The organism is Micromonospora chokoriensis, from assembly GCF_000718555.1.
GTDB lineage: Bacteria > Actinomycetota > Actinomycetes > Mycobacteriales > Micromonosporaceae > Micromonospora > Micromonospora chokoriensis_B.
The window spans coordinates 169,541-226,333 of record NZ_JOAN01000001.1; the positions used below are offsets into that span (position 1 = coordinate 169,541).

Annotated in this window: 52 protein-coding genes and 1 tRNA gene (1 of these 53 running past the window's edge); 34 read left to right on the plus strand and 19 right to left on the minus strand. The window is 71.0% G+C overall.

Going from position 1 to position 56,793, the window contains the following annotated elements; translation table 11 throughout:
* Nucleotides 1-253 precede the first annotated feature (253 nt).
* A complete protein-coding gene (locus IF46_RS33525; protein WP_232233890.1) occupies nucleotides 254-568 on the minus strand; it encodes a hypothetical protein in 315 nt (104 codons plus the stop codon).
* 426 nt (nucleotides 569-994) lie between these two features.
* Between IF46_RS33525 and IF46_RS0100795 the strand changes: the two genes are divergently transcribed.
* The 9 genes from IF46_RS0100795 to IF46_RS0100835 all read left to right on the plus strand — a co-directional run bounded on the left by IF46_RS0100795 (nucleotide 995) and on the right by IF46_RS0100835 (nucleotide 7,961).
* Complete coding sequence (locus IF46_RS0100795; protein WP_232233891.1) at nucleotides 995-1,549, plus strand: RNA polymerase sigma factor; 555 nt, start codon at nucleotides 995-997, stop codon at nucleotides 1,547-1,549.
* Complete coding sequence (locus IF46_RS0100800; RefSeq protein ID WP_030486296.1) at nucleotides 1,549-2,559, plus strand: CU044_5270 family protein; 1,011 nt, start codon at nucleotides 1,549-1,551, stop codon at nucleotides 2,557-2,559. Before IF46_RS0100795 ends, IF46_RS0100800 begins: the two co-directional genes overlap by 1 nt.
* Before the next feature lie 219 nt (nucleotides 2,560-2,778).
* Nucleotides 2,779-3,882, plus strand: coding sequence for a septum site-determining protein Ssd (ssd, locus tag IF46_RS0100805; protein ID WP_030486297.1), 1,104 nt, complete (start codon nucleotides 2,779-2,781; stop codon nucleotides 3,880-3,882).
* Nucleotides 3,879-5,090, plus strand: coding sequence for a TadA family conjugal transfer-associated ATPase (locus tag IF46_RS0100810; protein WP_030486298.1), 1,212 nt, complete (start codon nucleotides 3,879-3,881; stop codon nucleotides 5,088-5,090). The genes ssd and IF46_RS0100810 overlap by 4 nt, the downstream gene beginning before the upstream one ends.
* A complete protein-coding gene (locus IF46_RS0100815) occupies nucleotides 5,087-6,241 on the plus strand; it encodes a hypothetical protein (protein WP_030486299.1) in 1,155 nt (384 codons plus the stop codon). Before IF46_RS0100810 ends, IF46_RS0100815 begins: the two co-directional genes overlap by 4 nt.
* A 68-nt stretch (nucleotides 6,242-6,309) precedes the next feature.
* The gene (locus tag IF46_RS0100820) at nucleotides 6,310-6,948 is read left to right on the plus strand and encodes a type II secretion system F family protein (protein ID WP_030486300.1); all 639 of its coding nucleotides are present in this window, start codon (nucleotides 6,310-6,312) and stop codon (nucleotides 6,946-6,948) included.
* A gap of 22 nt (nucleotides 6,949-6,970) precedes the next feature.
* A complete protein-coding gene (locus IF46_RS33535; RefSeq protein WP_081883916.1) occupies nucleotides 6,971-7,138 on the plus strand; it encodes a DUF4244 domain-containing protein in 168 nt (55 codons plus the stop codon).
* A complete protein-coding gene (locus IF46_RS0100830; protein WP_269637718.1) occupies nucleotides 7,135-7,563 on the plus strand; it encodes a TadE family type IV pilus minor pilin in 429 nt (142 codons plus the stop codon). The genes IF46_RS33535 and IF46_RS0100830 overlap by 4 nt, the downstream gene beginning before the upstream one ends.
* Entirely contained in the window at nucleotides 7,563-7,961 is a 399-nt protein-coding gene (locus tag IF46_RS0100835) for an Rv3654c family TadE-like protein (protein ID WP_030486302.1), read from the plus strand. Before IF46_RS0100830 ends, IF46_RS0100835 begins: the two co-directional genes overlap by 1 nt.
* Nucleotides 7,962-8,116: 155 nt before the next feature.
* Here IF46_RS0100835 and IF46_RS0100840 read toward each other — a convergent pair whose 3' ends face one another.
* From IF46_RS0100840 to IF46_RS0100850, 3 genes are all read right to left on the minus strand, one after another.
* Entirely contained in the window at nucleotides 8,117-8,695 is a 579-nt protein-coding gene (locus IF46_RS0100840; protein ID WP_030486303.1) for a hypothetical protein, read from the minus strand.
* Between the two features lie 144 nt (nucleotides 8,696-8,839).
* Nucleotides 8,840-9,049, minus strand: a complete 210-nt coding sequence (locus tag IF46_RS0100845; protein ID WP_030486304.1) for a hypothetical protein — start codon at nucleotides 9,047-9,049, stop codon at nucleotides 8,840-8,842.
* A 96-nt stretch (nucleotides 9,050-9,145) separates the two neighbouring features.
* The gene (locus IF46_RS0100850) at nucleotides 9,146-11,518 is read right to left on the minus strand and encodes a DEAD/DEAH box helicase (RefSeq protein ID WP_420063547.1); all 2,373 of its coding nucleotides are present in this window, start codon (nucleotides 11,516-11,518) and stop codon (nucleotides 9,146-9,148) included.
* 188 nt (nucleotides 11,519-11,706) lie between these two features.
* Here IF46_RS0100850 and IF46_RS0100855 point away from each other — a divergent pair, with 188 nt between their 5' ends.
* The 6 genes from IF46_RS0100855 (at nucleotide 11,707) to topA (ending at nucleotide 19,740) form a co-directional block, all read left to right on the plus strand.
* Nucleotides 11,707-12,063: an STAS domain-containing protein gene (locus tag IF46_RS0100855; protein WP_030486306.1), complete on the plus strand. Its 357-nt coding sequence runs from the start codon at nucleotides 11,707-11,709 to the stop codon at nucleotides 12,061-12,063.
* On the plus strand, nucleotides 12,060-12,497 hold the full coding sequence (locus tag IF46_RS0100860) for an ATP-binding protein (protein WP_030334228.1): 438 nt from the start codon (nucleotides 12,060-12,062) through the stop codon (nucleotides 12,495-12,497). Before IF46_RS0100855 ends, IF46_RS0100860 begins: the two co-directional genes overlap by 4 nt.
* A gap of 318 nt (nucleotides 12,498-12,815) precedes the next feature.
* Nucleotides 12,816-15,176 carry a sodium-translocating pyrophosphatase gene (locus IF46_RS0100865; RefSeq protein WP_030486307.1) on the plus strand — a complete coding sequence of 787 codons (2,361 nt, stop codon included), beginning with the start codon at nucleotides 12,816-12,818 and terminating at the stop codon, nucleotides 15,174-15,176.
* A gap of 102 nt (nucleotides 15,177-15,278) precedes the next feature.
* The gene (locus tag IF46_RS0100870) at nucleotides 15,279-15,821 is read left to right on the plus strand and encodes a hypothetical protein (RefSeq protein WP_030486308.1); all 543 of its coding nucleotides are present in this window, start codon (nucleotides 15,279-15,281) and stop codon (nucleotides 15,819-15,821) included.
* Nucleotides 15,812-16,558: a hypothetical protein gene (locus IF46_RS0100875; protein ID WP_084597706.1), complete on the plus strand. Its 747-nt coding sequence runs from the start codon at nucleotides 15,812-15,814 to the stop codon at nucleotides 16,556-16,558. The genes IF46_RS0100870 and IF46_RS0100875 overlap by 10 nt, the downstream gene beginning before the upstream one ends.
* Before the next feature lie 323 nt (nucleotides 16,559-16,881).
* The gene (topA, locus tag IF46_RS0100880; RefSeq protein ID WP_030486310.1) at nucleotides 16,882-19,740 is read left to right on the plus strand and encodes a type I DNA topoisomerase; all 2,859 of its coding nucleotides are present in this window, start codon (nucleotides 16,882-16,884) and stop codon (nucleotides 19,738-19,740) included.
* Nucleotides 19,741-19,816: 76 nt separating this feature from the next.
* On the opposite strand, the gene IF46_RS0100885 is transcribed toward topA, so the two are convergent.
* Nucleotides 19,817-21,133 (minus strand): D-arabinono-1,4-lactone oxidase, encoded by a 1,317-nt coding sequence (locus IF46_RS0100885; protein WP_030486311.1) that lies wholly within the window; start codon nucleotides 21,131-21,133, stop codon nucleotides 19,817-19,819.
* Nucleotides 21,134-21,359: 226 nt separating this feature from the next.
* On the opposite strand from IF46_RS0100885, the gene IF46_RS32075 reads away from it, so the two are divergent.
* Nucleotides 21,360-21,965 (plus strand): TetR family transcriptional regulator, encoded by a 606-nt coding sequence (locus IF46_RS32075; protein ID WP_051723547.1) that lies wholly within the window; start codon nucleotides 21,360-21,362, stop codon nucleotides 21,963-21,965.
* 20 nt (nucleotides 21,966-21,985) lie between these two features.
* On the opposite strand, the gene IF46_RS0100895 is transcribed toward IF46_RS32075, so the two are convergent.
* Nucleotides 21,986-23,194 carry an amino acid deaminase/aldolase gene (locus IF46_RS0100895; protein ID WP_030486313.1) on the minus strand — a complete coding sequence of 403 codons (1,209 nt, stop codon included), beginning with the start codon at nucleotides 23,192-23,194 and terminating at the stop codon, nucleotides 21,986-21,988.
* Nucleotides 23,195-23,502: 308 nt separating this feature from the next.
* Here IF46_RS0100895 and tmk point away from each other — a divergent pair, with 308 nt between their 5' ends.
* The 7 genes from tmk (at nucleotide 23,503) to IF46_RS34175 (ending at nucleotide 29,947) form a co-directional block, all read left to right on the plus strand.
* Complete coding sequence (gene tmk, locus IF46_RS0100900) at nucleotides 23,503-25,602, plus strand: dTMP kinase (protein WP_157562493.1); 2,100 nt, start codon at nucleotides 23,503-23,505, stop codon at nucleotides 25,600-25,602.
* The gene (locus tag IF46_RS0100905) at nucleotides 25,602-26,882 is read left to right on the plus strand and encodes a DNA polymerase III subunit delta' (protein ID WP_030486315.1); all 1,281 of its coding nucleotides are present in this window, start codon (nucleotides 25,602-25,604) and stop codon (nucleotides 26,880-26,882) included. Before tmk ends, IF46_RS0100905 begins: the two co-directional genes overlap by 1 nt.
* A 123-nt stretch (nucleotides 26,883-27,005) precedes the next feature.
* A complete protein-coding gene (locus IF46_RS0100910; RefSeq protein WP_030486316.1) occupies nucleotides 27,006-27,335 on the plus strand; it encodes a YbaB/EbfC family nucleoid-associated protein in 330 nt (109 codons plus the stop codon).
* Between the two features lies 1 nt (nucleotide 27,336).
* A complete protein-coding gene (locus tag IF46_RS0100915; protein WP_030486317.1) occupies nucleotides 27,337-27,642 on the plus strand; it encodes a type VII secretion target in 306 nt (101 codons plus the stop codon).
* Complete coding sequence (locus IF46_RS0100920; RefSeq protein ID WP_030486318.1) at nucleotides 27,642-28,322, plus strand: hypothetical protein; 681 nt, start codon at nucleotides 27,642-27,644, stop codon at nucleotides 28,320-28,322. Before IF46_RS0100915 ends, IF46_RS0100920 begins: the two co-directional genes overlap by 1 nt.
* Nucleotides 28,323-28,630: 308 nt before the next feature.
* A complete protein-coding gene (locus tag IF46_RS0100925; protein ID WP_030486319.1) occupies nucleotides 28,631-29,470 on the plus strand; it encodes a PSP1 domain-containing protein in 840 nt (279 codons plus the stop codon).
* A gap of 132 nt (nucleotides 29,471-29,602) precedes the next feature.
* Nucleotides 29,603-29,947: a cupin domain-containing protein gene (locus IF46_RS34175; protein WP_198041321.1), complete on the plus strand. Its 345-nt coding sequence runs from the start codon at nucleotides 29,603-29,605 to the stop codon at nucleotides 29,945-29,947.
* Between the two features lie 171 nt (nucleotides 29,948-30,118).
* Here IF46_RS34175 and IF46_RS0100935 read toward each other — a convergent pair whose 3' ends face one another.
* Entirely contained in the window at nucleotides 30,119-31,873 is a 1,755-nt protein-coding gene (locus tag IF46_RS0100935; RefSeq protein ID WP_036390857.1) for a metallophosphoesterase family protein, read from the minus strand.
* A 144-nt stretch (nucleotides 31,874-32,017) separates the two neighbouring features.
* On the opposite strand from IF46_RS0100935, the gene IF46_RS0100940 reads away from it, so the two are divergent.
* Nucleotides 32,018-32,094, plus strand: a tRNA-Thr gene (locus tag IF46_RS0100940).
* Between the two features lie 81 nt (nucleotides 32,095-32,175).
* On the opposite strand, the gene poxB is transcribed toward IF46_RS0100940, so the two are convergent.
* From poxB to IF46_RS0100955, 3 genes are all read right to left on the minus strand, one after another.
* Nucleotides 32,176-33,915 (minus strand): ubiquinone-dependent pyruvate dehydrogenase, encoded by a 1,740-nt coding sequence (gene poxB, locus IF46_RS0100945; protein WP_030486322.1) that lies wholly within the window; start codon nucleotides 33,913-33,915, stop codon nucleotides 32,176-32,178.
* 37 nt (nucleotides 33,916-33,952) lie between these two features.
* Nucleotides 33,953-34,354 (minus strand): tautomerase family protein, encoded by a 402-nt coding sequence (locus IF46_RS0100950; protein WP_030486323.1) that lies wholly within the window; start codon nucleotides 34,352-34,354, stop codon nucleotides 33,953-33,955.
* A 122-nt stretch (nucleotides 34,355-34,476) separates the two neighbouring features.
* Complete coding sequence (locus tag IF46_RS0100955; protein ID WP_030486324.1) at nucleotides 34,477-35,274, minus strand: acetoacetate decarboxylase family protein; 798 nt, start codon at nucleotides 35,272-35,274, stop codon at nucleotides 34,477-34,479.
* A gap of 359 nt (nucleotides 35,275-35,633) precedes the next feature.
* On the opposite strand from IF46_RS0100955, the gene IF46_RS33005 reads away from it, so the two are divergent.
* On the plus strand, nucleotides 35,634-36,431 hold the full coding sequence (locus IF46_RS33005) for an SDR family NAD(P)-dependent oxidoreductase (RefSeq protein ID WP_157562496.1): 798 nt from the start codon (nucleotides 35,634-35,636) through the stop codon (nucleotides 36,429-36,431).
* Between the two features lie 233 nt (nucleotides 36,432-36,664).
* Complete coding sequence (locus IF46_RS0100965; protein ID WP_030486326.1) at nucleotides 36,665-39,445, plus strand: AAA family ATPase; 2,781 nt, start codon at nucleotides 36,665-36,667, stop codon at nucleotides 39,443-39,445.
* A gap of 56 nt (nucleotides 39,446-39,501) precedes the next feature.
* Here the strand turns inward: IF46_RS0100965 and IF46_RS0100970 are convergent, their stop codons facing one another.
* Together IF46_RS0100970 and IF46_RS0100975 are read right to left on the minus strand one after the other, a co-directional pair.
* Nucleotides 39,502-40,359 carry a patatin-like phospholipase family protein gene (locus IF46_RS0100970; protein WP_051723550.1) on the minus strand — a complete coding sequence of 286 codons (858 nt, stop codon included), beginning with the start codon at nucleotides 40,357-40,359 and terminating at the stop codon, nucleotides 39,502-39,504.
* A 49-nt stretch (nucleotides 40,360-40,408) separates the two neighbouring features.
* Nucleotides 40,409-41,077, minus strand: a complete 669-nt coding sequence (locus IF46_RS0100975; protein ID WP_030486328.1) for a class I SAM-dependent DNA methyltransferase — start codon at nucleotides 41,075-41,077, stop codon at nucleotides 40,409-40,411.
* Nucleotides 41,078-41,163: 86 nt separating this feature from the next.
* On the opposite strand from IF46_RS0100975, the gene IF46_RS0100980 reads away from it, so the two are divergent.
* Nucleotides 41,164-41,721 (plus strand): DUF4240 domain-containing protein, encoded by a 558-nt coding sequence (locus tag IF46_RS0100980; protein ID WP_030486329.1) that lies wholly within the window; start codon nucleotides 41,164-41,166, stop codon nucleotides 41,719-41,721.
* Between the two features lie 191 nt (nucleotides 41,722-41,912).
* On the opposite strand, the gene IF46_RS0100985 is transcribed toward IF46_RS0100980, so the two are convergent.
* Nucleotides 41,913-42,671, minus strand: coding sequence for an SAM-dependent methyltransferase (locus tag IF46_RS0100985; protein WP_030486330.1), 759 nt, complete (start codon nucleotides 42,669-42,671; stop codon nucleotides 41,913-41,915).
* Between the two features lie 91 nt (nucleotides 42,672-42,762).
* Nucleotides 42,763-43,380, minus strand: a complete 618-nt coding sequence (locus tag IF46_RS0100990) for a pyridoxamine 5'-phosphate oxidase family protein (protein WP_030486331.1) — start codon at nucleotides 43,378-43,380, stop codon at nucleotides 42,763-42,765.
* A 166-nt stretch (nucleotides 43,381-43,546) separates the two neighbouring features.
* Here IF46_RS0100990 and IF46_RS0100995 point away from each other — a divergent pair, with 166 nt between their 5' ends.
* From IF46_RS0100995 to IF46_RS0101005, 3 genes are read left to right on the plus strand one after another with little or no spacing between them, the layout of a single operon-like run.
* Nucleotides 43,547-44,050 (plus strand): DUF2231 domain-containing protein, encoded by a 504-nt coding sequence (locus IF46_RS0100995; protein ID WP_030486332.1) that lies wholly within the window; start codon nucleotides 43,547-43,549, stop codon nucleotides 44,048-44,050.
* The gene (locus IF46_RS0101000) at nucleotides 44,050-44,601 is read left to right on the plus strand and encodes an Hsp20/alpha crystallin family protein (protein WP_030486333.1); all 552 of its coding nucleotides are present in this window, start codon (nucleotides 44,050-44,052) and stop codon (nucleotides 44,599-44,601) included. The genes IF46_RS0100995 and IF46_RS0101000 overlap by 1 nt, the downstream gene beginning before the upstream one ends.
* An 8-nt stretch (nucleotides 44,602-44,609) precedes the next feature.
* On the plus strand, nucleotides 44,610-45,716 hold the full coding sequence (locus IF46_RS0101005; protein WP_030486334.1) for a glycosyltransferase family 9 protein: 1,107 nt from the start codon (nucleotides 44,610-44,612) through the stop codon (nucleotides 45,714-45,716).
* Nucleotides 45,717-45,720: 4 nt separating this feature from the next.
* Here the strand turns inward: IF46_RS0101005 and IF46_RS0101010 are convergent, their stop codons facing one another.
* Both IF46_RS0101010 and rfaE2 read right to left on the minus strand, forming a co-directional pair.
* A complete protein-coding gene (locus tag IF46_RS0101010) occupies nucleotides 45,721-46,599 on the minus strand; it encodes a glycosyltransferase family 2 protein (protein WP_030486335.1) in 879 nt (292 codons plus the stop codon).
* Nucleotides 46,596-48,425, minus strand: coding sequence for a D-glycero-beta-D-manno-heptose 1-phosphate adenylyltransferase (rfaE2, locus tag IF46_RS0101015; RefSeq protein ID WP_030486336.1), 1,830 nt, complete (start codon nucleotides 48,423-48,425; stop codon nucleotides 46,596-46,598). Before rfaE2 ends, IF46_RS0101010 begins: the two co-directional genes overlap by 4 nt.
* A gap of 174 nt (nucleotides 48,426-48,599) precedes the next feature.
* On the opposite strand from rfaE2, the gene IF46_RS0101020 reads away from it, so the two are divergent.
* Nucleotides 48,600-50,276 carry an MDR family MFS transporter gene (locus tag IF46_RS0101020; RefSeq protein ID WP_030486337.1) on the plus strand — a complete coding sequence of 559 codons (1,677 nt, stop codon included), beginning with the start codon at nucleotides 48,600-48,602 and terminating at the stop codon, nucleotides 50,274-50,276.
* Between the two features lie 43 nt (nucleotides 50,277-50,319).
* Here the strand turns inward: IF46_RS0101020 and IF46_RS0101025 are convergent, their stop codons facing one another.
* Nucleotides 50,320-51,174 carry a helix-turn-helix domain-containing protein gene (locus IF46_RS0101025; protein ID WP_030486338.1) on the minus strand — a complete coding sequence of 285 codons (855 nt, stop codon included), beginning with the start codon at nucleotides 51,172-51,174 and terminating at the stop codon, nucleotides 50,320-50,322.
* 152 nt (nucleotides 51,175-51,326) lie between these two features.
* Here IF46_RS0101025 and IF46_RS0101030 point away from each other — a divergent pair, with 152 nt between their 5' ends.
* Both IF46_RS0101030 and IF46_RS0101035 read left to right on the plus strand, forming a co-directional pair.
* Nucleotides 51,327-52,436 carry an NAD(P)/FAD-dependent oxidoreductase gene (locus IF46_RS0101030; RefSeq protein WP_030486339.1) on the plus strand — a complete coding sequence of 370 codons (1,110 nt, stop codon included), beginning with the start codon at nucleotides 51,327-51,329 and terminating at the stop codon, nucleotides 52,434-52,436.
* Nucleotides 52,437-52,598: 162 nt separating this feature from the next.
* Nucleotides 52,599-53,507, plus strand: coding sequence for a DUF11 domain-containing protein (locus IF46_RS0101035; protein WP_030486340.1), 909 nt, complete (start codon nucleotides 52,599-52,601; stop codon nucleotides 53,505-53,507).
* A 45-nt stretch (nucleotides 53,508-53,552) separates the two neighbouring features.
* On the opposite strand, the gene IF46_RS0101040 is transcribed toward IF46_RS0101035, so the two are convergent.
* Nucleotides 53,553-54,044 carry an NUDIX domain-containing protein gene (locus tag IF46_RS0101040; protein WP_030486341.1) on the minus strand — a complete coding sequence of 164 codons (492 nt, stop codon included), beginning with the start codon at nucleotides 54,042-54,044 and terminating at the stop codon, nucleotides 53,553-53,555.
* Nucleotides 54,045-54,115: 71 nt separating this feature from the next.
* On the opposite strand from IF46_RS0101040, the gene IF46_RS0101045 reads away from it, so the two are divergent.
* Nucleotides 54,116-55,750, plus strand: a complete 1,635-nt coding sequence (locus tag IF46_RS0101045) for a fatty acid--CoA ligase (RefSeq protein WP_198041337.1) — start codon at nucleotides 54,116-54,118, stop codon at nucleotides 55,748-55,750.
* A 177-nt stretch (nucleotides 55,751-55,927) separates the two neighbouring features.
* Here IF46_RS0101045 and IF46_RS0101050 read toward each other — a convergent pair whose 3' ends face one another.
* On the minus strand, nucleotides 55,928-56,793 hold the 3' portion of the coding sequence (locus IF46_RS0101050; RefSeq protein WP_030486343.1) for an NADPH:quinone reductase. 145 nt of this gene lie beyond the right edge of the window; only the last 866 of its 1,011 coding nucleotides appear in the window; its start codon lies off the right edge, out of view; the stop codon is at nucleotides 55,928-55,930.

Consider the following 56,793-nt stretch of genomic DNA (forward strand, 5'->3'; position numbering starts at 1 on the left):
CGTGCGAACCCCCGGCCCGGTTGCAGTCCCGTTGCCCCTGTCAAGCGTCGTACCAGCCCGCGCTGTGCGGGTACTCGCCTCGCCGGAAGCAGTGGTGGGCCTGTCACGGGCCAGTAGCCACGGGGCCGCGTGGGCATGCGCGGCAACAGTGCCGGCGGCTGCGAGCAGGCGTTCCGGGCACCACGACCGATCGAACGCACTCCTCCGGACTGCCTGCCGGCGTCCACCGCCTAGTCATGGGCGGCCTGGTCGTTCAATCTGGCTCGTGTAGATGCCGTCCGAGGTCGTGAAGGGTGTCGTAGAACTCGGTCTTCGGCCAAGGCGGTGTTTCGGGTGCGCCTCTCCAGGTGAGGTGGATGAGTGCGCAGCGCCCGGCTGGCAGACCGGCGACGATGTCGTCCGAGACCTCAGACTTGGCGATGACCTCGGCGGGTTGGCCGTGTAGTAGATGGCCTGCGGCCAGCTCGGTGAGAAGTTCAGCTTGCAGGGTCTGCTGTAGTTGGCGTTCGGCGGGGCCGCCTCGACGTAGGTCCCACCATGGATCGGCGAAGGCGGGTTGCTCATCCACAGAGTCATCCTCGCTCAGCTCGTGAGGATTCGGGTTTGTGGACCTTGCATCGGGCGATCGCTTGACGGTGGTGCCGACCGGAGCGCGCAGCCACGAAAGAGAGTGGCTGCTGACGACAGCGCGAGGCACGATGACTCGGTGCGGATCCCGGCGTACCGGCCTTGACCCTCACGACCTTCACTGACGTGCCGTGGAACGCTCCGTACTACATCCGCTGCGGATTCCTGACCCTCGACGACAGCGACCTCACACCGGGTCTGCGGGCTGTTCGCCAACGCGAGGCCGCGCACGGGTTGGATCGCTGCCCCGCGTCTGCATGCGCCGAGATCTGTAACCGCCCACAGGCCGTACGTCGTCGGCGCGGTAATCCTCGGGCCCTCAGCGACACAAGCCACTGTGAGAGTCGCCGAGGCAATGGGGGTTCGGGTGGGTCCACCGAAGAAGCGGGACGAGGGCTGGTTCACCAGTCTCTACGCCGCCGAGTACGAGCGCATAGTCCGATACGGCCTGCGCCGGCTCGCTGACCGGGATGCCTCGGCTGAGCTTGCCCAGGAGGTCTTCGTCGTCGCCTGGCGTCGCCGCGCCGAGGTGCCGGAGCGCAGCCTGCCCTGGCTGTACGGGGTGGCCCGGCGCCTGCTGGCGAACCAGTGGCGGTCACGGCGCAGTGCCCCGGACCTCCTCCCGATCACCGATGTCGACCTCGCACGGCTGGCCGGATCGTCGGGTGCCGACACGACCGTCGGGGTCGCCGACATCTGGGCTGCTCTGACCACCCTCAACGACCTCGACCAGGAAATCCTCCGGCTGGTCGGCTGGGAGGAGCTGACGGTGTCCGAGGCGGCCAAGGTTCTCGGCTGCACCGGGGCGACCGCTGCGGTGCGCCTGCATCGCGCCCGTCGGCGTCTTGCTGAAGCAATGTCGGACCGGCCCGCGCAGACCCGGCGTAACCCGGTGTTGGTGACCATTCGAGAGGATCTGTGATGTTCGGAGCAGAGCGCACCCGTACTCTTCTCGGCCCGGCCGACCCGGCCCGAACCGCCGCCGTCGAGCCACCGCTGGTCTCGGCGCGCGAGCTGATCGACCGCGCCGACGCTACCGAGTTGGTCGCCGGGCGTCGTCGCGTACACCCGACCCGCCGGCTGGTCCTGGCGGCCGGGACGCTGGCGGTCGCGGTCGGTGCCGTGGCGGTGCTCCAGCCGTTCGGCGAGGGAGCACCGGACATGCCGGGCGAGCCGCCGGCGGCCGCGGGGTTGGTGCTCGTGCCGGTCGCGTACCAGTTCGACGCGGATCCACCGGCCGCTGGCCCGCAGCTACGCATGCTGGCCAACAAGATCAAAGACGCGGCGTACGACCACCAGAGCGGGCGCTACATGTATCACCACACCAAGCTGTGGGGCGATCCGGTGATGACGTCTGCCGACGGCCGCCACCACGTGGCCTTCGCCAGCGAGACGAAGCTCTGGCAGGCCCTCGACGGGACCGGTAACCAGGCCAGCACCCAACTGGAGCCGCAGTACCCCGACCAGGAGTCTCGGGACTACTGGCAGCGCGAGAGCATTGGGCGACCAGCAGCCACCGGCACCCCGGCACCGGACGTCATGCCGCTGCCGCCCGAGGAGCTCAGGCCGCTGTCGGCCGACCCGCCCGAGCTGCGGGAGCGGCTGAAGGTCGAGCACGGCGCGGGGGCGGCGAGCAAGTGGGTCGGCACGCTCTACGGGCAGTACGTCGTACCGCGTGCGACCCGAGCGGCGGTCCTGCGGGTCCTGGCCGACGTGCCCGGCTTCCGCTGGCGGGGGCAGGTCACGGACCGCGTCGGCCGGCACGGAGTGGCCGTCACCTTCGACGACCGCGAGCATGACCAGCAATCACTTCTGATCTTCGATCCGAAGACGGGCGAGTTGCTCGCCGATGAGCTGTTGACGCTGTCGCCCATGCGGATCAGCTCGTACAAGGTGATCCTCGATGTTGCCTGGACGAATCAGCCCGGCTGACCACCGACTTGCGGGGCCGCTCCTTTCGGGAGCGGCCCCGCTGTTATTGGCTCAGCGGCGCTAGCTGCGGATTTGTCCGTGCCCGTAGCAGATCAACTGCCTTGGCGGGCGTTATCCACAGGCCATCAAGTTGTCCACAGGCGACGACATTGGGGCGGCCCTCGGGGCGGATTCCGAGCAGGGTCGGCGGCATACAGAGCCCGACCGCTGGAGGCCGCGATGCCATCCCGTACCTCGGTTCCGCCGATCCGCCGGCTTCCGCTGGTCGTCACAGCCGACGACGATCTGCTCGATGATGTGCTCCGGCTCGCCGCCGTCGGCGGGACCGAGGTGGAGCTTGCCCGCGACCCGGCGGCTGCCCGTACCCGCTGGTCTCCTGCGCCGTTGGTGCTGCTCGGCGCCGATCAGGCGCAGGCGTGTCTGCGGGCCCGGTTGCCGCAGCGGCCCCGGCTGGTGTTGGTGGGCCGGGCTGGTCAGCTCGACCCCGGTTGGCAGATCGCCGAGCTGATCGGTGCCGAGCACGTCGCCATGTTGCCGGCTGCGGAGCCGTGGCTGGTGGATCGGTTCGCCGAGCATGACCCGGATCGTCCGGCCGGCGTCGGTGCTCGGGTCGTCGCGGTTCTCGGTGGTCGGGGTGGTGCCGGCGCGAGTGTGCTCGCCGGTGGCCTTGCGGTGACCGCCGCGCGGGCCCGGCTGCGCACTCTCCTGGTCGACGCCGATCCGCTCGGTGGTGGCCTCGACCTCGTGCTGGGCTGGGAGCAGTTGGAGGGTCTGCGCTGGCCGTCGCTCACCGACGCCGACGGACGGGTCGATGCCCCAGCGCTGGTGCAGGCACTGCCCAGCCGTGGTGATCTCGTGGTGCTCTCCTGGGACCGGGGCGAGATGCTGGCGTTGCCGGCGGCGGCGATGGCGGCGACTGTCGACGCGGCCCGGCGTGGGCGGGACTTCGTGGTGATCGACCTACCCCGACAGCTGGACGATGCGGCCGTGGTGGCGTTGCAAGCCGCCGACCAGGCGTTCGTCGTCGTGCCGGCCGAGTTGCGTGCCACCGCGGCGGCCACTCGGGTGGTGGCCGCAGCCGCCCCGCACTGCGCCGCGCTTTCGGTGGTGGTGCGTGGGCCCGCCCCGGGGCGGCTGCGGGCGACCGAGGTGGCACGCGCGCTGGGGCTGCCGCTGGCCGGCACGCTGCGCCCCGAGCCGGGGCTGTGCCGTGGGTTGGAACGAGGCGAAGCGCCGGCCGCCGGGGGCAAGGGTCCACTGGCCGCACTCTGCCAACGGATCGTCACCGACCTCACCGGCGTGCCGGCCACGGGTGCGGCATGACCGGCCAGCCGAACGACGGCACGCTCGCCGCCCGGGTACGGCAGCGGATCGCCGCGGCCAGCACCCCGGTCACCTCGGCGGCGATCGTCTCGGCGGTACGGGCCGAGCCCACCGCTGCGGTGCTCGGTGACACCGCCATGCTGCGGATCGCCGACCGGGTGCGTGACGACCTCGTCGGCGCCGGGCCGCTGGCGCCACTGCTCGCCGACCCGGAGGTCACCGACGTCCTCGTCAACGGTGCCCGGGTCTGGGTCGATCGCGGGTCGGGGCTGCACCAGGTCGCTGTCCCGATGGGCTCGGTGGAGGACGTCCGCCGTTTGGCGCAGCGACTGATCGCCAGTGCAGGGCGGCGGCTCGACGACGGCTCCCCGTACGCGGACGCGCGGCTTCCCGACGGCACCCGCCTGCACGCCGTGCTGCCGCCGGTGGCGACCGAAGGTCCCTACCTGTCCCTGCGGACCTTCCGGCACCGGCCGTTCACCCTCGACGAGTTGGTGCGCCAGGGGACCGTGCCGCGACCGCTGGCACCGCTGCTCGCCGCCGTCGTCGCGGCCCGGCTGGCGTACCTGGTGACCGGGGGCACGGGGTCGGGCAAGACGACCCTGCTCAACACGCTGCTGGGGATGGTGCCGGCCACCGAACGGATCGTGCTGGTGGAGGACGCCGCCGAGCTGCGTCCGGGGCATCCGCACGTGGTGGGGCTCCAGGCGCGTACCGCCAATGTGGAGGGCACGGGCGTGGTCAACCTCGCGGACCTGGTCCGGCAGGCGTTGCGGATGCGCCCGGACCGGCTGGTGGTCGGCGAGTGCCGGGGCGGTGAGGTGGTCGATCTGCTGGCCGCGCTCAACACCGGCCACGACGGGGGCGCCGGCACGCTGCACGCCAACACACCGTCCGACGTGCCGGCCCGGTTGGAGGCCCTGGGCATGTTGGGTGGGCTGCCCCGCGCCGCGCTGCACGCCCAGGTGGCCGCCGCGTTGCAAGTGCTGTTCCAGGTGCGACGTGGCGACCAGGGCCGTGTCCTGGAGTCGGTCTGCCTACTGCTGCCCGAGGGGCCCGAACGGTTGGTGACCGTGGTGCCCGCCTGGGTACGCGGCAGTGGGCTCGGGCTCGCCGCCCGTGCCCTCGGGGCACTACTGCGGGAGCGTGGGGTGGCGGTGCCGCCGATCCTCAGCGAGCCTTGGCCCGGGTCGACGGGTCCGGCATGACCGGCGAGACGATGCTGGTGGCGGCGCTGCTCCTGGTCGCCGCAGCCCTGGTGGCGTGGCCCGTGCAGAGCACCCGGGCCCGTCGACGGCGCGTGCTGACGCCGGGACGAGTCGATCCGGATGACGCCCTGGTGCAGTGGATCAGGGACCTCGGTCGCACGCCGGACGGGCCGGTCGGCGGCACCGGAGCTGCCCCGACCTTCGGTCATCCGGTCGGCGTTGCCTATCAGCCGGGGACCACTGCGGGTTCCACCGGAAGGCCGACGGCGCTCGGCTGGCCCAGTCGAGACGTCACCGCCAGCCCGAGGTGGCTCGGGGCGACAGACGGGTTCACGCGTCCGGCAGGCCCGACCCGTCCGCCGGCCCGTCGGGATCCCCGACGTCCGGCCAGCATCGCCTGGCCGGAAGAGGCTGCCACGCTCGCCACCGAACAGCGGCCCGGCGCGTCGGCGACTGATGAAGGGCGAGTGGACGCCGATCGCCGCGATCACCAGCCCGCTGAGCCGGCCAACAAACGGCGAGGCTTTGCGTCCTTGCTTATCCCGCGATCGGCGACTCGTGTGCTGCTATTGGTCGGCCTGCTGGGCGGCGGTGTGGGTGCCGTGGTCGGCGGCCCGGTGGCGGCGGTCGCGGTGGCTGGGTACGGCGCGCTGGCCGTTCGCGCCGTGCTGCGCTGGCGTGTGAACCGGAGCGCCGAGCGGACCCGACGACGGGGTCTGGACCAGCTCTGCGGCCTCGCGGCGGACCTTCGGGCCGGCCTGCCCGTCCCGCAGGCGCTTGAATTCGCCGCCGTCGAGCGCGACGGGTCGGGCCGGCTACGTCAGCTGACCTCGGCGGCGGTGCGGTTGGCCGACCGGACCGGCGCGCCGTTGGCGGAGCTTGTCGAGCGGATCGAGGCGGACGCTCGGGCGACCGATCGGGGTCTGGCCGCAGCGGCGGCACAGGCAGCCGGCGCCCGCGCGACAGCCTGGCTACTGGCGGCGCTGCCGATCGGCGGGATCGGGCTTGGGTACGGCATCGGTGTCAACCCCATGGCGGTGCTCCTGCACAGCACAGTCGGCGGGGCCTGCGCGGTTGCCGCGGTCGTCCTACAGGTCGTGGGCCTCCTCTGGGCAGAACGGCTGGGCGCGACACCGGGGCGACCCGCATGACGCCCCCGCGCCAAACCGGCCGACGCAGCCCCGCGAGCCAGCCCAGCCCCGCGAGCCAGCCCAGCTCCGTGAGACAACGCAGCTCAGGGAGCCAGTCCGGCTCGGCCCGTCGGCGGCCGGACGCGATCCGGCTCGCGGCGGCGCTGGGCGGGCTCGCCGTGGCCGTCGTGGTCGAGGGCTGGCTTGGGCTGCTGGGTGCTCTCCCGGTCGCGGTCCTGCTCGATTTCCTGCTACGCCGGATCGAGTCGCCCGCTGTGCGCAAGCGGCGGCAGCAGGAGGTCGCCGACCTGCCGCTCGCCGCCGATCTCCTGGCCGCGGCGATGCGGGCGGGCGCACCGGTGGACCGTTCGGTGCTGGCCGTCGCCGAGGCGCTGGACGGGCCGCTCGCCGGCCGGTTGGCCCGGGTGGGCCGCACGTTGCTGCTCGGCGGTGGCCCAGCGGAGGCGTGGTCGGCACTGGACGGAGTGCCCGGCGCGGAGCGCCTGACCGCCGCGGCGCTGCGCTCGGCGAACAGCGGTGCCGCCCTGGCCGGCGCACTGACCCGGCTCGCCGACGACCTGCGCGCCGACCGGGCCACCGCTGCCGAGGCATCGGCCCGCCGGGCGGGTGTGCTCATCGTCCTGCCGCTGGGGCTCTGCTTCCTGCCGGCGTTCATTCTCGCCGGACTGGTGCCGGTGATCGTCGCCGTTCTCGGCGATGTGCTCTGACCCATCGAGAAGGGAAACAACAATGCGCAAACTCATCGCTCGCCTGCGCGGCGATGCCGGGATGAACACGGCCGAGTACGCCGTTGGCACGCTCGCCGCAGTCGCCTTCGCCGGGATCCTGTTGAAGGTGCTGACCTCCGGAAACGTCCAGTCGGCGCTGACCGCCGTCATCGACCGGGCGTTGAAGTGATCGAGCGCCGGCGGGCCGGCCGCGATTCACGGCCGAGCGGCGAGCGGAGGCTTCGCGTCGTCGAACGGGCCGTCGGCGGGGACCGTGGGTCCTTCACCGCCGAGTTGGCGGCTGGCCTGCCGGCGCTGCTGCTACTGCTGCTGGCCGGCCTGACTGCGGTCAACGCCGTGAGCGCACAGGCGAGCTGCCTGCACGCGGCCCGGGAGGCGGCGCTTGCCGCCGCCCGGGGCGCGGACGGCAGCGCGGAAGGTGGTGGTGGTGCGGCGCCGCCAGGAGCGGCGGTGTCGGTCTCCGTCGACGGCGACCGGGTGCAGGCGACGGTACGCGCGCCGGTCCGGGCGCTGGGCGGGCGACTACCGCGAATCACAGTGGTCGCCACCGCCGTGGCAGCCGTCGAACCAGGCGCGCACGAGGGGAGTTGGTGATGCGACGAAGTGGTCGCGAACCGACTGCCGGGGGCCTAGATGCTGGTCGGCCGGACCCGGATCGAGGTGGTGCGACGGTCCTGCTGCTGGCGGTTGGGCTCGTCTTCGTGCTGTTCGGGACGTTCGGCGCCGCCATCGTCGCCGCTGGAATGGCGGCACAGCGGGCGGCGGTAGCGGCTGATCTCGGCGCGCTGGCCGGTGCCGCCCGGGCGCTCGACGGCGACGCCATGGCGTGCGCGTCCGCCTCCGACATCGCCGGCCGCAACGCTGGTCGGCTGGTCGGTTGTCACCTCGACGGGCTGGACGTGCTGGTGACGGTCGAGGTGGCGTTCACCCCGCTTCCCGGTCTGACCCGGGTGGCTGCGGCGAGCGCCCGTGCCGGCCCGGTAAGCGGTTGAGTATGGCGTGGTCAGTGGGCTGCCAGGCCGGGCCGGCGTCGATGCGCCGAGTGAAGGTACCGGCCGGCAGCCCGCCGGGAGCCGACAGCCTGTCGGCCGGGACTGGTCGAGGTCCAGGTCCCGGCCGGCGGCCGAGGAGTGTGCGGCTGGGCGTGTCAGCGGGCCTGGAGCGCGTCGAGGGCAACGGCCATCGCGATGACCAGGCGACGGTCGATCTGCGGGTTCTGCACCTCGACGATGTACTTGTCGCGCAGGCCCCACTTCTTGACCACGGTGAAGACCGGCTGGCCGCCAGCGGTGAAGTCGAAGTGGTACGGCAGCCAGGACAGCGAGTCGACGAATCGACGCAGCAGCGCCACCGGCATGCTGCGCTCCTGGCCGGTCACCTGCGGTAGGCCGGCCTGCTCGACGTGCCAGGTGGAACGCAGCAGCGACTGGGCGAAGTCCTTGCGGAACAGGCCGATCGCGTTACCAGCCGCGTCGGTGACGTCGTACGTGGCACCGAGGTCGATGCGCTGGCGGGCCTTGAAGCCGAGCAGGGGCTGCTGCTTGGAGTCATCCGTGTAGATCGTCACCTGCTCCTTGAAGGCGAGCCGCTTCTGCTGCGCGAACGCCAGCAGCTCACCCTCGGTGCCGTCCGGGGCGACCGCCCGGACCTCGTACTGGTTGACCATCATGCGCAGGCGCTGGCGAATGTGGAACTGGTGCTGGCCCTGCAAGTTGTCGAGCTGCATGAAAACTCCTTTGGGGGTTGGTGCGCCGGAGTCTTGCACAGCCCGACGACAACCGTCGCGCTGCTGGGTAGTCGTCGGGGCCGTCGGACGACTACCCAGCCTGGAGTGATCACTGGTGCCCAGGCAGGATCACGCCAGGAGACGTCAGCGACTGTCGACGGAGGTCGCGGAGCGCAGCGCCCAGGTGTTGAGAACCTGGTGGATGCCGCGTAGCCGCTCGTTGATCTGTTCCAGCCGTTCCGCCTGAGCCAGGGCGGCCAACGCCGACCCCAGCGCGATCTGCTGGTCGAGGGTGAGATTGTCCTGGTCGATGGTGTAAAGCAGGTCGACGGTCTCGGCGATGGTGTCGGCCACGGCTTCTCCTCGGGCACGGGGGGCGATCAGCAACAAGGGCATCGATGGAAGCGCTCCCACATTGTGCCCCGTGCCATGCCGATTCATGCAAGCCGCTCAGTCCGGCAGGTTCGTTAGCACCACGTCGAGCACCCGGATCGCGTCCGGCTTGGAGAGCGGGTTGTTGCCGTTGCCGCACTTCGGGGACTGCACGCAGGACGGGCAGCCGGTCTCGCAGCCGCACTCGGCGATCGCGTCCCGGGTGGCCCGCAGCCACGCTGCCGCCGTCCCGTACGCCCGCTCGGCGAACCCAGCGCCGCCCGGGTGCCCGTCGTAGACGAAGACGGTCGGCGCATCGGTGTCCTGGTGTAGTGCGGTGGAGAGCCCGCCGATGTCCCACCGGTCGCAGGTTGCCATCAACGGCAGCAGGCCGATCGCGGCGTGTTCGGCGGCGTGCAGCGCCCCTGGCACGTCGGCCGGCTGGACCCCGGCGAGGGTCAACGACTGCGGTGACAGGGTGAACCAGACCGCCACCGTGCGCAGCTCCCGGGTGGGCAGGTCGAGTGGCCGGGTGTCGATGACCTCGCCGGTGGCGATTCGCCGCCGCTGGTACGACACCACCTGGCTGGTCACGTCCACCTCGCCGAGGAACATGCCGACCGGCCCGGCGTCCACGTAGGAGCGCACCGACACCACGGACAGGTCGGTGACGTCGCGGGCGTGGGTGGACCAGTCCGGCTCCTCGGCGTGCACCAGCGCGCAACCGTCGACGAGGTCGAGCTGGTCGACCACGTACGAGATGCCCTGGTGTAGGTAGACCGCGCCGGGGTGCAGCAGGAAGTGCGAGGAGCCGCCGTCGACGGTGCCGAGCAACCGACCGGTCGACGACTCCACCACGACGACCGGTGCGCCGCCCTCGCCGCGCAGGTCAACCTCGGGCCGCTCCCGGTGCCGCCAGTACCAACCGGTGGGCCGTTGCCGCAACGCACCGGCCGCGACCAACTCGTCGACCGCCTCCTTCGCCCCTTCGCCGAAGAGGGCGAGGTCGGCCGGGGTGAGCGGCGCCTCCACCGCGGCACAGGCGAGCTGTGGTGCCAGCACGTACGGGTTGGCCGGGTCGAGCACCGTCGCCTCGACCGGCGCACCGAAGATCGCCTCCGGGTGGTGCACCAGGTAGGTGTCCAGGGGGTCGTCCCGGGCCACCAGCACCGCGAGGGCCTCCTGCCCGGAACGCCCGGCTCGGCCCGCCTGCTGCCACAACGACGCCCGGGTGCCCGGGTAACCGCAGATCAGCACCGCGTCGAGCCCGACCAGGTCCACGCCCAGCTCCAGCGCGTTCGTGGAGGCCAGGCCGAGCAGGTCGCCGTGCAGCAGCGCCCGTTCCAGCTCACGCCGCTCCTCCCGCAGGTAGCCGCCTCGGTACGCGGCCACCCGGTCGCCGAGCCCCGGCACCGCGTCGTCAAGCGCTCGGCGCGCGTTCGCGGCCACCACCTCGGCGCCCTTGCGGGAACGGACGAACGCGAGGGTGCGTACCCCCTCGGCGACCGTGTCGGCGAGCAGGTCCGCGGTCTCGCGCAGCGCCGACCGGCGGACCTGGTGGAGGTCGTCGTGGTCGCCTGTCGGCTGCGGGGGCACCGGCGAAGAGGCGCCCGAGTCGGGTGGCAGCAGCGGCGGCTCCCAGAGCGCGAAGGTCACCCCGCCGCGCGGGGAGGCGTCCTCGGTGACCGCCGTCACCGGCAGGCCGGTCAGCCGCCCGGCCCCGGTCGCCGGGTCGCCGGAGGTCGCCGAGGCGAGCAGGAACACCGGGGTGGCCCCGAACCGGGCGCACTGCCGACGCAGCCGACGCAGCACGTGCGCGACGTGCGAGCCGAACACCCCTCGGTAGGTGTGGCACTCGTCGATCACCACGTACGCGAGGCGGCGCAGGAAGCCGGACCACTGGGCGTGCCCGGGCAGGATGCCGTGGTGCAGCATGTCGGGGTTGGTCAGCACGAACCGGGAGTGCCGGCGGATCCATTCCCGCTCGGCGCGTGGAGTGTCCCCGTCGTAGCAGGAGGGGCGTACCCCCTCCAGCTCCAGCGCGGCGACGGCGCGCAACTGGTCCGCGGCGAGAGCCTTGGTCGGCGCCAGGTAGAGCACGGTGGCCCGGGGGTCGGCGAGCAGGGTGGCCAGGGCGGGCAGCTGGTACGCCAGGGACTTGCCGGACGCGGTGCCGGTGGCGACGACCACGTGCTGGCCCTCGTACGCCAGGTTGGCGGCGTCGGCCTGGTGCTGCCAGGGCGCGACCACGCCGCGCCGGGCGAACGCCGCGCGCAGCTCCGCCGACGCCCACGACGGCCACGGCGCGGGCACCCCGGCGCGGGCCGGCACCCGCTCGACGTGGGTGACCGGGTCGGCGGCGCCCCGGGCGCGCAGCCGGCGCAGCAGATCGACCGGCGCTGGCCCAGGGCCGGGACCAGCGGATACGGTGGCCGCTGGCGACGACTCCAGGTCGCGGCGCGGCGTGCGGCGCGACGAGCTGGAGTCGTTGGAGGTCACGCCCTGCACTCTCGCACTGGTGTTCGGAGATGAAAAGTCGGACACGGGGGTAAGGGGAAGCCTCCGCTGGCGTCCGCAGGCCGTCCCGGCGGTAGTGGTTAGATGCCCACGAGAGTTTACGGCTCTGGCGAGGAGGACCGATGGAGCTGTCGCTGGTGACCCGCACTGTGGGCGAGCACACGGTGCTTGAGGTCGGTGGTGAGGTGGACGTCTACACCGCGCCCCGGCTCCGTGAACGACTCCTTGAGTTGATCGACGGTGGTGCCCGGCACGTGGTGGTCGACCTCGGGCGGGTGGATTTCCTCGACTCCACCGGGTTGGGCGTGCTGGTCGGCGCGCTCAAGCGGCTCCGCGCGGCCGGCGGTTCGTTCGCCCTGGTCTGCGACAAGGAGCCACTGCTCAAGATCTTCCGGATCACCGCGCTGGACCAGGTCTTTCCGCTGCACTCGACGGTCGACGCGGCGATCAGCGCCGACTCGGCGGGCGCCGGCGCGTGATGGCGACAGTCAAGCTCTCGTTCTCGCCCGCCCCGGTGCACGTGCGCACCGCCCGCCTGGTCGGCGTCGCCGTCGCCCGGCGGGCCGGGGTCCGGGAGGACCTGCTGGACGAGGTACGCCTGGCCATCGGCGAGGCGTGCACGCGCGCGGTGGCCCTGCACCGGCAGTACGGCCTGGCCGACCCGGTGCTGGTGGAGATGTCCGACGGGGGCTCCTATGCCGTGCGGGTGGTGGACCGGGCGCCGATCGAGGCGGGTATCGGTCTGACCGCGCTGCCGCCGGACGAGCTGGCCAACGAGTCGCTCACCGACGAGGCGCTGACCACCGGCGTCGGCTTCGCGCTGCTCGCCGGCTTCGTCGAGGACCTTCAGGTGCGCCCGGTCGACGAGGGCATCGGCACCGAGGTGCGGATGGTGTGGCCGGTCGGCCGCTGACCCGTTCCGCTGCGTAGGCCGCGTCCCCTGCTGGGGATGCGGCCTTCTTTGCATGGACCGTGCCCTATATCAGATTTCGTTTCATAACACAGCGACGAAGATCATCGCGACACGGTGGCACCTGCGTGTGACCTCCGACACTGCGGAGGGCTACAGTACCCGGGTTGTCAGCAAGTGACCCGGCCCGCAGCCAGCGGGTATGGGTGTTCATCGCTGGTCCGCTGGGGTGGGTTGGCGCGCGCTTGCGAGTCCGCATCCAGGCGTCGGTCGGTGCGTCTCCACTCACCGGCGCGAGTGTTCGGTAACAGGAGGACACAAATGTCCGAGACCTTGGCCGCCGACGGCGGCGGGCTTTCCCTTACCGGAAGCAATGTCACCTACGTCGTCATCGCTGCGGTAATCGCGCTGGTGGCGCTCGTCTTCGCCGCTGCCCTCACAAAAACGGTGCTAGCCGCTGGTAAGGGCACCAACAAGATGCAGGAGATCTCGGGGGCGGTCCAGGAGGGCGCCTCGGCCTACCTGCTTCGCCAATTCCGTACCCTGGCGATCTTCGTCGTCATCGCCGTCGTACTGCTCTTCCTGCTGCCGGTGCACGACACCGACGGCAGCGAACTCGCGGTGAAGATCGGCCGCTCACTCTTCTTCGTGGTGGGTGCCCTGTTCAGCGCGTTCATCGGCGGCGCCGGCATGTGGCTGGCCACCCGCGCCAACCTGCGCGTGGCCGCCGCCGCGAGGGAGCGAGTAGGTGGCCGCGAGGCGGCCATGAAGATCGCTTTCCGGACCGGCGGCGTCGTCGGCTTCCTCACCGTCGGCCTCGGCCTCTTCGGTGCGGCGCTTGTCGTCCTCGTCTACCGGGGCGACGCGCCCACCGTGCTGGAGGGCTTCGGCTTCGGCGCCGCACTGCTCGCGATGTTCATGCGGGTCGGCGGTGGCATCTTCACCAAGGCCGCCGACGTCGGCGCCGACCTGGTCGGCAAGGTCGAGCAGGGCATCCCCGAGGACGACCCGCGCAACGCCGCCACCATCGCGGACAACGTGGGCGACAACGTCGGTGACTGCGCCGGCATGGCCGCCGACCTGTTCGAGTCGTACGCGGTCACGCTTGTCGCCGCGCTCATCCTCGGTCGCGCCGCGTTCGGCGAGGACGGCCTGGTCTTCCCGCTGATCATCTCCACCATCGGCGTGCTGGTCGCGATCATCGGTGTCTTCATCACCCGGCTGCGCACGTCCGACCGCAATGGTCTGACCGCGATCAACCGGGCCTTCTACCTCTCCGCCGTCATCTCGGCGGTGCTGGTGGCGATCGCCGCCTTCGCGTACCTGCCGGCGACCTTCGGCGAGTTCGACGGTGGCCTCACCGACGCCACCGGCAACCCACGGCTGGTGGCCATCGGCGCGGTCGTGATCGGCATCGTGCTGGCCGCCGCGATCCAGGCGCTGACCGGCTACTTCACCGAGACCAACCGGCGACCGGTGCAGGACATCGGCAAGAGCTCGCAGACCGGTGCGGCGACGGTGATCCTGGCCGGCATCAGCATCGGTCTGGAGTCGGCGGTCTACTCGGCGCTGCTGATCGGCGCTGGCGTCTTCGGCGCCTTCCTGCTCGGCGGCAGCTCCATCACGCTGTCGCTGTTCGCGGTGGCGCTGGCCGGCACCGGCCTGCTCACCACGGTCGGCGTGATCGTCGCGATGGACACCTTCGGGCCGATCTCCGACAACGCCCAGGGCATCGCCGAGATGTCCGGTGACATCGACGAGCACGGTGCTCGCACGCTTACCGAGCTGGACGCGGTCGGCAACACCACCAAGGCGATCACCAAGGGCATCGCGATCGCCACGGCGGTGCTCGCCGCGACCGCGCTGTTCGGCTCGTACACCGACACGCTCACCAGCGCGTACGCGACGGCTGGCGTGAACGACGTCGGCAACGAGATCCTCAACGCGCTGAACGTGGCGAACCCGCGCAACCTGGTCGGCCTGATCATCGGCGCGGCGGTGGTCTTCCTCTTCTCGGGGCTGGCCATCAACGCGGTGTCCCGCTCGGCCGGTGCCGTGGTGATGGAGGTCCGCCGGCAGTTCCGTGAGCTGCCCGGCATCATGGACGGCACCCAGCGCCCGGAGTACGGCAAGGTCGTCGACATCTGCACCCGGGACGCGCAGCGCGAGCTGATGACCCCCGGCCTGCTCGCCATCCTGGCGCCGATCGCTGTCGGCTTCGGCCTCGGGCCCGGCGCGCTGGCGGCGTACCTGGCCGGTGCGATCGGTGCCGGCACGCTGATGGCGGTGTTCCTGTCCAACTCCGGTGGGGCCTGGGACAACGCCAAGAAGCTGGTCGAGGACGGCGCATACGGCGGCAAGGGCTCCGACTCGCACGCCGCCACGGTCATCGGTGACACCGTCGGTGACCCGTTCAAGGACACCGCCGGTCCGGCGATCAACCCGCTGATCAAGGTGATGAACCTGGTCTCGCTGCTGATCGCTCCCGCCGTGGTGGCGTGGAGCGTCGGCGACGAGCGCAACGTCGGCCTGCGGATCGGCATCGCCCTGGTCGCGACGCTGATCATCGTGGCGTCGGTGGTGTTCAGCAAGCGCAAGGGCATCGCGATGTCCGACTCCGATGCCGACGGCGACCGCGGTGCCGGCAGCACCGATCACCGTCCGGAGACGGTCAACGCCTGACCCGTCAACTCCCCGGGGTCCCCGGTCGACGTCCGCGTCGACCGGGGACCCCGGCCGTCCGGCCCGGTGCCACACCTGGCCAAAGGCCGTACGCTGCAACGCATGCGTACGTGCCGGGCGTCTGCCGCCGGAAAGTTCACGGTGGTCCTGGCCACGATCGTCGTCTTGACCGCCGGCTGCGGCGGAGGTCCCAGCCCACGGGCCTGGGCGGCCTCGGTCTGCGGCGCGCTCACCCCGTGGCGTTCCGAGATCAGCAAGCTGACCAGCAGCACCGACGAGCAGATGACCGCGCAGACCACGCCGGCGCAGGCCAAGGAGAACCTGGTGCGGCTCTTCGGCGGGGCGGAGCGGGCCAGCGAGACCGCGCGCCGCAAGGTGGAGCAGGCGGGCGTGCCGGAGACCGACAACGGCGAGGCCATCTCCGCCGGTTTCCGCAGCTCACTGGGGAAGATGCGGGACGCCTACGGCCGCGCCCGGGACACCATCGACGGGCTGGGCACCGGCGAGCCGACCGAGTTCTACGACGGGGTGCGGGCCGCGGTGGAGACCCTCAACACGGAGTACGACGCCAGTGCGCTGGACACCAGCAAGCTCAACTCCGAGGAGTTGAAACAGGCATTCGACGAGGTGCCGGAGTGTCGCTGAGCGGGCTCGGTGACACCGGGAAGACACCGTCGCCCCCGGCACTGTTTCCCGCGCCCGAATCCGACGCGCCCGTCCCCGCGCGCCGTCGCGGCGGCGCGTCGCAGAACGGCCCGATCCAGAGCGGCGCATCGCGGAGCGGCCCGACGTCTGGTGACGATGCGGGCCGGCAGCTCGTCTTCTTCGGCGCGGATGCGGCTGAACCGACGGTCGCCGACCTGGCCGGGCTGCTCGCCGGGCCGGGCGAGGTGGTTCGGATGGGCGGCACCGCCCGTCTCGTGGTGCAGGTGGACGCCGCCTGGCGGGTGCACGTGCTCGTCGCCGAGCTGGCAGCACGGGGGCTGGCGGCGAGCTGGGAGCCGACCGAGGGCGAGCGACACGCCGTCCGTACGTCGTACACCCGGGTGTTGAAGCCGCTCGCGGTCGCCTGGCTGCACGGCCCGACGAAACGCCCGCCGGCCGCCTTTCATCTGACCGGTCGGCGGCTGCGGCTGTGGCTCGCCGCCGCCGGCACGCCGGAGCCGCCCGACGGCTTTCTGCTGCGGCTCGGCGCGGGCGACCAGGAGTGCTGGGAACCGATCGGAGTGGCGCTCGCCGCCGCCGGGCTCGCCGGCACGCTGCTGAGCCCGGGCGAGGGCGGCCCGTCGTACCGAATCACCGGCCGCCGCCGACTGACCCGCCTGGCCGAGCTGGTCGGCGAACCACCCCGCGCGGCACCCCCCAACGCCTGGCCAACCTGACCCCGTCCGGCTGTCCGGTGCCGGACAGCTGGCGGGTCGATCCAGGCGGAAAACGGGCGGGTCAGACCTCGGTCGTGGGCCCGCCATCGTCACAGTGACCCGCTTTGAGCCCTACCCACGGTGTACGGTGGCGCCGTCCGGCAGTGCCGAGCGCGGCGGGGTGGTGTCGACCGCCGGGTCGAAGCGGTTTGCGGCCCGCGAAACCCGAAACGCGGGCGGCGCGTTACGTTGGACATCCGGACCGCCGGTGCGACGGCGGGGTCGAACGCGGTCGCTGTCTGGGCGCCGGCAGGCCACGAGCAGGAGTGAGGTCGGGGAGAGACGTGCCAAGCAACGCTGGAACCACCCGTCTGGTCATCGTCGAGTCACCGGCGAAGGCCAAGACGATCTCGGGCTACCTTGGCCCGGGGTACGTCGTGGAGGCCAGCTTCGGTCACGTCCGCGACCTGCCGCGCAACGCCGCCGATGTGCCGGCCAAATACAAGAAGGAGCCCTGGGCCCGGCTCGGGGTGGACGTCGACAACGGCTTCCAGGCGCTCTATGTCGTCTCCGCCGACCGCAAGCAGCAGATCAGCAAGCTGGTGAAGCTGGCCAAGGAGGTCGACGAGATCTTCCTGGCGACGGATGAGGACCGCGAGGGCGAGGCGATCGCCTGGCACCTGGTCGAGACCCTCAAGCCGAAGGTCCCGGTCAAGCGGATGGTCTTCCACGAGATCACCAAGCCGGCGATCCAGGCGGCGGTGGCCAACCCCCGGGAGATCGACCGCGACCTGGTCGACGCCCAGGAGGCTCGCCGGATCCTCGACCGCCTCTACGGCTACGAGGTCTCCCCGGTGCTGTGGAAGAAGGTCATGCCGCGGCTCTCGGCTGGCCGGGTGCAGTCCGTGGCGACCCGCATCGTGGTCGAGCGGGAGCGGCAGCGGATGGCCTTCCGCACCGCTGAATATTGGGACATCCTGGCCACCCTCGCCGTGGCCAACGCCGGCGAGGGCCCCCGCGCGTTCAACGCCACGCTGATCGCGTTGAACGGCGACCGGATCGCCACCGGCAAGGACTTCGAGCCGACCACCGGTCGAGTGAAGCCCGGCGCTGGTGTCGTGCACCTCGACGAGAGTGGCGCCCGAGGGCTGGCCGCTCGGCTGGAGGGACGGCCGTTCACCGTCACCCGGGTCGAGGAGAAGCCCTACCGTCGTCGCCCGTACGCGCCGTTCATCACCTCGACCCTCCAGCAGGAGGCGGCCCGCAAGCTGCGCCTGTCCTCGCAGCAGACGATGCGCACCGCGCAGCGCCTGTACGAGAACGGCTACATCACCTATATGCGTACCGACTCGGTGAACCTGTCGGAGACCGCCATCTCGGCAGCCCGTCGGCAGATCGTCGAGCTGTACGGCGAGCGCAGCGTTCCGCCGGAGCCGCGCCGCTACACCGGCAAGGTGAAGAACGCGCAGGAGGCGCACGAGGCGATCCGCCCGGCGGGGGACAACTTCCGCACCCCGGGCGAGGTGGCCAAGGAGCTGTCCGCCGAGGAGTTCAAGCTCTACGAGCTGATCTGGCGGCGCACTATCGCCTCGCAGATGACCGACGCGGTCGGCTCCAGCGTGTCGGTGCGTATCCGCGCGGTCTCCACCTCGCAGGAGGAAGCCGACTTCGGCGCGACCGGCAAGACCATCACCGACCCGGGCTTCCTGCGCGCGTACGTCGAGTCCAGCGACGACGAGAACGCCGAGGCCGAGGACGCCGAGCGCCGGCTGCCCACCCTGGTCAAGGACCAGCCGTTGACCGCCGACCAGTTGGCTGCGCAGGGCCACCACACCCAGCCGCCGTCGCGCTACACCGAAGCGTCGCTGGTCAAGGCCCTGGAAGAGCTGGGCATCGGCCGCCCGTCCACCTACGCGTCGATCATGCAGACGATCCAGGACCGGGGGTACGTCACCAAGCGCGGCCAGGCGATGATCCCGACCTTCCTGGCCTTCGCGGTGATCGGGCTGATGGAGCGGCACTACCCCCGCCTGATCGACTACGACTTCACCGCCACGATGGAGAACGAGCTGGACGAGATCGCCGGTGGCGACCACGCCGCCGTCGACTTCCTCACGGCGTTCTACTTCGGCAGCTCCAACGGCGCCGGTGACCAGGACATCGCCCGTTCCGGCGGGCTCAAGAAGCTGGTCACCGAGAACCTCAGCGACATCGACGCCCGTAGCGTCAACTCCATCCCGCTCTTCACCGACGACGACGGCCGCGAGGTCGTCGTGCGGGTCGGCAGGTACGGGCCGTACCTGCAACGGGAGCTGCCCGGCGGCGAGCAGCCGGCACCGGCCGCCGACGGCGAGGAGGGCGGCACCCAGGGCGACCGGGCACCGATCCCGGAGGGCCTTGCCCCGGACGAGCTGACCCCGGAGAAGGTCCACGAGCTGTTCCTCGGCGGCAGCGGTGAGCGCAAGCTCGGCGACGACCCCGCCACCGGCGAGCCGATCGTGCTCAAGTCCGGCCGGTTCGGCCCGTACGTGTCCAGCGGTGAGCGGAAGTCGTCGCTGCTGCGTACGCAGACACCGGACTCGCTGACCCTGGAGGAGGCGCTCAAGCTGCTCAGCCTTCCCCGGCTGATCGGTGTCGCGCCGGACGGCGTCGAGGTCTTCGCGAACAACGGTCGCTACGGCCCGTACGTCAAGCGGGGCGAGGAGTTCCGTTCGCTCGAGTCCGAGGACCAGATGTTCACGGTCGGCCTGGACGAGGCGCTGGCTCTGCTGGCTGCCCCGAAGGCCCGTGGACGGCGCGCTGCGGCACCGCCGCTGCGCGAGATGGGCGTGGACCCGGCGACCGAGAAGCCGTTGGTGATCAAGGACGGCCGGTTCGGTCCGTACGTGACCGACGGGGAGTTCAACGCGTCGCTGCGGCGCGGGCAGACTCCGGAGGAGCTGAGCCTCGCGGAAGCGTCCGAGATGCTGGCCGAGAAGCGGGCGAAGGGTCCGGCGCCGCGGAAGAAGGCGGCGGCGAAGAAGGCGCCCGCGAAGAAGGCCACGGCCACCAAGAAGACGGCTGCCGCCAGCAAGTCCACGGCCGCGAAGAAGACCACGACCGCCAAGGCGACCAAGGCGACCGCAACAGCCAAGGCGACCACGGCGAAGAAGGCCCCGGCGAAGAAGGCCGCCCCCCGCAAGGCCGCGTCGAGCACCGAGTAACCCCGGATCGACGAGATCTTGGAAGGGAACGGCCCCTCCAGGGGCGCATTCCTTCCAAGATCTTCAGGCCCAGCCGTCAGGCGCCGAGGACGTGGGTTAGGTGGGGGCTGGTGAAGACGTTGTTGGGGTCTAACTGGGCTCGGAGGGCCTGGAAGTCCGCGAAGCGGGGGTAGGCCGTGGCCAGCGAGGCGGCGTCGCGGTAGTGCAGCTTGCCCCAGTGCGGGCGACCGCCCAGCCCGGCCGCCACCTCCTCGAAGGCCCGGAAGTACGGCTCGTACGGCATGCCGACGTACTGGTGCACGGCGATGTAGGCGTTGTCCCGGCCGTAGCCGTGCGACAGCCAGATGTCGTCGGCGGCGGTGAATCGCACCTCCACCGGGAAGAGCACCTTGAACGGCAGGCCGTCGACGATCCGTTGGAGCGCGGCGAGCGCCTCGGGCAATGCCTCGCGAGGCAGGCCGTACTCCATCTCCACGAAGCGGACCCGGCGCGGGGTGCAGAAGACCCGGTCGGAGCGGCCGGTGTACCGGCGTTCGGTGAGGGCGCGGGCGGAGACCGCACTGATCCCCGGGGCCAGCGCGGGCACGGCTCGGCCGAGTCGGCAGGCGCCGGCGAAGACCGTGTTGGACAGGAAGTCGTCGTCCAGCCAGCCGCGCCAGCGGGGCAGTGGCCGGTCGTTGGTGGGCACCCGGTCGTTGGTCTTGACCTGGACCCGAGACGTGTACGGGAACCAGTAGAACTCGGCGTGGTCGTGCCCGCCGATCAGCGTGGGCAGGTCGCCGAGCACGTCGGCCAGTTCGGCTGGGCGTTCGTGGGCGTGCAGTACGAAGGCGTCCACGCAGCGCAGGGTCACCTCGACCAGGACGCCGAGCGCGCCGAGTGACACCCGGGCGGCGGCGAGGACGTCGGGATGCTCGTCGGCGGAGCAGCGCAGCACCTCGCCAGTGCCGGTGACCAGGGTGATCGCCTCGACGAAGGTGGACAGGCACCCGTAGCCGGCACCGGTGCCGTGGGTGCCGGTGGAGATCGCCCCGGCGACGGTCTGCTCGTCGATGTCGCCGAGGTTTGGCAGCGCGAGGCCGTGCCGGGCGAGCAGGCCGTTGAGCGCGTGCAGGGTCATTCCCGCCGGCACGGTGACCAGTCGATGTGCGACGTCCACGCTGACCATGGTGTCCAGTTCGGACAGGTCCATCCGGCGGTCGTCGGCGAGCGCGACGGCGGTGAACGAGTGGCCGCTGCCGGTCACCCGGATCCGACCGCCGTCGGCCGCGGCCGATCGGACGGCTTCTACGACGTCGGTCGGCGAGCCGGGGCGCAGGATCGCGCTGGCGCTGCCACGCTGGTTCCCGGCCCAGTTGGACCATCCAGCGGTGAGCGATGCGGTGCGGACCATGCGCGCTCCTCATTCATGAATATGAACTGACTTCATATCAGGAACGTTCTAGCTGGTAAATACCGCAATTGCGATCCGCTCGTTGTACCGGTAGTCACGGACTCGTGACTTGGAGATATGTTCATCCGTCGAAGGGGGGTGGCGCAGAGTGTCCACACCAGCCGCCACGACCGGGCCGCTGCGCCGCGTACCGGTGCAAGGTCGAAGTGTCGCGCGGGTACAGCGCATGTTGGATGCCTGCGCCGAGCTCGTCGACGAGGTGGGGTACGAAGGGCTGACCACGACCCTGCTCGCCGAGCGGGCCGAGGTGGCGATCGGGTCGGTCTACCAGTTCTTTCCGGACAAGCGGGCGATCGTGCAGGCGTTGACCCTGCGGACGATGGAGTCCTACCTCCAGCGCCTCGACGAGCGGTTCGCCTCCGACGAGATGACCCACTGGTGGGACGGCGTCGACGCGGGGATCGACGAGTACATCACGATGCACCGCACCGTTCCCGGCTTCCGTACCCTGCACTTCGGCGACGTGGTCGACCTGCACCTGCTCGACGAGCAGCGGGACAACAACGGCGTGATCGCCGACCAGTTGGCCCGGGTGCTCACCGAGCGTTTCGGGCTTACCGATGTGCCCAAGCTGCGCTTCGTGCTGGAGATCGCGGTCGAGGCGGCGGACGCGCTGATCAAGCTCGCGTTCCGGCGCAGCTCCGACGGCGACGAGCGGGTGCTGCTGGAGGCGAAGGCGCTGATCCGGGAGTACCTGCACCGCCAGGTCGACGGCCCGGACAACGGCCGGTCCACGGCCGGGAAGCAGGCCGAGGCGGCCCAACCCGTCTGAGTCGGCGCGAGGCGCGGGCCTCAGAGGAAGGCCTGCCCCTCGCCTCGGTAGGTGGGGACGGTCGCCACGACCGTGCCCCCCTCGATCAGGTGCAGCTCGTTGACCCGTTCACACAGCTCACCAGCCTTGGCGTGGCGGAACCACACCCGGTCGCCGACGCGCAGATCGGCCGCTGCCGCTCCGGACAACGGGGTCTGCACCTCGCCGGCGCCCTCGGTTCCGACCAGCTTCAGCCCCGCCGGTAGCCACGGCCGGGGCAGTCGACTGTCGGCGGCCGGGCCGGAGGCGATCCAGCCGCCGCCGAGCACCGTCGCCAGCTCCGGCGTCGGTCGGCGGACCACCGCGCACGCGAAGAACGCCGCCGGGGTGGGCCGCCAGGCGCGGTACGCGTCGAACAGCGTCGGCCCGTACAGGCCCGATCCCGCGGTGACCTCGGTGACCGCGGGATCGGCGCTGGTCGCGGCCACGCTGCCGGTGCCGCCGCCGTTGACGAACTCCAGGTCGGCGTGCTCGCGTACCGCGGCGACCGCCGCACCACGGCGGGCCAGCAGCTCGCGGTACGACCCGCGCTGGGCCAGCCTGATCGCGCCGGCCAGCAGCGTCTGCCCCGGCGGCGCGTCGCCCAGGCCGGCAATCTGCGCCTCGTACGACATGAGCCCGACCAGCCGGAAGCCGGGCCGACCGGCGACGGCGGCGGCGAGCGCGCCGGCCGCCCGCGCGCTGTGCACCGGTGAGCGGCGGACGCCGACGTGCACCCGCCCGCGCAGCGGTCGCCAGGAGGCGTCCAGATCCAGGCAGAGTCGCAGCTTGGCGCGCTGCCCCGCGGGCGCTACGGCGTCGATGAAGTCGAGTTGGCCGGTGCCGTCGATCATCAGGGTGATCGCGGCGGCGAGCGTCGGGTCGGCGCTCAGCTCGGCGAGGGCGGCCCGGTTCGCGCTCGGGTACGCGACCAGCACGTCGTCGCTGACGCCAGCGCGGACCAGCCAGATCGCCTCGGGCAGGGTGAACGCCATCACGCCCCGCCAGCCGGGTCGCGCGAGGGCTCGGCTGATCAACTCACGGCTGCGGACCGACTTGCTGGCGAGGCGGACCGGCTTTCCGGCGGCCCGATCGGCCAGAGCGACCGAATTGGCGTCGAAGGCAGTGAGGTCGACCACCGCGTACGGGGGGTCGAGGTGGGCAGTCGCCCGATCCAGGCGCTCGCGAAGTTTGTCGCTTTCGATGGCCACGTGTGCACGCTAACTGTCTGACGGCGAATGCGAAATACCCTCGCGTACGTCCGGGCTGCGGCCGGCACCTTCGGCGGCCTAGGCTCAGCGAGCAGGAGAATGTCGCCCGAGGGGTGGCCCCCCACCGGGTCTAGAGTGTTGCACCGGAGGTGCCCAGCGATGGGCCGGCACGTGGAGGTACGGCCATCGAAAGCCAGAACAGCGGCGAGTCGCCCGGCGTGTCGCGCTCAAGCGATAAGTCGGGCAGCGCCGCCAACGCGTCCAGCGGTGGCCAGGTAGATCCATCCGGTTATGCCGCAATCCGGTCCGTGCTGCGCATCCAGCCGTTCCGCCGGCTCTGGATCGTGCTCGGCGCGGCCTCCTTCGGCGACTGGCTCGGCCTGCTGGCCACCTCGGTCTTCGCCGCCTCCCAGGTGCAGGGCAGCACCGCGCAGGGCGCGGTCTTCGGTGGCGTCATCGCGATCCGTCTGCTCCCCGCGCTGGTGCTCGGGCCGATCGCCGGCGTGCTCGCCGACCGGTTCGACCGCCGCTGGACGATGGTCATCTGCGACCTGCTCCGGTTCGTGCTCTTCGCCTCGATCCCGATGGTGGCGCTCTCCGGCGCGCGCGGCGCGGTGGTGGTCCTCTGGGCGACCGTCGCGACCTTCCTGATCGAGTCGATCACCCTGATCTGGATTCCGGCCAAGGAGGCCGCGGTCCCCAACCTGATCCCGCGCGCCCGACTGGAAGCAGCCAACCAGCTCACGCTGATCACCACGTACGGCCTGACCCCGGTGCTCGCCGCGGCCGTCAGCGCCGGCCTGGACCGCAGCGTCCGGGGCATCACCGGGGGCGAGTTCCCGAACTGGGCCGAGCCGGCCCAGTTGGCGCTCTGGTTCAACGCCCTCTCCCGGCTGGCCACCGCCCTGGTCGTCGCGTTCGGCATCAAGGAGATCAGCCAGGGGAAGACCGCCGAGGGTGACCGCCACGAGCAGAGCATGCTGCGCCAGTTCAAGGAGGGCTGGCAGTTCATCGGCCAGACCCCGCTGGTACGCGGGCTGGTCCTCGGCATCCTGGGCGCGTTCGCCGGCGGCGGCATCGTCATCGGCACCGCGAAGTTCTTCGCCAGCTCGCTGGGGGCCGGCGATGCCGCGTTCTCACTGCTCTTCGGCGCCATCTTCGTCGGCCTTGCGCTCGGCATCGGGCTCGGCCCGATGATCGTCAAGGAGATGTCCCGGCGTCGCTGGTTCGGCATGAGCATCGTGCTGGCCAGCGCCGCCGTGATGACCCTCGCCTTCGCCATCCACCTGTCCATGGCGATCGTCGGCGCGGTGTTGGTCGGCGCCGGCGCCGGCATGGCCTTCCTGGCCGGCACCACCCTGCTCGGCGGCGAGATCAAGGACGAGGTACGCGGCCGGGTCTTCGCCGTCGTGCAGATCGGCACCCGACTGGTGCTGATCCTGGCCATCGCGCTGAGCAGCCTGCTCGCCGGTGCCGGCGGCTCCCGCAAGCTGGCGATCGCCGACCTTGGGGTGTCCATCTCGTCGACCCGACTGCTGCTGCTCGCCGCCGGTGCCGCCGGCATCTTCGCCGGGATCAGCGCGTTCGGCCAGATGGACGACAAGAAGGGCGTCCCCGTCCTCGCCGACCTCTGGGGCTCGATCCGGGGCCGGCCGCTGATGCCGGCCGAGCCGTTCGTCTCCGCCGGGCTGTTCGTGGTGTTCGAGGGTGGCGAGGGTGCTGGCAAGTCCACCCAGCTCGCCGCGCTCGCCGAGCGGCTGCGCGGTCAGGGGCGTGACGTCGTGGTCACCCGTGAGCCGGGGGCCACCGAGGTCGGTAAGCGGATCCGGTCGTTGGTTCTGGACACCTCCGGTGACGAGGCGCCCTCCCCCCGGGCCGAGGCGCTGCTCTACGCCGCCGACCGGGCGCACCACGTCTCCGCCGTGGTCCGGCCCGCGCTGGTCCGGGGCGGTGTGGTGATCAGCGACAGGTATGTCGACTCGTCCCTGGCATACCAGGGCGCCGGCCGGACGCTCCCCGTCGACGAGGTCTCCTGGCTCTCCTCCTGGGCCACCGGTGGGCTCAAGCCCGACCTGGTGGTGCTGCTCGACGTCGAGCCGCACACCGGCCTGTCCCGGGTGGCCTCGCGCAACACCGGCACCGACCGGCTGGAAGCCGAGTCGATCGCCTTCCACGAGCGCGTCCGGTACGCCTTCCTCGACCTCGCCGCCGCCGACCCGAAGCGCTACCTGGTGCTCGACGCGTCCCGACCGGCCGACGAGATCACCGGGCGGGTGGTCCGGCGCGTCGAGGAGATGCTCGGCAAGCCGGGCGGCATCGTGCACCCCCGTCCGGCGCAGGGCCCGGACACCTCGGTGCAGCCTGAGTTATCCGACGCGGAGCTGGTGACGATGGAGCACAAGACCTGATGTCGGGCGTCTTCGCCGACCTGGTCGGTCAGGACGAGGCGGTGGTCGAGCTGCGTCGGGCCGCCGCAGCGGCCGCCGCCGTGCTGCGAGCTGGCGCGGCCGACCGGGCACCCGCGCTGGTCGCCGCCGGCCCGGCCAGCGATGCGGAATCCGCGGTCGCGGCCGACGATGCCGCGACCGGCGCGATGGACCCTTCGGCCGGGATGACGCACGCGTGGATCTTCACCGGGCCGCCCGGCTCCGGCCGCTCGGTCGCCGCCCGGGCGTTCGCCGCCGCACTCCAGTGCGTGCACGGCACCGGCTGCGGTGAGTGCCCCGGCTGCCGCACCACGATGGGCGGCACCCACGCCGACGTCCGACTGGTCGTGCCGGAAGGGCTCTCCATCGGCGTCGGCGAGATGCGCGCGCTGGTGCTCCGTGCGGCCAGCACCCCGTCCGGCGGGCGCTGGCAGGTGGTGGTCATCGAGGACGCCGACCGGCTCACCGAGGCCGCCGGCAACGCGCTGCTCAAGGCGATCGAGGAGCCCCCACCGCGTACGGTCTTCCTGCTCTGCGCCCCGTCCACCCACCCGGACGACATCTCGGTGACCATCCGGTCGCGCTGTCGGGTCGTACCCCTGCGGCAGCCGCCGGCCACCGCGGTGGCCGAGGTGCTGGTTCGTCGCGACGGCATCGCGCCCGACGTGGCGCAGTGGGCGGCGGCCGCCGCGCAGGGTCACGTGGGTCGGGCCCGCCGGTTGGCCCGCGACCCGGAGGCCCGCAAGCGGCGCGAGGCGGTGCTCGCGGTGCCACGCCGGTTGACAGGTGTCGGCGCGGCGTTCGACGCGGCGTCCGCGCTGATCGAGGCGGCCGAGGCGGAGGCCGAGGCGTCGGTCACCGAGGCCGACACGACCGAGCGGGCGGCACTGGAGACCGCGCTCGGCGCGGGCGGCACCGGCCGAGGCGCGGCCGGCGCGATGCGAGGTGCCGCCGGGCAGCTCAAGGAGCTGGAGAAGCGGCAGAAGTCCCGGGCCACCCGGGCCCAGCGAGACGCCCTGGACCGAGCGCTTGTCGACCTGGCGGGCTTCTACCGGGACGCGCTCACCATGGCGCTGCGCGCACCCGTCGCCCCGGTGCACACCGACACGGCCGCGCTGGCCGGCGCCGGCGCGCAGAAGTGGGACGCCGAGGGGTCGCTGCGCAGGCTGGAGGCCGTGCTCGCCTGCCGTGCGGCGATCGAGGCGAACGTCAAGCCGCGCATCGCGGTCGAGGCGATGATGCTCGCCCTCTGGAAGGGCTGACCCGCACCTCCCGGCCGTTGTCCACAGGCATCGACAGGCCCGATTGCTGTGCGGTACGGTCCGGTGTGCCGTGGTAACGGCGACAGCACACTGAGTGAGGGATCACCCGGGAGGAGTCGGCCGATGCCGCGGGGCGAGATCGACGAAGCCTGGATCGAGGAGGCGGTGCGACGCTACCGCCGGATCGAGACCCTCCAGGCCGAGTTCGACCAGGCGGTGTCGACCGTCGAGGTGACCGTCCGGTCGCCGGACGGCCTGGTCGAGGTGGTGGTCACCGCCGGTGGACGGATCACCGACGTCCGGTTCCTCGGGCCGTTGCACACCCGCAGCCCGCGCGACGTGGCCGGTTCGGTGCAGGCTGCGGTCACCGCAGCGGCCGACGCCGCCGAGTGGGCCCGGGAGAAGCTGCACAACGAGACGTTCGCCGCCTACCGACCGCTCGCGGGGGCCTGAGATGGACACACTGCGCGCGCTCTCCGCCCGGCTCGACGAGGTGAGCGCCACGCTCACCGTCGTCTCGCACACCGTCACCGCCACCGACCCGGCCCAGGCCGCGTTCGGCGCCGACGCGCCGGGCCGTCTGGGCGAGATCGGTCGGGCGCTGCACCGGCAGTGGACCACCGCCACCGACGACCGGGCCCGGGAGGCCCGCGCCGCCGCCGGTCGACTGGCCGCCGCCGCGGCGGCGGTGCGGGAGGCCGCCGACCGCTATGCCGAGGTCGACCGGGCAGCCCGCCGCCGGCTCGCCGGGGAGCCGTGATGGACGCGCTGGACCGGCTCGCCGAGCCCGGCCTCGACCTGTTGCGCCGGGTGGACACGCTGATCGCGGCCGGCGTCCCCGAGGGGCACCGGGTCTGGCCGCTGCTGCGCCGCATGCAGGTTCTGCCGGGCGACGCGGTCCGCAGCTTCCTCGACCTGCACCCCGTGCCGCTCGCCAGCGCCGGGCACGCGGTGCGCCGGCTCGTCCGAGGGTACGACGACGTCTCCGCCGCGCTCACCGACTCGGTGCTCTGGTCCGGCCCGGCTGCCACTGCGTACGGGCAACAGCGGGCGGCGCTGCTGCGCCACCTCGACGAGGGGCCGGACAGCCTGGTCGGGCGACTTGAATCCACCGCAGGTTACGCCGACGCCCTCGCCGACTGGCTGGAGGGCAGTCGACTCGCGCTGGCCCGCACGTTGGCCGACGTGCTCCGCTCGGCCGAGGCGGTCGCCGTGGTCGCCGCCACTTCCACCGGCACGTCGACGCGCCCCGGGCCGATCGGGCCTGGGGTGGCCGACGCGGCCGAGATTGCCGCGCGGGTGCTGGCGGTGCTCTGCGTCGCGTACGACGGTGCGGAGACGCTGCTGCGGCAGTGGGCGCCGAGCCTGGCCGAGATCGCATGGCGTCCGCCAGCGGACGGGCGACCCCGCTACGACCAGCCCACCCGGGTCGGCTGGTAGCCCGGTCTCGTTCTTCCGGCCATGGCCGCTGTGCCCTCGGACAGGCCACGGCGTCGCTCGCGGTCGCCTGACCTAGGCCGGCGCCCACGGCGACGCCGTGGTCTTCCCCCTGCACCCCCCGCAGGTCTGCCTCCACTCAACGCTGCCAAGGCACGTCTTGTCTCCTGCCCGGCCCGGGATTCAACCGTCCGGGCGAGCAGCAACGGCACGACGGGACGCCCGCAATGGGTCAAGTCGACGGCCATGGATGGCTGCGGGGCGTAGCCGGCCGGTGCGCTCTGCGCGCTGACCCGTCGTAGGGTGGGGGGATGGGCATGCTCTGCGCGGTCAGCTTCAACCGGTACGGGCGCCTCTACTACCTCGACCCGGGTGAGTTGCGTCCGCAGGTGGGCGACCGGGTGCTGGTGCCCACCGATGATGGGCCCGAGGTGGCAGAGTGCGTGTGGGCAGCGCAGTGGGTGACCGAGGACACCGACGGTTTCCCGCGTCTGGTGGGGCTGGCCGGCGACGACGACCTACGCCGGGACGAGGCGCTGCGTCGGCGGAAGGCTGATGCGAAGGTCGCCGCGAAAAGGCTGATCCGCTCGCACGGCCTGCCGATGAAGGTGGTGGCCGTCGACCACGTGCTCGGCACCGCCGAGAACGGCGGTGAGCGCAGCACCGTGTACTTCACCGCCCCGCACCGGGTGGACTTCCGATCCCTGGTCCGTGACCTCGGCGCGACCCTGCACTGCCGGGTGGAGCTGCGCCAGCTCTCCGCACGCGACTCGGCACGGGTGCAGGGCGGCATCGGCTCCTGCGGTCGGGACCTGTGCTGCGCCACGTTCCTCACCGACTTCGAGCCGGTGACCATCCGGATGGCGAAGGACCAGGACCTGCCGCTCAACCCGCTGCGCATCTCCGGCGCGTGCGGCCGACTGATGTGCTGCCTGAAGTATGAGCACCCGCTCTACCAGCGCTTTCAGGAGACCGCCCCGGCGGTCGGCAGTCGGGTCTCCACGCCGGAGGGTGACGGTCGGGTCGTCGGCCACAGCGTCCCGAGAGACGCGGTGACCGTACGCCTGGACGCGGACGGCTCGCGCTCCATGTGCTCCAAAGCCGACGTCTGCGGCTCCCGCCAAGCCCACAACCAGCAATACACCCCCTAACCCCACCCTCCCCACCCGGTCCCGCCCAGTTGATCAAGAGGTTTGCGTCAGGAATCGGGCCCAGCGCGACGCAAACTTCTTGACCAACTCGGCTCTGGGGGGTGGTGTCCCTACCTGATCTACTGTTCCGACGTGGAGATCTTGTCGTTTGATGTCTCGTCAGGGCGGCCGGCGCAGGCCCACGGCAGCGTCGGTGTGACGGCTCAGGCGCTGCTTCGCGGGGATGTAGTCGCTGTCACTGTGCTGCACGTGGCAGCCGGTGGTGAGGTCGGCCGTCATCCCGCACCGGTGGATCAGCTCTTGATGATCACGGCAGGACATGGCGTCGTGCAGGCGGGTAGTGGTGATTGGGAAAGCGTCAGCGCCGGGCAGGCGGTGGTGTGGCGCGCCGGTGAGGAGCACACCACCAGAGCGATTGCCGACATCACTGCTGTGGTGATCGAGATGGTGGCTATGCCGTTGAGGCGGGGGTCGTGATGGGCTTGAGCTGGCAGGGGACCTTCGGACGGCCGTGTCCCTATCAGCGTTTCATCGACGCCACCCGGCCCGACGACAACACCCCCGGAACATGCGTACGACAGGGGCGGTAAGTCACACCGAGCCGGGCGACCGAGCAGTCCCGGCTGGGGACGATCAAAAAGGGTGGGGTTAGTGCAGGACTGTAGGGGGTTCGGTTAGGTGGGGGGTTAGGGGGGATTTGGGGATCAGCCAGCTCTTCGTGGGGGATTGGTCGGGGTTCACCTGCCAGTCGCGGGAGACCCGGTCTATCCCCACCGGGTAGATGGTCAGCGTTCCGTCCGGGTCGATGCGTAGCCGCAGGAACGACTTGGAGTCCTCGATGCCCTGGCCGGCGAAGAGTTCGTTGACGTTCACCCCGAACGAGCTTGCCACCAGCAGATACGCCGCCACCAGCTGGCTGGCGACCAGGCCGATCACCGGGCCGTAGAGCACCGCCGCGGCGGCCGCCGGCAGCGGCCACGGCCAGTCGTAGAACGGCAGCGCCAACCACGCCCACGTGCCGGCTGCCGCCAAGGCCACCTGCGCCACGCCGTGGCCGACGCCGAGGATCCAGTGCCGCGCGTGGCGTTTGCCGCTCGCGCTCGGCGGCTTGGCGAACAGGGCCGCCGCCAGCACCGTCACGAGGACCATCAGCACCAGCGGGACGCTGAACAGTCGCTGGTCGGTGCTGTCGGCCCAGTTGGCCGTCGCGCCCGCCATGGCCAGCATCAGCAGGGTGTGCAGGGTGCCGAGCAGTGTGGTGAAGCCGGGATTGCGGAACGGCAAGCGGGGGAAGATGCCCCAGCCGTAACGGCGGGACCGCGCCGCGTCCGGGTAACGGGCCGCCAGATCGTACGGCTGGGTGGAGCTGGCCCGCCGGGCCAGCGTGTCCCGCGGTGGCACCTCGATGCGCTCCGGCAGCTTGTGCGTGGGGTAGAGGTACGCGCCGCCGCCACCGCACGTGATCAGTTGCCGATCCGGCCCGGAGTAGCGGGCGTAGTGGTGCAGGTCGCCGGAGAGCAACAGCCGCACCCGAGCCCCGGTCGGGTCGATGATCGTTCGGATGAAGTAGTCGATCGAGTCGTACGCCGTGGGATTGTCGGCGGCCTTGACCCAGGTCGGCGCCGGCGCCGCGATGATCACCTTTGACTCCGGCCCGAGCCGCCGGGCCACCTCGTCGAAGTAGGCAAGTTGCGGGTCGTCGAGGTACGAGCCGGACTGGTCGTCCACGCCGAGCAACCACCAGCCGGCCGGCAACTCCACCGCGAAGTACGACCGGGACTGGCCGGTGCCCCAGCCAGCGAAGTTCCGGTCCCGGGAGCGGACGAACAACCGTAGGAACGCGGTGAGGCCGTCGTACCAGTCGTGGTTGCCCGGCACCGCGAAGAGCGTCGGCTTCTCGGGCGGTGCCACCGGCAGCGCGGCCTGGTAGGGGCCCTTGCACCGGTCCTCGTACGACGCGTACGCCGCCGACGGGTAGACCTGGTCGCCGCCCATCACCAGGGTCTGCCCCCGGGGCAGGCGGTGCCCGTCCACGGTCAGCTCCGGCTGCGCCAGCAGGTACGCCACCGAGTAGGTGGCGTTGAAGCCGTCGCCCAGGTCGGCCACGTAGTCGAGCCACAGCCCGCCGTCCGGCGCGACCTGACGGAAGACGTCGTCGCCGAACGCGTTCTGCAACTCGCGCTTGTCGAGGTACGCCCCGAAGAGCACCGCCAGCAGCGTCCGGATGCCGGTGCTGATCAGCAGGAACGGCGCCAGCCACGGCACCGGCTTGCGCGGCGTGAAGCCCAGTTCCAGCGGGTCGGTGCTGCGCGGCCGATGGGCGGCGCGTTCACCGGCCGGCGCACGGTCAGGACGGTCGGTGGCCTCGTCCCGGTGGTCGGGGTGGTCGCGTTCGTCGCTCACCCGCCGCAGCGTAGTCGCGGCCCGGATCATCCGCTGTCTGGTAAGCGTCCAGATGGTGGCCGATGTCCGGTTAGTCGGGCCGCGGCGGCGAGGGGTATCCCGTTCGGGCGGTGGTTGGACGGTGCCGTACACTTGCTGATCGTTGCCGCCTTAGCTCAGTCGGCTAGAGCGACGCACTCGTAATGCGTAGGTCGACGGTTCGATTCCGTCAGGCGGCTCCAGGGTATGAGGCCCTGACCAGCGGAAACGCTGGTCAGGGCCTCATGTTTTTCGATCCGGTCGTAATTCGCCTCCCCGCGCCGCTAGATGAAGGGGAGTTCGCGCAGGTTCGTCTTTGCCAGCTCCACGATCTCGTCGCCGCGGCCGGACAGGATCGTGCGGGTTGCGAAGAGCGTGAATCCCTTGAGCTGTGCGGCGGTGATCTTCGGCGGGATAGACAACTCCTGACGGGCCGTGCGGGCATCCACCACGGCGGGTCCGTCGTGGTCGAGGGCGGCGCGTAGCGCGTCGTCGAGCTGGTCGGCGCGGTCCACCCGTGCCCCGAACAGGCCCGCCGAGCGGGCGATGGCACCAAGGTCGACGTCGTCCAGAGCCGTGCCGTAGTTGACGATGCCCGATGCCTTCATTTCCAACTCCACGAAGGAGAGGGCACTGTTGTTGAAGACAACGACCTTGACGGGCAGGTTCAGCTGACGCAGTGTGACCAGCTCGCCGAGGAGCATGGTCAGACCACCGTCGCCGCACAGGGCGATGACCTGCCGCCCCGGATGTGCGGCCTGCACGCCGATCGCCTGCGGAAGGGCATTCGCCATGCTGCCATGGTTGAACGAGCTCAGCAGCCGGCGGCGTCCATTCATGCCGAGGTAGCGGGCAGCCCACACGATCGGCGTTCCCACGTCGGCGGTGAATACCGCGTCGGCGGCGGCCAACGTGTCGATTCGCGCGGCCACGTACTGCGGGTGTAACGGCGAGTCTGAGGGCTTGGCTTCGGCCAGGCGGTCCAGGCGCTCCCGTACGTGCTGGTAGTGGCCGGTCATCTTGTCCAGGAAGGATCGGTCGCTCTTTGGTCGCAGTAGGGGCAGCAACGCTTGTGCGGTGTCCTTGACGGTGCCGACCAGCGGCACCTCGACGTCCGTGCGCCGCCCGATGTGTTCACCGCGCACGTCGACCTGGATGACGGGGACATCCGGGCCCGGGTAGAACTGGCGGTACGGGAAGTCGGTGCCGAGCATGAGCAGCGCGTCGCAGTGCTCCATCGCGCGGTATCCGGAGCTGTAGCCGATCAGACCCGTCAGCCCGACGGTGTACGGGTTGTCGTACTCCAGGTGTTCCTTGCCGCGCAGGGCGTGCACCATCGGGGCTTTCAGCGCCTCGGCCAGGGCGATCGCCTCGTCGTGCGCGTCGTGGCACCCGGCACCGCCCAGGATGGCCACCCGCTTCGCGTTGTTGAGCACGTCGGCGGCTCGGGCCAGGGCCGCGTCGTCCGGCCGGACGTGCGAAGACGTTCCCAGGACCGGATGCGGGAGCGAGGTGGTGACGGCGTCGGCGAGGAACAACTCGCCCGGGATCACCAGTACGGCGACACCGCGTTGCTCCAGTGCCGCGCGCATCGCCATTCGCAGCAGCCGGGGGACCTGTTCGGCCGTACTGGCCATCTCGCAGTAGACGCTGCACTCGCGGAACAGCTCCTGCGGGTGCGTCTCCTGGAAGTACTCGCTGCCAATCTCTTCGCGTGGAATGTGTGCGGCAATGGCCAGCACGGGCACCCGGTTGCGCTGCGCGTCGAACAGGCCGTTGATCAGATGCAGGTTCCCCGGCCCGCAACTGCCGGCCGTGACGGCGAGATTGCCGGTGATGGCCGCCTCTCCCGCGGCGGCGAAGGCGGCGGCTTCCTCGTGCCGCACATGCGCCCACTCGACGGCGTCGTTGCGGCGCAGGGCGTCGGTGAATCCGTTCAGGGAATCACCGGGTAGACCGTAGACGCGCTGCACACCGGATGCTGACAAGGTCGCGACCATGACGTCTGCGACGGTGGTGCCCATGGATTCTCCTGAGAGGGTCGGCGGTGCGGGGAAGGCTCTACTGCTGGTGTTGCCGCATCCATTCCGCTTCCTGCCCTGGTTCGGGCAGAGTCCGGCCGGCCTCGACAGCGGAACCGGCGGGGCTGTCCAGGATGACCACCAGAACGTGGTCCTGGTGCACCCCGGAGATGCGGGACGCTGCCGCAGCAATGTCAAGGGCCAGGCGGCTCGTCGACTCCTGTGGATGGCCACGTCGTGCCCACCCGTTGATCAGTAGCGGCGCGCCCGGCTTCCCGCCGACGAAGACGCAGTCCGTCGGCAACTCGGAGAAGACCACGTTCACGTACGCGGGCGGCACATGGTTGGTGGCCGAGTGGATTTTGGTGATCTCGGCCGCCAGGGCAGTCCTTGTCTCGGCCGTCAGGGTTCCCTGAGCACTGGTGCAGGTGTAGATGGGCATGTCGGGCTCCTTGCAGAAGTCGCGCGGTGTCAGGAGATGGGCGGCCGGCGAGGCCCCGGCGTCCAGCGGGGCTGGCTGGTGCAGGGGCCTCGCCGGCCATTCGGTTGCCGGACGGGTGCCGGTCAGCTGGAGTAGTCGGTCAGGGTCTTGAGGTCGGTGACGGTGTAGCTGAGGTGGAACCGGAAGCCCGCACCGGTGCGCTGGATCGCCAGGTCAGCCAGCTCCTCACCGGGGGCGGTGGGGAAGGTCAACTCGCTGGTGCCGACCCATGCCTCGTCGACGGCGGGGTTGTCCAGAACAGCCATGACCAGCTCATGAACGGCCGGCTTGTCGTGCTGGCCCTTGGCGAGGCTGGGGAAGTGGCGGAGGTTGACCACCGGCCGGTTCATGAGGGTGGCCGGGTTCTCGACCGGCTGCTGCAGCGTGACTCGGGCTTCGGCGATGCGCTGACCGACTGCCGAGGCGGTGGCACCGAACTGACCGCCGGCGGCGACGGCCGGGGTGGCGGGGGCACCGATCGGGTACGCGCGGGTCTGGTGGACGCTGCCGAGCTTCTTGGGGAAGCCCTGGACCCAGCCGCGCGCCATGGCAGCGTCGTTGTCGACGTAGATGTACGGGCACCACGCCACCGGGGTGTCGTTCCAGCGGGCGTCGAGCGTGACGAAGAACTCCCGGTACTGGGAGCGGGCCGGGTCCAGGTACTCCTTGCCGGTGGAGGAGTACTGCCAGTCGATGAAGAGCGCCACGCCGCGTCCGGGGGTCTCCGGGTCGAGAACGAGCCCCTCGGGCAGCGCTGCCTCGGCAGCGGCCGGGTCGGCGAAGAACTCCACGCCGATGACGGTGCCGGCGTAGTGCCACGGCGGGGTCGGTGCCAGGTTGGCGGTGCCGCGCGGGGAGAGGGGAACGGTGTAGCCCTGCATGACGGTGACTCCTCGTTGTATCGAGCGATACGTATCGCTCCAGGTGGGAGGCGCGGATGCTTGACGCCTCCGCGTTCGCCCGGTCTCGACGAATGAAGTCTGTCGGCGGCGGTGCTGGTGATCATCTGTTGAACGACTGTCGTGGTTGACGGTGTTCGGATTCGCCGGGTCGCGCGGTGGCCCCGGCCACGGGGACCTGTCGCCATTGCCGGCCACCACGCTTCTGCGGCACCTCGGTGCGGCCTGGGCTGCTGGTGGATTCTCGGCGGAAACAGTCATTCGACTGATGTCGCGGCGCGACGGTGCGCCAATACTCGCGGTCCGAGCTGTTCTCCGGATGCTCTGCTGCGGGAGTCGTGATGTCGAAGGTTGTTCTGGTGACCGATGCTGGCAGCGTGGTGGGGTCGGCGCTGGCGCGGGCGCTGGCTGACAGGAGCCACTGGGTGTTCGCCGGCGTCGACCCTCAGCGGCCCGGGTATCAGGCGGCAATGGCCGGGCACGCCGAGTACGCCCAGCGGCACGGGAGGCGTCTGACTGGTGTTGCCCTCTCCCTGGGTGATCAGCGGACGACTCAGCAGGGCGTGGACGCGGTCATCGGCCGGGCGGGGGGCGTTGACGTGGCGGTCCACGTCGTGGAGTTCGATGTGGCGGGCCCGGTGGAGTCTTTCACCGCCTATCAGCTCGCGCAGATGTTCGACTGGATGGTTCTACGGGGTCAGCGAGTCAGCCGCGCCGTACTCCCATCGATGCGGCGTCGGGGTAGCGGCCAGGTGGTGTGGGTGGGGTTGTGGTCTGTTGCCCAGGGGCACGGCGGCGATGGGTTGGACCGCGCGTGGAAGGCGATGAGCGGTCATGCCGTGGCGGGCTATGCCGAGGATCTTTCCGGCCTGGGCGTCGAGGTGTGCGACGTCACGGTGGCTGTCGGTGCGGGTTTGGTGCGGCCCGTACTGCCGGATGACAGAGAGACTGCCGAGGCGTACGGGGCCTGGCCGGGATCCGGCGATGCGGGGCTGCTCGGGCAGCAGGATGAGGCGGAGGCCGCCGCGATCGCGGAGGCCGTGGCGCGGCTCCTGGCCAGCTCCGGCGGATTGCCTCGCCGCGTGCAGCTGGACCCGGCATCGCTGGACATCAGGCCCGGATCGCCAGGTGCGGGGTGAGCACGGAGCCGGTCTGCCCGCCCCGGCACGTTGGCCGCGCCATTGATTGGTGCGACTGCTGCGAGTGGTCGGTGGCCGGCCAGGCGCACCGTCTACAAAGAACCCGCAATCGCTTGTTCATCAACCGCCGATAGGCTTCCGCGTGTGCTGCCTCCCTCGGGAAACGTTCGGGGGCGAAGGCTCGGCACACGGTTGTAGCGGTGCGTGGTCGCCGCGCGGGGGAGAGTCGTGTGGTGAGTGAGGATGGGAGCAGCACCGATGGTGCTGCTCTGCTGGGGCGTGACGACGATCTGGTTCTGATCCGCGGGCTCCTCACTGATGACACAGAGCCGTCCCTGTTGCTTTGCGGGGACGCGGGGGTGGGCAAGACCGCGCTGTTGGAGGCGGCCGCAGCGGCGGCCGTGGGCGCCGGGATGCGGGTCGTACGAGCGTCAGGCGTGGAGTTCGAGGCGGACATCGCCTTCGCGGGGCTGCACCAACTGCTGTTCCCGCTGGCGGGAGACATGGACGGCCTCGCACCCGAGCACCGCGCAGCGCTGCGGGTGGCCCTGGGCTTCGATCGAGGTTCGACACCGGACCGCCTGCTGGTGTCGCACGCGGCGCTGGTGCTGCTGCAACACGGTGCCGCGCAACGGCCGGTGTTGGTGATCATGGATGACTTGCAGTGGGTGGACCGGGCCAGCGCCGACGCGCTGGCGTTCATTGCCCGGCGTCTGACCGGCACAGGCGTGCGCTTCCTCGGGGCCATGCGCGCGCGCAGTGGTGGAGTCTTCGAACATGGTGGTCTGCGCGAGCACCGCCTGGGCCCGCTGGCGGGGCCGGCGGCTCGGCAACTACTCGAAACCCACCATCCGGGGCTGACCGGTGACGTGGTCAGCCGGGTGCTGGCCGGGGCGGAGGGCAACCCGCTGGCGTTGCTGGAGCTGCCTGCGGCCTTGAGCGAGCAGCAGCGAACGGGGATCGCCGGTCTGCCGGCGGTACTTCCACTCGGCGAGCGGCTGGAGTCGCTGTTCGTCTCGCGGATCGCGGGCCTGCCGCAGCCGACTCGGCACCTGCTGTTGCTCGCGACGCTGGACGGCACCGGGGATCTCGGCGTGCTTCAGGCGGCGGCGCGGCAGCTGGCCAACCCAGCGGACCTGGTCGACTTGGCGCCGGCCGAGGAGGATGCGCTCATCTCGGTAGACGAGGTGACCGGCCTGCTGTCGTTCCGTCATCCGCTGACCCGTTCGGCGGTGATGAAGGCGTCCACCAGCAGTGACCGGCGTCGCGCGCACGCCGCACTGGCCGGCGCCGTCGGCGACCATTCGGAGCGTCGAGCCTGGCACCTGGGGCAGGCCACGGTGGGAACGGACGAGGCCGTCGCCGCCCTGCTGGAGAGCGCCGCGCGACAGAAGGCCGCCCGCGGCGACATCAGAGGCGCGGTAGCGGCGCTGCTTCGTGCCGCGGAGCTGAGTCCCGCTGCCGGCCGCGCTCGGCGTCTCGCTGAGGCCGCGTACGTCGACGCGCACGCATCCGGCGATCTGGTCAGCGCCGCGCAGCTACTGGCGTCGGCGCGGCAGGCGCATCCGGGGGCGGGCCTGTCGCTGCACGCGGCGGCTGCGACGGCCCTCATGGTCATCAACCATGGCGGGCACCTACAGACCGCCCATCGCCTGTTGGTGCACGCCATCGAGTCTGGTGACCACGGGTTCGACGCGGGCGTTCCGGCCCTGATCGATGCGCTTCACCTGCTGTTGCTGCTGTGCTTCTTCAGCGGACGATCGGATCGGTGGGAGGACTTCCGTCGGCTGCTGGCCGCGGTCCGGCCGGAGCCCGACCGCCTGCTGGCCATCGCCGGTGCCACCGCCCCCGATCCGGCACGCACCGCGCCGGAACACCTCGCTGAGCTGGATATCCTGATCACCAGCGCACACCAGGAGACCGATCCTGCCCGGATCGTGCGGTTGTGCTTCGCCGCACAGCACGCGGAACGCTACGGCGACATGCGCGGCGCGGTGTGGCGTGTGGTGCGCCAGGGCCGCGACGGCGGCCCGGCCCGCCTGCACATCGGCGCGCTGTTCCAGCTCTGTCAGGACGGCTTCATGATGGGGCTGTGGGCCGAGGTCGAGGAGCTCGCCGCGGAAGGGTCGCAGGTGTGCGAGCAGTCCGGATGCCACTTCTTCACCTGGTACTTCGAGTACTTTGACGCGTTGCTCGCCGCTGTGCGTGGCGACACCGCGACGGCGGTGGCGTTGAGCGACCGGCTGGTCGGCACGAGTGCCCAACGAGGTGTGCACACCGCCGCCCAGTGGGGTCAGTACGTGAGAACGTTGGCCGTGCTCGGCGCCGGCGATTTCGAGCAGGCCTTCACCATTGCGTCGCGCATCAGCCCGCCAGGGGAACTGGTCCCACACGCGCAGGTCGCGATGTGGGTGGCGATCGACCTGGTAGAGGCCGCGATGCGCACCCAGCGGCACGCCGAGGCGGCCGCGCACGCAGCGGCGCTGCGGGAGGCCGATGTGGGTCGAATTTCGCCCCTGTACGCGATCGTCGTCGCAGCGGCCTGCGCCATGACCGAGCCGGACGACGAGCGAGCATGCGTCCTGTACGAGCAGGCCGTGAACGTCGACAACGCAGACCAGTGGCCCTTCCAAACGGCCCGGGTACGCCTGGCGTACGGGGAACGGCTGCGGCGTGCCCGTAACACGACCCAGGCCCGTGGTCCGCTGCTGCAGGCGCTGAAGGCGTTCGAGGAGCTCGGCGCGGGCCCATGGGCCGAGCGGGCCCGGGTCGAGCTGCGGGCCACCCGGTGGGTCGGCGACCAGGGTGACGCGCAACCCGAAACCGTCCTGACGCCCCAGGAGCGCGAGATCGCGCTGCTGGCCGCCTCGGGGATGACCAACCGTCAGATCGGTGAGCGCCTGTTCATCTCCCACCGCACTGTGGGAGCCCACCTTTATCAGATCTTCCCTAAGCTCGGAATCTCGTCGCGCGCAGCGCTCAGAGACGTCCTGACGGAATCGGCTGGCCGTTGAGCGTGCTGCAAGCTCAGCTGGCAGCACCACGCAGCGTCCCGGAGTGGCCGGGGAGCCTATGAGTGGCTGGCCGTCGCGAGCGCGGCGGCCACCCGGGACGCCTCACGGCGGCCCTGGTCGCGGGCTGCCGCCACGAGCGCGGGCACGACTGATCTGTCCATCACGCTGTTCCCCTGCGCCCGCTTGGAGGCTGCGTCGCGCAGCAGCAGCTCTACCCGGCGATCCGCGCGCAGCGCGGCTCGCTGCTTGTCGATGCGCGCCCACGGCCCGATCGCGGCGGTGCTCGGCGCGAGGGCGATGACCGGGCCGTTGCCGGGGGCGAGATCGAGGTTGAGGGTCGATCGCATGCCGCCGTCCATGTAACGGCGATCTCCGATGGCGACCGGAGCGGCGGAGATGGGCATGGCGCAGCTCGCGGCGACGGCGTCGACGAGGGGTACGCCGTCGTGTCGGGTGATGGTGCGGGCGGCGCCCGACTCGAAGTCGACGACGACGATGCGGAGGTCCGCGTCCTGCCAGGTGTGGTCGGGCAGTCGGGCCTCGGCTATCCGGCGGTGCCGGGACGGGTCGTCGATGCGGGTGGTGAGAGCGAGCCGACCGAGGCGGCGCGCGGCCTGCTCCGGGCTGCGCGCGAACAGTTGCGCCCGCGCGAGCCGGAGGAGGTCGAGGAAGCCGAGTGCGGCTGAGGTCTCGTGGGCGACGCCCTCGCGCTGGCGTTCGAAGAGCTCTGGCAGTGGTGTGCCGCTGCTGATCTGGGCACCGACGACGGCGCCGGCGCTCGTGCCGACGAGGATCGCCTCCGGGGCCACCGTCACCCCCTCGTCCGCGAGGCCGGCGAGGATGCCGACCTCCCAGGCGATGCCCGCCACTCCACCGCCACCGAGCATCCAGACGGGCCGCGCGTCGTCCGTCATCAGTCTCCCCACTCGAACGAAATACTGCTAACGCTGTACGCAGTTTAGGCTAGCAGCGGCTATCGAGGGCTGACAACGGCTCTCGTCGTCCGACGATGATCCCGGCGCGCCGGCTCTCCGCCGAGGTGACAGTCGTCTGCGAGTCGACGGTGAACCCGTGCTCGCGCAGCCAGGCCGCCATCTGGGCTGGCTGACGACGATGGACGTGCACGTTCATCGGGTGGCCGCCGTAGCCCTCCGTCTTGAGTGTCGTCTCGTCACCGACGTGGAAGCCGAGCAGCAGGGGGCCGCCGGGACGCACCACCCGCCGGAAGTGCGCGAACACCGCGCCGATCTGGTCGTCCGGGATGTGGATGAGGGAGTACCAGGCGACCAGGCCGGTGACCGAGCCATCAGCCAGATCGAGGTCGGTCATCGAGCCAACCTCGAACCTCAGCTCAGGATGATCACGGCGGGCCACCTCGATCATCCCGGGCGAGAGATCGATCCCGAAGGCATCGACGCCGAGCGTGTGCAGGTGGGCGGTGATTCGCCCCGTCCCGCAGCCCACGTCGGCGACCGGCCCGCCGCCGGCGCTCCGCACGAGATCTGCGAACGACGCCAGAGTGGCTCGTTCGTGCGGTGACTCCGCCAGGAGTTCACGTACCAGGCGCGCGTAGCTGACCGCGACCGTGTCGTAGGAGGTCCGGGTATCTGCCAACCAACCGTCGTCGTCCACGACGGCAACGCTAGAGCAGCGAGTCGACGAGCCTGGCGGTCTGTGCGGGTCGCGGAAGTGTCGGTGGTGGTCGATATGGTTCGGCGGTGACCGTGACCACCGATGCCCCTGGGACGCTGCCCACCCACGCCGACGAGGCCCGGCTGTGGGCACTCATCGAGGCGGCCTGGGCCGACTTGGGCGCCGAGCCCTTGGCGCTGCGCCAGGCCCTCGTCGAGCGTGATCCCGCCGCGTCCGCCGATGGCGATGACGAGGACGGCCCGTCCTACCCGATCGACGCCTGGCTTGACGCCTTCCTGAACCGGATCGGGCAGCTGACCGCCGAGCTGACCGGGCAGGAGCTGACGGATCTCGACCGGGTGGTGGAGCGCAAGCTGCACGACATCGATCGGGAGGACATCCACGGGGTGACCGACGGGTCGGACGACGGTTTCCTCTACGCCCGAGGCTTCATCGTGGCCCTGGGGCAGGCATATTACGAGGCGGTTCGCGCCGACCCCGCCATGGCGCTGTTGGACGCCGACTGCGAAGGCATGTGCTATCTCTTCGCGCATCTGCACAACGATCGGTTCGGCTCGTGGCCGGAGACCGGCTCCGGCATCTCCCGGGAGTCATTCGGCAACCCGGCCGGCTGGTCGGCCTGACCGGAGCCAGAGAATCAGCCCGGGTCGCGCTGCTCGATCCGCCACAAGTAATCGAGCAGAATCTCAGGCCTTTTCAAGCACGATCAAGCGGTATTCCAGCCAACGCCGCAACAATCCAGCCTGCAACGCCGAACCGCCAATCATGTTGGCCCATAGGGGCATCTCAACAAGACGGTTGCGAAGCCGTGGAATTACGGCTGTGGCACCCACGGCCAGCTTGACCACGCGGTCGCGTGGCCGACCGAGGCGCAGTATGAGGTCAGATCCAGGTCCTCGACCATGCGCAAGCCAGCGCGCTCAGACATGGCAACTAGTTCGGCCACAGTATGCAAACTCCCGATACGCCAGCCGGCGCGGAACTGGTCGAGACAGCGCTCGCGAGCGGCAAGCCCGCGATCCTTCTCGGTCATCCAGTCGTCGCACAAGATCAGGCGGCCGCCAGGGCGCAGCCGATCCACCAGGGATGGGAGTAGGTTCTCCAGCGACGGCGAGTGAACTACCGCCTCTACGGCGACCATGGCGTCATAGCGCGGTTCCGCAGGCAGCAGCTCGGCGAAGTCGGCGCAGATCACGTGGCAACGGTCGGTCAGTCCATCGCGGGCGAACCGCTTCGCTGCGATCTCAGCCTGGACTCGGCTGATGGTCACGCCAGAGATGAACCCGTCCACCTCGTGGGCCAGGCGAACCATCGTCGCACCGACGCCACAACCAAGGTCGAGCACCCTTGCGCTTCCCTGAGGCACGTAGTCGCGCAAACGCTCGATCATCAGGCGGTTGACGGTGTCCATGGCCTCCGCGGAATTCGCGACATCCGGAGTCCATACGCCACGGTGGATGGCGTCACTGCCGGGGCTCTCGGCAACCATGAGGAACCGACGCGTGTTGTCGTCGTAGTAGTCAGCGACGCGATCAACGTGGCCAGAAGCGCCCTGCTCAGTTGTCGATCCCATCGATGAAAGCTATCAGGCGACCCCCGGCGCCGTTACTCTCCGCAAAGACAGGTTGACGGAAGGGTGCGAACTTTCTTTGGGTGCAGCGGGATCAGACGTAGATCTTCTGGGCGTACTCCGGGCCGTAGTGCCGTTCCAAGTCTTCCAGGCTCTCCACCGGCGCCTCGACCTCCTTGATCAGGCGTGCTCGGGACGGCAGTGCCTCGGGCCGCCAGGTCTCCGGCTGCCACAGCGCCGACCGCAGGAACGCCTTCGCGCAGTGGTAGAAGATCTGCTCGATCTCCACCACGACGGCGAGCACCGGCCGGTGCCCCTTGACCACCATGTCGTCGAACCAGGGCGCGTCGCTGACCAGGCGGGCCCGCCCGTTGATCCGCAGCGTGTCGGTCCGCCCGGGGATCAGGAAGAGCAACCCGATGTGCGGGTTGTCGAGAATGTTGCGATAGCCGTCGGCCCGCTTGTTGCCCGGCCGCTCGGGCAGCGCGACTGTCGTGTCGTCCAGCACCAGGGCGAACCCGGCCGGGTCGCCCTTGGGTGAGACGTCGCAGCTGCCGTCCGCGCCGGCCGTGGCCATCAGACAGAACGGCGAGGCGCCGAGCCACTCGCGGTCCCGCTCGTGCAGGCGGGTGCGTTCCTTGTTGGCGGCCCGCGCGCTCGGTACACCGAGCAACTCGCGCAACTCGTCGTGCGAGGTGATCTCTACCGTCACGTCGGTCCTCCCTCAGCCGTTGACCCGGTGGCGGGCACCATCGTGGTCAGCCTAGGCCGCCGTGACCAGCGCGAGGTTTGTGCCGGGTGGACGGGGGTACGGCCTGACCCGACGTGCCCACCGCAGGAGACCGTTCCGCAGGACGCCGACCAGTGGAGGCCGGGAGATGGAGAGCCGACTCAAGGTGCTGGGTCACCCAGTCCATCCGATGCTGGTCATGTTCCCGGTGGCGTTGCTGGCCACGGCGGTGCTCTTCGACGTGGTGGACACCGTCGGCGGTCCCGACTTCCTCGGCGAGGTCGCGTACTGGAACATCACCGTCGGTCTGATCGGCGGCCTGCTCGCCGCGGCGGCCGGCTCGTTCGACCTGCTGGCGATCCCGACCGGCACCCGCGCCAAGCGGGTGGGTCTGCTGCACGCGGCCGCCAACGTCGCGGTGATCCTGCTCTTCGCCGCCGTGTGGGCCGTGCGACTCAACGCGGATTCCCGGGCCGCCGGCGGCGCGCTGGTCGCCATCGAGGTGGTCGCGGTGGCGATCCTCGGCATCAGCGCCTGGCTCGGTGGTGAGCTGGTCGACCGGCTCGGTGTGGGCGTCGACAGCGACGCCGGCCTGGACGCGCCCAGCTCACTACGGCCGCCCACGGCCACCCAGCGGATCGGAGAGGTGTGATGAGCGAGCAGCAGTTCGGTGGCTTCGGCCGGGGTTGGCGAGGCAGCCGGCAGCAGGGCTGGGACCCGATGGGGGAGTTGCAGTCGCTGCGCGCCGAGCTGAGCCGCCTGGTCGGCGGTCGCGCCGGGGCGTCCGACGTCGAGTTGACCGAGACCTCGGACGGCTGGGAGGTCATCGTCCGGCTGCCCGGGGTGGCACCGGAGGAGGTGGCGGTCGAGCTGGACGACCGCGAGTTGTGCGTGCGGGCCCGCTCGGAGGCGGAGGTCAACGCCGACCAGGGCATCCCCGGTGGCTTCGAGACGCGCGGCTTCGAATACCGGGTCAACCTGCCGTCGCGGGTCGAGCCGGACGCCATCGACGCGGTCATGGACCATGGCCTGCTCCGGGTCCACCTGCCCAGGGCGACCCGGCCCACGCCGCGCACCATCACCGTGGGCCGCACCGGGCCGCGCTCCGGCGGCCTCTCCACGGGTACGCCGATGCCGGCCGATCCTGCCGCGGACCGGGAGTTGCACCGCCCGGACACCGTCGGCGAGATCGACCGGCAGTAGCGGGCCGCGTGGTCACCGCGTCCGTGCTCGGCCCGACCCCCGAGCGCCTTCCCGACGTACGGCGGATCGCTGTGCTGCGTGCCAACGCGCTCGGCGATTTCATCTTCACCCTGCCGGCGCTGGACGCGCTGCGCTGCGCGTACCCCTCGGCGGAGATCGTGTTGCTCGGTGCGCCGTGGCACGCGAAGCTCTGGCGCGACCGGCCCGGCCCGGTGGACCGGGTGCTGGTGGTGCCGCCGGCGCCCGGCATCCGTACCCCCGACCCGGGTGAGCCGGAGTCGTCGATGGACGACTTCCTGGCCGCTGCCGCGGGTGCGGGGTTCGACGTGGCGGTGCAGATCCACGGTGGCGGGGCCAACTCCAACCCGCTGGTCAGCCGGCTCGGTGCCCGGGTGACGGTCGGCCTGCGCGCCGACGACGCGCCGGCGCTGGACCGGTGGCTGCGCTACGTCTACTACCAGCACGAGGTGATCCGCTACCTGGAGGTGGTGGCGCTGGTGGGAGCGCCGGCCACCACCATCACCCCGACGCTTGCGGTGACCGACGCCGACCGGGCCGAGGCCGCCCGGGTGCTCGGCCCGGCTGACCGTCCCCGGGTGGCGCTGCATCCGGGCGCCACCGACACCCGCCGCCGCTGGCCCGCCGAGCGCTTCGCCGAGGTGGCCCGTGCGCTGCACGAGGACGGCTACGAGGTGCTGGTCACCGGCACGCGCTCCGAGCAGGAGGTGGTGGACCGGGTCGTCGCCGTGGCGCAGGTGCCGGTGCGTCCACAGGTGGGCACGCTCAGCCTGGGCGGGTTGGTGGGCTGTTACGCCGACTGCGCGTTGGTCGTCTCGAACGACACCGGCCCGCTGCACCTGGCCGCTGCGGTGGGTACGCCGACGGTCGGCATCTTCTGGGTCGGCAACCTGATCAACGGGGCCAGCCCGTTGCGGGGCCGGCACCGGCCGATCAGTTCGTGGACGGTGCACTGCCCGGTCTGCGGGGTCGACTGCACACCGGGCATCTATCCGCACCGGCCGGGCGACGGTGATTGCCCACACCGGGATTCGTTCGTCACCGACGTCCCAGTGGTCGAGGTACTGGAAGCCGCCCGGGAGTTGCTCACCCCGTAGTTCTTCAGGCCGGCTGCGGGGTGTCCTCGTCGGCGAGGACGACCTCCCACGCCTCCACGTCCCGGTCGGTGACAGTGGTGGGGGACTCCAGGTGGTACGCCCCGCTGGGCAGGACACCTGCCCCGCCGTACCGGGACAAGACCGCGAGCTGTGCGGCCACGTCCTCGCCCTGGTGCTTCTCCTGCACCCGACGCCAGAAGTCGAAGCCACCGGCGTCGACGAGCTTGGCCCGGTCGTAGAGCACACACCCGCCGATCCAGGAGACCTTGTACGCCCGCCACGCGCCCGGCGGCAGCGCCAACTGCTCGGTGATGTGCAGCAGATTGGCGGCCGAATGGATCCGCGCTCGGTTCCACTGCGGGGTGTCGGGTCGGATCCGCTCCGGTGTGGGCGGGCCGATCCACTCCTCATAGTGGCCGTGCGACTCCGGCCGCAGGTCGTCGGCGTACGAGAGCCCGTGCACACCGTTGCCGACGAACCCGCAGCCCAGCTCACCGATCGCGGTGACCAGCCGGTGCAGCGTCCCCGGTTCCAGCCACACGTCGTCGTCGAGGCTGAGGACGTACCGGGCGGTCGAGGCGGCGAGCAGGTATGCCCGGTGTTCGGCCAACCCTCGTCGGGGCAGCCGGCGGGTCAGCAGCACCGGGTGACCCCGGTGGCGTAGCGCCCGGACCATGGTGGCTGCGGCCGGATGCGCGTACGCCGGATCCCCATCGGACTGATCGCTGACGACCACACCGAAGCCGGGCAGCCCCTCCTGGGCGGCGAGCCCACCCAGGGTGACCGCCAACTCGGCGGGCCGGTTCCGGGTCGGAATCAGCACGTCGACCAGCCGCTCGGCGCGGAACTCCTCCGGGGCGCCGAGGTCGAGGGGGCGGTTCACGACGCCTGGGTGCGCAGCGACGGGTCGGGTGTCGGGTCTACGACCTGCGGCGACGGGTCCTGGCTGTGCGACCGGATCCGTTCGATGATCGCTGAGGTGGACCGGTCCGGCACGTACCCCAGGGTGCGCACCTGGCCGCCCAGCCGGCGCACCAGCGGCCCCTCCGGCACCAGCTCCGGCGGATAGTCGCCACCCTTGACGTACACGTCGGGTCGGACCGCCTCGATCAACGCGGCCGGCGAGTCCTCCTCGAAGACCACCACGTGGTCCACGCAGGCGAGCGCGGCGAGCAGGGCGCCCCGGTCCTCGACCGGGTTGACCGGCCGGTCCGGGCCCTTCAGCCGTCGTACGCTGCCGTCCGAGTTGACCGCCACGATGAGCAGGTCACCCAGCGCGCGGGCCTGTTCCAGGTAGCGCACGTGCCCGCGATGCAGCACGTCGAAGCAGCCGTTGGTGAACACCACCGACCGTCCCGCCTCGCGGTACTCGGCCACGATCGCGTCCAACTCGTCGCCGCCGACAAGCGCGGGGTGGCTCGTGGTCTCGGTCGGCTGGTCGAGCGCGGCGAGCAGGTCGTCCCGCCGGCACACGCAGGTGCCGGTGTCCGAGACGGTGATGGTGGCCGCCAACTGGGCGAGTTGGGCGGCGGTGGGTAGTGGCGCGTCGGCGGCCAGGGCCAACGTCATCGCCGCCAGGTACGCGTCGCCGGCGCCCACGGCATGGCTCGCCGGCACCGGGGTGCTGTGGCTGCGTCGCGGCTCCCCGTCGGCGCCGCCGACCACCGCACCTTCGGTGTCCAGGGTCACCGCGACCACGTCGGCACCGGTGTGCGCGCGCAGTTCGGCCAGGCGCGACTCGGCCAGGACAGCCCGGTCCACGCCCTCGCCGGCCCGGGTGTTCACTGTGACGCCGGTGCCGGTGACGCTGAGCCCGTCGCCGGTGAGGGCGACCCGCCCCTCACCCGGGGTGGGCTCACCGACCGGCCCGGTGCTGTCGGCACCCGCCGGCTCGGCGGTGCCGTCGTCGGCGCGTACCCCGCCCGGGGCCGCCCCTACGGTCATCTCGGAGGGCCCGTCGGCCGGGTCGCTGTCGAGGTGTTCCAGGTGCAGCTCGGTCCCGCCAACCGGTCGGGTCATCCCGCCCGCGCGGGCCAACAGCCGGGTCGCCTCGGCGAAGCTGGGGGTGACCACGGTCGGCGCGAGGCCCCGCCAGTCGGCCAGGTCGTGGGCGTCCAGCGCGACCGTGGCGTACCGCTCGCGTTGCTCGACCAGCCACGCGCGGACCGGCGCGGGCAGCGCGCCCAGGCCGTAGTCGCAGACCACCAGGGTCGGCGCCTCGCCACCGGCGGCGGCGCGCAGCTCCTCGGTGGCGCAGCTCAGGGCGGTGAGCAGCCGGGTCACGCCCTCGTGGTCCAGGGCGTCGTCCGGATCGCCGGAGTCCTCGCGCAGCAGGATCTGGTTGCCAGCAAGCATCCGTCGCTTCACCGGGGTGGGTCGTCCGGGCTGGTTTACCGTGCGATCCCAGACGCCCGCGCGGTCCAGGCAGTCGTGCAGTTCGTCCCCGGCGACGTCCGCGCCGACCGGTGCCACCAGCACTGCCCGGCCGCCGAGGGCGGCGACGTTGACTGCGGTGTTCGCGGCCCCACCGGCGGCGGAGATCCGCCTGCGCAACGTGAGGACCGGGGCGGGTGCCTCCCGGCAGAGCCGGTCGGAGTCGGCGAACCGCCATTCGTCCAACATGGCGTCACCGACGATCAGGACTGGGCGTCCGAGCCAGCTCTCCACGACGGTGGCGAGCCGGCGCTGTTCCGCTGCTGCTCCTGCCATGCCTCCCCGGATCCCCCACGGCCTGCCCGACAAACCTGCGCGACCCTGCCGCCCACCTCGTTGATCATGGAGTTATTGCCATCCGCCTCGGCGTGTCGGGGCAATAACTTCATGATCGACGCAGGGGGAGGGGGGTTGGGCGCATGGTTTGCTGCTTTCCGGATAGAAGGTCGTATGACCACCGAAGCCCCTGACGTGCCGGTGCTGAACCGTCAGCAGATCCGGCTGCTCATGTTCGGCCTGATGACCGGCATGCTGCTGGCCGCACTCGACCAGACCATCGTCGGTACGGCGCTGCCGACCATCGTCGGCGAGCTGGGCGGGATCAACCACTACTCGTGGGTGGTGACCGCGTACCTGCTCGCCTCGACCGCTTCGACGCCGCTCTACGGCAAGATGGCCGACCTGTACGGACGTCGGCCGGTCTTCCTCTTCTCGATCGGCACGTTCCTGGTCGGCTCGCTGCTGGCCGGGCTGTCGCAGAACATGACCCAGCTGATCATCACCCGGGGCATCCAGGGCCTCGGTGCCGGTGGTCTGCTGACGCTCGCGTTCACCATCATCTCGGACGTGGTGTCCCCCCGGGAGCGTGGTCGTTACCAGGGCCTGTTCGGCGCGGTCTTCGGGATCTCGTCGGTGGCCGGGCCGCTGGTCGGTGGTTACTTCGCGGAGACCGACTGGCGCTGGATCTTCTATATCAACGTGCCGCTGGCGGTCCTGGCGATCGTCGTCTGCTACCACGTGATGCGGTTGATCCCGTTCGAACGGCGGGACCACTCGATCGACTGGCTCGGTGCCGGCCTGCTGGTGGCCGGGGTGAGTTCCCTGCTGCTCGCGCTGAGCTGGGGCGGCAACGAGTACGCCTGGGGCTCCGGCCTGATCATCGGGCTCTTCGTCGTCGGTGCGGTGCTGGGGGTGCTCTTCGTCCTTCAGGAGGCCCGGGTGGCCGAGCCGATCCTGCCGCTGCGGTTGTTCCGCAGCGCCAGCTTCGCGCTGGCCAACTCGGCGCTGCTCATCATCGGTCTGGTGATGTTCGGTTCGATCATCTTCATCCCGCTCTACCTGCAGATCGTGAAGGGCGCGTCGCCGACCCGCAGCGGTCTGCTGATGCTGCCGATGATGGCCGGCATCATCATCACCTCGATCCTGACCGGCCGCGCGATGAGCCGGATCGGCCGGTACAAGTGGTTCCCGGTGGCCGGCTCGGTGCTGCTCCTGGTCGGCATGTTCCTCTTCACCCAGTTGGAGGTGAGCACCTCACTGTGGGTCGCTTTCGGCTACATGGTGGTGATCGGTGTCGGGCTGGGTCTGTGTATGCAGTCGCTGATCCTGGCGGTGCAGAACGCGGTCTCCGTACGCGACCTGGGGGCCGGCACCTCCTCCGCGACCTTCTTCCGGTCGCTGGGCGGTTCGTTCGGGGTGGCGATCCTCGGCACGGTGCTCTCGTCCCGGCTGACCAGCGGGCTCGCTGACCGGCTGCCCGACGCGATCGCGCAGCTCCCTCCGCAGGAGCGGGCCGCCGTCGCGGCGAGCGGCGGCAGCAACATCTCGATCAACGATCCGGCCACCATCCTGGCCCTGCCGGGGCCGGTACGCGCGGCCATCCAGAACGCCTTCGTCGACGCGCTGGACATGGTCTTCCTGACTGCCGGCCTGATCGCGATCCTGGCGGTGGTGGTCACCCTGACGCTGCCCAACACGCCCCTGCGGGGCGCCGGCCCGAAGGGCGCCACCGGTGGCGCCGACCCGCTCGGCGGTAAGGCCCCGGCATCGGGCGGCAAGCCGCTGACCCGCGAATCCAAGGAGGAGGCCGCCGCCGACATGGAGGCCAAGTCCCAGACGATGATCTGAGCGCTTCGACCGACCGCCCCGGACCTCTCCGGGGCGGTCGGTGTCATCCGGCCACGAGTCTTAGCGGCTGCGGGTGCTGGCTGTGGAGACCGTCGAGCGCCGCGGAGGTCGCCGCGTCGGCGGGCAGGTGCACGATCAGACGCTGGTCGTCGTCCGCGGGGAGTTCGAGGGTCTCGTAGGCGAGCCGGAGCATGCCCGCCTCGGGATGGGCCAGGCGGAAGATGCCGCTGGCCTTCGGCAGGCTGGGAATCGTGTCGACGCGCCGGGTGAAGGCGTCGCCCGCCGTGATGGTCAGCTCATCCACCAGGGCGGCCATCGGCGGGTAGGCCCGAAACGGACCTTGCTTGAGGGCGGCGACCTGCTCGTCGGCCAGGTGGTCCCAGTCCGGGTACGCACTGCGCGCTCGGGCGTCGGCGAGCAGGAACCGGGCGAGGTTGGGCGGTGTCGCGTCCAGCAGACCGATCGGCCCGACCAGCCGAACGTAGCCGGCGGTGTGGGCCAGGACGTCGCTGAGCTGGTTGAGCAGCACCGCCGGCGTGGGTTCGAGACGGTCGAGCAGCGCCCGCACGGTTGGACGTACCTCGCCGGACGGGGTGATCTGGCCGCGGCAGTTGTAACTGGGATCGGCCGCCTTGGTGAGGCGGTGCAGGTGGGCGCGCTCGTTCCAGTTCAACCGGAGTGCGTTGGCGAGCGCGGCGAGCACCTGCGGGGACGGTCGGCGGTCGCGGCCCTGTTCGAGTCTCGTGACGTACTCCACGCTCACGTCGGCAAGCGCCGCCACCTCGGAGCGGCGCAGCCCGGGGGCCCGGCGGCGCGGCCCGGCGGGCAGCCCCACCTCGGCCGGCGTGACCGCTTCACGGTGGACGCGCAGGAACAGCCCGAGCTCGTTGTCGCTCACCAACCGAACGTAACAACGCCGGCCGACCGGATGGTGTCCCTGCCACTACCAGTCTCTGTCCGGCCTCCCTGACCTCCGGCCAGGTGACGACCGTGGGGGAAGGCGCTCGACAGCGGTCGAGCGGAATTCCCTTGTCGGTTGGAGCGTGAGTCATGAGTCGTACGGTTGCGGTCGTCGGCGGCGGTTACGGGGGTACGGCGGTCGCCAAGGCGCTGGAGTCGGTGGCCGATGTCGTCCTCATCGATCCTCGGGACGCGTTCGTCAACGTGGCGGCGTCGCTGCGGGCCCTGGTCCGGCCCGACTGGGCGGGCAACATGTTCTTCCCCTTCGAGACGGTGCTCTCGCGGGCCACGGTGCTCCGAGATCGAGCCGTCTCGGTGGATCCTGGCGGCGTCACGCTGGCCTCGGGTCAGCGTGTCGAGGCCGACTATCTGGTGCTCGCCACCGGCTCCAGCTACGCCTACCCGGCCCGGCTCAACGCCGACTCCGTGGAGGCGGCGCTCGACGATCTGCGCCAGACCAACAAGGAGTTGGCCAGCGCCGAGCGGGTCCTGATCCTTGGTGCCGGGCCGGTCGGGTTGGAGCTGGCCGGTGAGATCAAGGACGCCTGGCCGGAGAAGCACGTGACCATCGTCGACCCGGCCGAGCGGCTGCTGCCGGGCTTCCAGCCGGAGATGTGCGATGACTTGCACCGGCAGCTCGACGAGTTGGGTATCGAGGTGCGGCTGGGCACCAGACTGGTCGGGCCGTCGACGACCGAGGCCAATCGGGCCGCAACCTTCACGGCCACCACCACCGACGGCGACGAGATCACCGCCGACATCTGGTTCCGTGCCTTTGGTCTGCGGACCAACAGCGACTACCTGGTCGACGGCCGACTGACGACGCTCACCTCGCGGGGGCAGGTAGCCGTCACCGAGACGCTCAACGTGCGGGGGGCCGACGCCATCCTCGGCCACGTCTACGCGATCGGTGACCTGACCGATGTCGCCGAGGAGAAGCTGGCGGCGTACGCGTTGCAGCACGCCGAGGTGGTGGTGCAGAACATCACCGCGCAGCTGCGTGGCGAACGGGCCACCGTCGCGTACCAGCCCCTGCCCGACCCGATGATCCTGCTCCCCCTCGGGCCGCGTCTCGGTGTCGGTCAGATGCCGACGCCCGACGGCCTGGCCGTCGTTCCGGCCGCGACCGTCGCCGAGTACAAGGGCGTCGACCTGTTTACCGGCCGGTTCACCGCACAGTTCGGCCCCACCGCAGCCTGAGGCGCTACCTGCGAAATCTTGATCATGTAACGGAATCGCGGCGTTCGACGTCCTTAAGGGGGAAGCGCCACCGGGCGATTCCCCCGGCCGGCGGTCCGGCCGGGCCCGCTCGTGACCGGCCTCGCAGGCGACGAGCGGCTCACTTCCACTCGGGGACGTGCATTGCATCAGCACCTCAAGAATCGACTGCTCGGCACCACTCTCGCACTGCTCACCACGGCCGGAGCCGGCGTGACGCTGCCGGCCGCTCCGGCCGAAGCGGCCGGGGTTCGGCCCGACCTGCGGATCGACCTGACCATGGTCAGTACCTCTGCAATGATCGCGTCCAACAAGACGGTCGCGGTCGTGCGGGCCGCCGTCGACAACATCGGCGCGGCCAGCGCGGCGGACGCCAGCATCGCCTTCAAGCTGCCGGCTGGCAGCTCGATCATCGGCGATCCGTCCTGGCAGTGCGACTACTCCACGTTCGTCTGCGTCAACACCTATGGGCCAGTGCCTGCGGGTGGGTCGGCGGAGCCGCTGGCCATCTACCTCGGCCTGCCGGCTGGCCCGGCAGGCACGGTCGCCACCATCGGGGCGACGGTCTCGACCAGCGCCCGCGAGGTGACCCGGACCAACAACACCGGCCAGGTCGAGGCCATGTACGCGCTGGCCCCCGAGCTCAGCCTGGTGCCTGGTGCGGATACCGGCGGGTGGACCGAGACCGACGTGCCGAACGAGGGCGGGCCGATCCAGTCGACGTTCACGGTCCGCAACACCGGCACGGCGGCCGCGCAGGATCTCCGCCTGGTCGTCGACCGACCGGCCAACGTGACGCTCGATGGTGAGCCGCTCGGCTCCGGTGTCTGGAGTTGCGATCTGGCATCGACCCCACTGGTCTGCACGGCCGACCCACTGGAGCCGGGGGCCACCGCCAGCATCACCATCCCGATGCGGGCCGCGGCCGGTACGACCGACGAGCGTTTCGCCACGCACGGCCGGGTCACCACGTCCAGCGCGGAGTGGATGGTCAACTTGAACAACGAGGCGGACGTGCTGTACCGCTACGTCGGTCTGACGCCAACGGAGTAGGTCAGGGGCCGGGCTCCGGTCCCCACTCGGGCTCCGGAGCTCGGCCTACTTGAGGATGAGCCGGTTGGTCTGCTCGAAGACGTCCAGGTCGGCCAGGGTCTCGACGACCGAGGTGGAGAGTGGGGCGGGGAGCCGGTCGCGGGGGAAGAAGCCGGCGTCGGTGGTCTCGTCGGTGACCCGGGTCAGCTGCCCGTCCCACTCCTCGACCTTGAACGCGGTCGTGAACACCTGGTACGTGTGCCCGTACATGTTGGTGCTCGTCCGGTCCGGGCCGGTGTAGAGGGCGAACGCGCAGACCCGTAGCGCGCGCAGCCCGGTCTCCTCGCGGACCTCGCGGACCGCGCAGTCGGCGATCGACTCGCCCAGTTCCATCGCGCCGGCCGGCATGGCCCACTGGCCGTTGTCCGAGCGTTTGATCAGCAGAATGCGTCCGGCGTCGTCGTTGACCACGGCACGGGCGCCGACGAACATCAGCGTCCGGTCCCCGGCGAGCGCGCGCAACTGCCCTACGTACGAGTCGGCCCAGGAGATGCTCACCTGCGCCAACTTACGGGGGTTCCCAACGTGTGACCGCCGACACTAGCTTGTTACCCATGCGTAGCACGATGATGGACGCTCCCCTGCAGATCTCCCGGATCCTCGACCACGGGGCAGGGGTGCACGGCACGGCCGAGGTGGTCACCTGGACGGGCGCCGAACCCCGCCGGATGACGTACGCCGAGGTGGGCCGTGCCGCCGCCCGGCTGGCACACGCGCTGCGCGACGAGTGTGGGGTGACCGGCGACGAGCGGGTCGCCACCTTCATGTGGAACAACAACGAGCACCTGGTGGCCTACTTCGCGGTGCCGAGCATGGGTGCGGTGTTGCACACGCTCAACATCCGGCTCTTCCCGGACCAGGTCGTCTACATCGCCAATCACGCGCAGGACCGGGTGGTGCTCGTCGACAGCACGCTCATTCCGCTGCTGGCCCGGGTGATCGGTGAGCTGACCACGGTGCGGCACGTCGTGGTGGTCGGCGGCGGTGACCCGGCGCCGCTGGTGGCGGCTGCCGGCGACCGGATCACTGTGCACCACTGGGACGCGCTGCTCGCCGACCGGCCCGACACGTACGACTGGCCCGAGGTCGACGAGCGCGACGCCGCAGCGCTCTGCTACACCTCGGGCACCACCGGCAACCCGAAGGGCGTGGCCTACTCGCACCGGTCGATCTATCTGCACTCGTTGCAGGTCTGCATGCCGGAGGGTTTCGGTCTCGGACCGACCGACCGGGAGTTGGCCATCGTGCCGATGTTCCACGCCATGTCCTGGGGCCTGCCGTACGCGGCCTTCCTCTCCGGCGCGTCGCTGATCATGCCGGACCGGTTCCTCCAGGCCGCGCCGATCGCCGAGATGATCGCCGCCGAGCGGCCCACCCTGGCCGGGGCGGTGCCGACAATCTGGACCGACCTGCTGGCCTACCTGGACGCCCACGACGTGGACACCTCCTCGCTCGGCGAGGTGATCGTCGGCGGCTCGGCGTGCCCGCCGGCGCTGATGCACGCCTTTGACGAGCGGCACGGGATCGACGTCATCCACGCCTGGGGGATGACCGAGATGTCCCCACTGGGGTCGGTCTCGCGTCCGCCTGCCGGTGCGAGCGGTGCGCAGGCGTGGCGCTACCGCTACACCCAGGGGCGGGTGCCGGCGGGCGTGCAGGCGCGGATCGTCGGCCCGTCGGGCGAGCCGATGCCCGCCGATGGCAAGGCCGTGGGCGAGCTGGAGGTCCGTGGGCCGTGGGTGACCGCTCGGTACGTCGGTGACGACACCCCGGACGAGGAGAAGTTCCGCGACGGCTGGCTGCGTACCGGTGACGTGGGCACCCTCTCGCCGGACGGGTACATCACGCTTACCGACCGCGCCAAGGACGTGATCAAGTCCGGGGGTGAGTGGATCTCGTCGGTGGAGCTGGAGAACGCGCTGATGGCCCACCCGGCGGTGTTGGAGGCGTGCGTGGTGGGTGTCCCGGACGAGCGGTGGGACGAACGGCCGCTGGCGACAGTGGTGGTCCGGGAGGGCGCCGCGGTGACCGCCGAGGAGCTGCGGGACTTCCTGGCCAGCTCGGTGGCGCGCTGGCAGTTGCCCGAGCGCTGGGCGTTCATCGACACGGTGCCGAAGACAAGCGTGGGCAAGTTCGACAAGAAGGTCGTCCGTTCGCGGTACGCAGGGGGCGAGCTGACTGTCCAAGAGCTGACTGCCCCGTAACGTTTTCCCCGGCACTGTCGCCTATTGGGCGGATGAACAACCCTCCCCAGGGGCGGCCCCGGCGTTCGCACCGCGCCGGGGCCGCCCGTTCCACGCGGGGTGACCCGCACTGTCATTGTTGCGAAAGTTGTTCGCTTCTGTCCGGCCGACGGGGAAATCGGGTGGTCAGCGACCCAATCAGGCGTCGCTGGTGGTGACGAGCACCTTGCCCACCGTCGAGTCCTCCACCGCCTGGTGCGCCGCAGCGGCCTCGGCCAGGGGGTAGTAGTGCAGCGGCAGGCCGGCGTCCGCGCCGACCCGGATGCCGCCCTGGCTGGCCGCCGCCGCCACGTCCTTCACGCCCTGCGCCTTTGCCGCCTTCGGCTCCGTGTAGACCAGCACGAATTGCCAGCGGGCGTTCGGCACCATCATCGCCCGGATCGGGATGCTCACCTCACCCCCACCGTCGTCGGCGTACATGCAGACCGCGCCGCCGTGCCGCAGCACCTGTACGTCGACCGAGGCGTTGCGGGCGGGGGAGACCTCGACGATCGTGTGTACGCCGTCGGGGGCGATCTTGCGGACCTCCTCGACCACGTCCTGCTCCCGATAGTTGATCACGTAGGACGCGCCGGCCCACGCCGCGAGCTGCGCCTTCTCCGCGCTGCTCACCGTGGCGATCACCGTGGCGTCGGCCCAACGGGCGAGCTGGATCGCGGCGTTGCCGACCGCGCCAGCGCCGCCCTGCACCAGCACGGTGTGATCCGCCAACGCGCCGGCCCGCAGCGTGTCCGGCATGAACTCGCCAGCGGTCAGACAGCGGTGTGCGGTGAGGAACGGGATGCCCAGGGCGGCGCCCAGCTCGAACGCGGCGTCGCCGAGGCGTACCGCCTGCCGGACCGGCACCAGCGTGTATTCCGCAGTGGTGCCCCACGGTCGCTGCCAGGCGGCCTCCCAGAGCCACACCCGCTCACCGATCAGATCCGGGTCGACCCCCGCGCCGGCCGCCTCCACCACCCCCGCGCCGTCCTGCCCGGGAATCTGCCACCCGTCCGGTGGGGAGT

Coding starts and splice junctions, on each gene's coding strand:
- IF46_RS0100800 (WP_030486296.1), top strand. CDS start 1,549: ATGTTCGGAGCAGAGCGCACCCGTACTCTTCTCGGCCCGGCCGACCCG.
- ssd (WP_030486297.1), top strand. CDS start 2,779: ATGCCATCCCGTACCTCGGTTCCGCCGATCCGCCGGCTTCCGCTGGTC.
- IF46_RS0100810 (WP_030486298.1), top strand. CDS start 3,879: ATGACCGGCCAGCCGAACGACGGCACGCTCGCCGCCCGGGTACGGCAG.
- IF46_RS0100815 (WP_030486299.1), top strand. CDS start 5,087: ATGACCGGCGAGACGATGCTGGTGGCGGCGCTGCTCCTGGTCGCCGCA.
- IF46_RS33535 (WP_081883916.1), top strand. CDS start 6,971: ATGCGCAAACTCATCGCTCGCCTGCGCGGCGATGCCGGGATGAACACG.
- IF46_RS0100835 (WP_030486302.1), top strand. CDS start 7,563: ATGCGACGAAGTGGTCGCGAACCGACTGCCGGGGGCCTAGATGCTGGT.
- IF46_RS0100840 (WP_030486303.1), bottom strand. CDS start 8,695: ATGCAGCTCGACAACTTGCAGGGCCAGCACCAGTTCCACATTCGCCAG.
- IF46_RS0100855 (WP_030486306.1), top strand. CDS start 11,707: ATGGAGCTGTCGCTGGTGACCCGCACTGTGGGCGAGCACACGGTGCTT.
- IF46_RS0100865 (WP_030486307.1), top strand. CDS start 12,816: ATGTCCGAGACCTTGGCCGCCGACGGCGGCGGGCTTTCCCTTACCGGA.
- IF46_RS0100870 (WP_030486308.1), top strand. CDS start 15,279: ATGCGTACGTGCCGGGCGTCTGCCGCCGGAAAGTTCACGGTGGTCCTG.
- IF46_RS0100885 (WP_030486311.1), bottom strand. CDS start 21,133: ATGGTCCGCACCGCATCGCTCACCGCTGGATGGTCCAACTGGGCCGGG.
- IF46_RS32075 (WP_051723547.1), top strand. CDS start 21,360: ATGTTGGATGCCTGCGCCGAGCTCGTCGACGAGGTGGGGTACGAAGGG.
- IF46_RS0100905 (WP_030486315.1), top strand. CDS start 25,602: ATGTCGGGCGTCTTCGCCGACCTGGTCGGTCAGGACGAGGCGGTGGTC.
- IF46_RS0100910 (WP_030486316.1), top strand. CDS start 27,006: ATGCCGCGGGGCGAGATCGACGAAGCCTGGATCGAGGAGGCGGTGCGA.
- IF46_RS0100915 (WP_030486317.1), top strand. CDS start 27,337: ATGGACACACTGCGCGCGCTCTCCGCCCGGCTCGACGAGGTGAGCGCC.
- IF46_RS0100920 (WP_030486318.1), top strand. CDS start 27,642: ATGGACGCGCTGGACCGGCTCGCCGAGCCCGGCCTCGACCTGTTGCGC.
- IF46_RS0100925 (WP_030486319.1), top strand. CDS start 28,631: ATGGGCATGCTCTGCGCGGTCAGCTTCAACCGGTACGGGCGCCTCTAC.
- poxB (WP_030486322.1), bottom strand. CDS start 33,915: ATGGGCACCACCGTCGCAGACGTCATGGTCGCGACCTTGTCAGCATCC.
- IF46_RS0100950 (WP_030486323.1), bottom strand. CDS start 34,354: ATGCCCATCTACACCTGCACCAGTGCTCAGGGAACCCTGACGGCCGAG.
- IF46_RS0100955 (WP_030486324.1), bottom strand. CDS start 35,274: ATGCAGGGCTACACCGTTCCCCTCTCCCCGCGCGGCACCGCCAACCTG.
- IF46_RS33005 (WP_157562496.1), top strand. CDS start 35,634: ATGTCGAAGGTTGTTCTGGTGACCGATGCTGGCAGCGTGGTGGGGTCG.
- IF46_RS0100970 (WP_051723550.1), bottom strand. CDS start 40,359: ATGACGGACGACGCGCGGCCCGTCTGGATGCTCGGTGGCGGTGGAGTG.
- IF46_RS0100985 (WP_030486330.1), bottom strand. CDS start 42,671: ATGGGATCGACAACTGAGCAGGGCGCTTCTGGCCACGTTGATCGCGTC.
- IF46_RS0100995 (WP_030486332.1), top strand. CDS start 43,547: ATGGAGAGCCGACTCAAGGTGCTGGGTCACCCAGTCCATCCGATGCTG.
- IF46_RS0101000 (WP_030486333.1), top strand. CDS start 44,050: ATGAGCGAGCAGCAGTTCGGTGGCTTCGGCCGGGGTTGGCGAGGCAGC.
- rfaE2 (WP_030486336.1), bottom strand. CDS start 48,425: ATGGCAGGAGCAGCAGCGGAACAGCGCCGGCTCGCCACCGTCGTGGAG.
- IF46_RS0101020 (WP_030486337.1), top strand. CDS start 48,600: ATGACCACCGAAGCCCCTGACGTGCCGGTGCTGAACCGTCAGCAGATC.
- IF46_RS0101030 (WP_030486339.1), top strand. CDS start 51,327: ATGAGTCGTACGGTTGCGGTCGTCGGCGGCGGTTACGGGGGTACGGCG.
- IF46_RS0101045 (WP_198041337.1), top strand. CDS start 54,116: ATGGACGCTCCCCTGCAGATCTCCCGGATCCTCGACCACGGGGCAGGG.